At 43.7% G+C, this 57,671-nt stretch carries 56 protein-coding genes, 2 tRNA genes and 1 riboswitch (2 of these 59 running past the window's edge); of the genes, 39 read left to right on the top strand and 19 right to left on the bottom strand.

All coding sequences use genetic code 11. The features are described from left to right. The 7 genes from BMW45_RS07835 to BMW45_RS07865 all read right to left on the bottom strand — a co-directional run. Positions 1–569: the beginning of an ATP-binding protein gene (locus tag BMW45_RS07835; RefSeq protein ID WP_092241975.1), read on the bottom strand. The gene continues 763 nt to the left of window position 1, outside the view; 569 of the gene's 1,332 nt are visible here — the first part of the coding sequence; it begins with the start codon at positions 567–569; its stop codon lies beyond the left edge, outside the window. 4 nt (positions 570–573) lie between these two features. After that, entirely contained in the window at positions 574–1,281 is a 708-nt protein-coding gene (locus BMW45_RS07840; protein ID WP_092241978.1) for a LytR/AlgR family response regulator transcription factor, read from the bottom strand. Positions 1,282–1,629: 348 nt separating this feature from the next. Next, the gene (gene rbr / locus BMW45_RS07845) at positions 1,630–2,166 is read right to left on the bottom strand and encodes a rubrerythrin (RefSeq protein ID WP_025230385.1); all 537 of its coding nucleotides are present in this window, start codon (positions 2,164–2,166) and stop codon (positions 1,630–1,632) included. An 87-nt stretch (positions 2,167–2,253) separates the two neighbouring features. Further along, entirely contained in the window at positions 2,254–2,796 is a 543-nt protein-coding gene (locus tag BMW45_RS07850; protein WP_025230384.1) for an NADH peroxidase, read from the bottom strand. Positions 2,797–2,907: 111 nt separating this feature from the next. Next, complete coding sequence (locus BMW45_RS07855) at positions 2,908–3,303, bottom strand: Fur family transcriptional regulator (RefSeq protein ID WP_025230383.1); 396 nt, start codon at positions 3,301–3,303, stop codon at positions 2,908–2,910. A 97-nt stretch (positions 3,304–3,400) separates the two neighbouring features. Continuing rightward, positions 3,401–4,330 (bottom strand): LysR family transcriptional regulator, encoded by a 930-nt coding sequence (locus BMW45_RS07860; RefSeq protein WP_092241981.1) that lies wholly within the window; start codon positions 4,328–4,330, stop codon positions 3,401–3,403. Continuing rightward, a complete protein-coding gene (locus BMW45_RS07865) occupies positions 4,327–5,052 on the bottom strand; it encodes a phosphatase (RefSeq protein ID WP_092241984.1) in 726 nt (241 codons plus the stop codon). Before BMW45_RS07865 ends, BMW45_RS07860 begins: the two co-directional genes overlap by 4 nt. A gap of 173 nt (positions 5,053–5,225) precedes the next feature. On the opposite strand from BMW45_RS07865, the gene BMW45_RS07870 reads away from it, so the two are divergent. The 8 genes from BMW45_RS07870 to BMW45_RS07905 all read left to right on the top strand — a co-directional run bounded on the left by BMW45_RS07870 (position 5,226) and on the right by BMW45_RS07905 (position 13,569). Next, a complete protein-coding gene (locus BMW45_RS07870) occupies positions 5,226–6,158 on the top strand; it encodes a S1 RNA-binding domain-containing protein (RefSeq protein ID WP_092241987.1) in 933 nt (310 codons plus the stop codon). Between the two features lie 230 nt (positions 6,159–6,388). After that, a complete protein-coding gene (locus BMW45_RS07875) occupies positions 6,389–7,072 on the top strand; it encodes a GTP pyrophosphokinase (RefSeq protein ID WP_025230379.1) in 684 nt (227 codons plus the stop codon). A 131-nt stretch (positions 7,073–7,203) separates the two neighbouring features. After that, a complete protein-coding gene (locus BMW45_RS07880; protein ID WP_092241990.1) occupies positions 7,204–9,003 on the top strand; it encodes a glycerophosphodiester phosphodiesterase in 1,800 nt (599 codons plus the stop codon). Between the two features lie 14 nt (positions 9,004–9,017). Next, entirely contained in the window at positions 9,018–9,467 is a 450-nt protein-coding gene (gene dtd, locus BMW45_RS07885; RefSeq protein WP_025230377.1) for a D-aminoacyl-tRNA deacylase, read from the top strand. 33 nt (positions 9,468–9,500) lie between these two features. Further along, the gene (locus BMW45_RS07890; protein ID WP_025230376.1) at positions 9,501–10,895 is read left to right on the top strand and encodes an aminopeptidase; all 1,395 of its coding nucleotides are present in this window, start codon (positions 9,501–9,503) and stop codon (positions 10,893–10,895) included. 172 nt (positions 10,896–11,067) lie between these two features. Next, positions 11,068–12,162 carry a trigger factor gene (gene tig / locus BMW45_RS07895; RefSeq protein ID WP_092241993.1) on the top strand — a complete coding sequence of 365 codons (1,095 nt, stop codon included), beginning with the start codon at positions 11,068–11,070 and terminating at the stop codon, positions 12,160–12,162. 28 nt (positions 12,163–12,190) lie between these two features. Then, entirely contained in the window at positions 12,191–12,775 is a 585-nt protein-coding gene (locus tag BMW45_RS07900; protein WP_092241996.1) for a xanthine phosphoribosyltransferase, read from the top strand. Beyond that, positions 12,772–13,569, top strand: coding sequence for a Cof-type HAD-IIB family hydrolase (locus tag BMW45_RS07905; protein WP_092241999.1), 798 nt, complete (start codon positions 12,772–12,774; stop codon positions 13,567–13,569). Before BMW45_RS07900 ends, BMW45_RS07905 begins: the two co-directional genes overlap by 4 nt. A gap of 97 nt (positions 13,570–13,666) precedes the next feature. Here BMW45_RS07905 and BMW45_RS07910 read toward each other — a convergent pair whose 3' ends face one another. Further along, on the bottom strand, positions 13,667–15,076 hold the full coding sequence (locus BMW45_RS07910) for an NAD(P)/FAD-dependent oxidoreductase (RefSeq protein ID WP_025230372.1): 1,410 nt from the start codon (positions 15,074–15,076) through the stop codon (positions 13,667–13,669). A 10-nt stretch (positions 15,077–15,086) separates the two neighbouring features. Next, positions 15,087–15,182: riboswitch (purine riboswitch) on the bottom strand. Between the two features lie 51 nt (positions 15,183–15,233). Then, positions 15,234–15,797, bottom strand: a complete 564-nt coding sequence (locus BMW45_RS07915; protein WP_330390778.1) for a DUF4091 domain-containing protein — start codon at positions 15,795–15,797, stop codon at positions 15,234–15,236. Positions 15,798–16,071: 274 nt separating this feature from the next. Between BMW45_RS07915 and pth the strand changes: the two genes are divergently transcribed. The 5 genes from pth (at position 16,072) to BMW45_RS07940 (ending at position 21,439) form a co-directional block, all read left to right on the top strand. Beyond that, positions 16,072–16,638, top strand: coding sequence for an aminoacyl-tRNA hydrolase (gene pth / locus BMW45_RS07920; RefSeq protein WP_092242002.1), 567 nt, complete (start codon positions 16,072–16,074; stop codon positions 16,636–16,638). Positions 16,639–16,647: 9 nt separating this feature from the next. Further along, positions 16,648–20,196, top strand: coding sequence for a transcription-repair coupling factor (gene mfd / locus BMW45_RS07925; protein WP_092242005.1), 3,549 nt, complete (start codon positions 16,648–16,650; stop codon positions 20,194–20,196). Between the two features lie 131 nt (positions 20,197–20,327). Continuing rightward, on the top strand, positions 20,328–20,513 hold the full coding sequence (locus BMW45_RS07930; RefSeq protein ID WP_092242008.1) for a hypothetical protein: 186 nt from the start codon (positions 20,328–20,330) through the stop codon (positions 20,511–20,513). A gap of 190 nt (positions 20,514–20,703) precedes the next feature. Next, positions 20,704–21,252 (top strand): stage V sporulation protein T, encoded by a 549-nt coding sequence (gene spoVT, locus BMW45_RS07935; protein ID WP_092242011.1) that lies wholly within the window; start codon positions 20,704–20,706, stop codon positions 21,250–21,252. A gap of 43 nt (positions 21,253–21,295) precedes the next feature. Further along, complete coding sequence (locus BMW45_RS07940; RefSeq protein WP_025230366.1) at positions 21,296–21,439, top strand: hypothetical protein; 144 nt, start codon at positions 21,296–21,298, stop codon at positions 21,437–21,439. 134 nt (positions 21,440–21,573) lie between these two features. Here the strand turns inward: BMW45_RS07940 and BMW45_RS07945 are convergent, their stop codons facing one another. Then, positions 21,574–22,554 carry a ComEC/Rec2 family competence protein gene (locus tag BMW45_RS07945; RefSeq protein WP_092242014.1) on the bottom strand — a complete coding sequence of 327 codons (981 nt, stop codon included), beginning with the start codon at positions 22,552–22,554 and terminating at the stop codon, positions 21,574–21,576. 222 nt (positions 22,555–22,776) lie between these two features. On the opposite strand from BMW45_RS07945, the gene BMW45_RS07950 reads away from it, so the two are divergent. The 13 genes from BMW45_RS07950 to BMW45_RS08010 all read left to right on the top strand — a co-directional run bounded on the left by BMW45_RS07950 (position 22,777) and on the right by BMW45_RS08010 (position 33,118). Beyond that, positions 22,777–23,169 (top strand): MazG nucleotide pyrophosphohydrolase domain-containing protein, encoded by a 393-nt coding sequence (locus BMW45_RS07950; RefSeq protein ID WP_025230364.1) that lies wholly within the window; start codon positions 22,777–22,779, stop codon positions 23,167–23,169. Between the two features lie 63 nt (positions 23,170–23,232). Further along, on the top strand, positions 23,233–23,535 hold the full coding sequence (locus tag BMW45_RS07955) for an HU family DNA-binding protein (RefSeq protein WP_268875600.1): 303 nt from the start codon (positions 23,233–23,235) through the stop codon (positions 23,533–23,535). A gap of 3 nt (positions 23,536–23,538) precedes the next feature. Further along, the gene (locus BMW45_RS07960) at positions 23,539–23,778 is read left to right on the top strand and encodes an RNA-binding S4 domain-containing protein (RefSeq protein WP_025230363.1); all 240 of its coding nucleotides are present in this window, start codon (positions 23,539–23,541) and stop codon (positions 23,776–23,778) included. A gap of 89 nt (positions 23,779–23,867) precedes the next feature. Further along, the gene (gene yabP / locus BMW45_RS07965) at positions 23,868–24,152 is read left to right on the top strand and encodes a sporulation protein YabP (protein ID WP_025230362.1); all 285 of its coding nucleotides are present in this window, start codon (positions 23,868–23,870) and stop codon (positions 24,150–24,152) included. Positions 24,153–24,247: 95 nt separating this feature from the next. Then, on the top strand, positions 24,248–24,604 hold the full coding sequence (yabQ, locus tag BMW45_RS28930; RefSeq protein ID WP_025230361.1) for a spore cortex biosynthesis protein YabQ: 357 nt from the start codon (positions 24,248–24,250) through the stop codon (positions 24,602–24,604). 17 nt (positions 24,605–24,621) lie between these two features. Then, entirely contained in the window at positions 24,622–24,945 is a 324-nt protein-coding gene (locus BMW45_RS07975) for a septum formation initiator family protein (RefSeq protein WP_025230360.1), read from the top strand. Positions 24,946–25,176: 231 nt separating this feature from the next. Continuing rightward, positions 25,177–26,592, top strand: a complete 1,416-nt coding sequence (locus BMW45_RS07980; protein WP_330390706.1) for a SpoIIE family protein phosphatase — start codon at positions 25,177–25,179, stop codon at positions 26,590–26,592. Between the two features lie 74 nt (positions 26,593–26,666). Then, a complete protein-coding gene (gene tilS / locus BMW45_RS07985; protein WP_092242020.1) occupies positions 26,667–28,043 on the top strand; it encodes a tRNA lysidine(34) synthetase TilS in 1,377 nt (458 codons plus the stop codon). Beyond that, positions 28,036–28,563 carry a hypoxanthine phosphoribosyltransferase gene (gene hpt / locus BMW45_RS07990; RefSeq protein ID WP_025230357.1) on the top strand — a complete coding sequence of 176 codons (528 nt, stop codon included), beginning with the start codon at positions 28,036–28,038 and terminating at the stop codon, positions 28,561–28,563. The genes tilS and hpt overlap by 8 nt, the downstream gene beginning before the upstream one ends. A gap of 12 nt (positions 28,564–28,575) precedes the next feature. Further along, entirely contained in the window at positions 28,576–30,393 is a 1,818-nt protein-coding gene (ftsH, locus tag BMW45_RS07995) for an ATP-dependent zinc metalloprotease FtsH (protein WP_025230356.1), read from the top strand. 372 nt (positions 30,394–30,765) lie between these two features. Continuing rightward, a complete protein-coding gene (locus BMW45_RS08000) occupies positions 30,766–32,829 on the top strand; it encodes a glycoside hydrolase family 13 protein (RefSeq protein WP_092242023.1) in 2,064 nt (687 codons plus the stop codon). Between the two features lie 81 nt (positions 32,830–32,910). Next, a tRNA-Tyr gene (locus BMW45_RS08005) sits at positions 32,911–32,992 on the top strand. Between the two features lie 40 nt (positions 32,993–33,032). Next, a tRNA-Leu gene (locus BMW45_RS08010) sits at positions 33,033–33,118 on the top strand. A gap of 71 nt (positions 33,119–33,189) precedes the next feature. On the opposite strand, the gene BMW45_RS08015 is transcribed toward BMW45_RS08010, so the two are convergent. Further along, complete coding sequence (locus BMW45_RS08015) at positions 33,190–34,155, bottom strand: LysR family transcriptional regulator (protein ID WP_092242026.1); 966 nt, start codon at positions 34,153–34,155, stop codon at positions 33,190–33,192. Between the two features lie 138 nt (positions 34,156–34,293). Here BMW45_RS08015 and BMW45_RS08020 point away from each other — a divergent pair, with 138 nt between their 5' ends. Next, the gene (locus BMW45_RS08020) at positions 34,294–35,739 is read left to right on the top strand and encodes an aspartate ammonia-lyase (RefSeq protein ID WP_278320779.1); all 1,446 of its coding nucleotides are present in this window, start codon (positions 34,294–34,296) and stop codon (positions 35,737–35,739) included. Positions 35,740–35,820: 81 nt separating this feature from the next. Here the strand turns inward: BMW45_RS08020 and BMW45_RS08025 are convergent, their stop codons facing one another. The 8 genes from BMW45_RS08025 to BMW45_RS08060 form a co-directional block, all read right to left on the bottom strand. After that, positions 35,821–37,164, bottom strand: a complete 1,344-nt coding sequence (locus BMW45_RS08025) for a sensor histidine kinase (protein ID WP_092242029.1) — start codon at positions 37,162–37,164, stop codon at positions 35,821–35,823. Between the two features lie 3 nt (positions 37,165–37,167). Continuing rightward, positions 37,168–37,854, bottom strand: coding sequence for a response regulator transcription factor (locus BMW45_RS08030; RefSeq protein ID WP_092242032.1), 687 nt, complete (start codon positions 37,852–37,854; stop codon positions 37,168–37,170). Between the two features lie 94 nt (positions 37,855–37,948). Next, positions 37,949–39,874, bottom strand: coding sequence for a CotH kinase family protein (locus tag BMW45_RS08035; RefSeq protein WP_092242035.1), 1,926 nt, complete (start codon positions 39,872–39,874; stop codon positions 37,949–37,951). Positions 39,875–39,904: 30 nt separating this feature from the next. Next, entirely contained in the window at positions 39,905–40,573 is a 669-nt protein-coding gene (locus tag BMW45_RS08040) for a DUF4956 domain-containing protein (RefSeq protein WP_025230349.1), read from the bottom strand. A 19-nt stretch (positions 40,574–40,592) separates the two neighbouring features. Then, positions 40,593–41,267: a polyphosphate polymerase domain-containing protein gene (locus BMW45_RS08045; RefSeq protein WP_025230348.1), complete on the bottom strand. Its 675-nt coding sequence runs from the start codon at positions 41,265–41,267 to the stop codon at positions 40,593–40,595. A 188-nt stretch (positions 41,268–41,455) separates the two neighbouring features. Then, positions 41,456–42,163: an SHOCT domain-containing protein gene (locus tag BMW45_RS08050; RefSeq protein WP_143057017.1), complete on the bottom strand. Its 708-nt coding sequence runs from the start codon at positions 42,161–42,163 to the stop codon at positions 41,456–41,458. 285 nt (positions 42,164–42,448) lie between these two features. Then, positions 42,449–43,951, bottom strand: a complete 1,503-nt coding sequence (locus tag BMW45_RS08055) for a response regulator transcription factor (protein ID WP_092242041.1) — start codon at positions 43,949–43,951, stop codon at positions 42,449–42,451. Further along, entirely contained in the window at positions 43,941–45,662 is a 1,722-nt protein-coding gene (locus tag BMW45_RS08060; RefSeq protein WP_092242043.1) for a sensor histidine kinase, read from the bottom strand. Before BMW45_RS08060 ends, BMW45_RS08055 begins: the two co-directional genes overlap by 11 nt. A 257-nt stretch (positions 45,663–45,919) precedes the next feature. Between BMW45_RS08060 and BMW45_RS08065 the strand changes: the two genes are divergently transcribed. The 12 genes from BMW45_RS08065 to BMW45_RS08120 all read left to right on the top strand — a co-directional run. Continuing rightward, positions 45,920–47,245 (top strand): ABC transporter substrate-binding protein, encoded by a 1,326-nt coding sequence (locus tag BMW45_RS08065; RefSeq protein ID WP_092242045.1) that lies wholly within the window; start codon positions 45,920–45,922, stop codon positions 47,243–47,245. A gap of 65 nt (positions 47,246–47,310) precedes the next feature. Beyond that, the gene (locus tag BMW45_RS08070) at positions 47,311–48,195 is read left to right on the top strand and encodes a carbohydrate ABC transporter permease (RefSeq protein WP_092242048.1); all 885 of its coding nucleotides are present in this window, start codon (positions 47,311–47,313) and stop codon (positions 48,193–48,195) included. Between the two features lie 12 nt (positions 48,196–48,207). Next, positions 48,208–49,047 carry a carbohydrate ABC transporter permease gene (locus BMW45_RS08075; protein WP_092242050.1) on the top strand — a complete coding sequence of 280 codons (840 nt, stop codon included), beginning with the start codon at positions 48,208–48,210 and terminating at the stop codon, positions 49,045–49,047. Positions 49,048–49,074: 27 nt separating this feature from the next. Beyond that, positions 49,075–51,069, top strand: coding sequence for an alpha-amylase family protein (locus BMW45_RS08080; protein ID WP_092242052.1), 1,995 nt, complete (start codon positions 49,075–49,077; stop codon positions 51,067–51,069). Between the two features lie 221 nt (positions 51,070–51,290). Continuing rightward, entirely contained in the window at positions 51,291–52,097 is an 807-nt protein-coding gene (locus BMW45_RS08085) for an IclR family transcriptional regulator (protein WP_207649062.1), read from the top strand. 16 nt (positions 52,098–52,113) lie between these two features. After that, positions 52,114–52,935 carry an alpha/beta fold hydrolase gene (locus tag BMW45_RS08090; RefSeq protein ID WP_092242054.1) on the top strand — a complete coding sequence of 274 codons (822 nt, stop codon included), beginning with the start codon at positions 52,114–52,116 and terminating at the stop codon, positions 52,933–52,935. 12 nt (positions 52,936–52,947) lie between these two features. After that, positions 52,948–53,727, top strand: a complete 780-nt coding sequence (locus BMW45_RS08095) for a 2-keto-4-pentenoate hydratase (RefSeq protein ID WP_092242058.1) — start codon at positions 52,948–52,950, stop codon at positions 53,725–53,727. A gap of 13 nt (positions 53,728–53,740) precedes the next feature. After that, complete coding sequence (locus tag BMW45_RS08100; RefSeq protein ID WP_092242061.1) at positions 53,741–54,616, top strand: acetaldehyde dehydrogenase (acetylating); 876 nt, start codon at positions 53,741–53,743, stop codon at positions 54,614–54,616. Position 54,617: 1 nt separating this feature from the next. Beyond that, positions 54,618–55,631: a 4-hydroxy-2-oxovalerate aldolase gene (gene dmpG, locus BMW45_RS08105; RefSeq protein WP_092242063.1), complete on the top strand. Its 1,014-nt coding sequence runs from the start codon at positions 54,618–54,620 to the stop codon at positions 55,629–55,631. A gap of 13 nt (positions 55,632–55,644) precedes the next feature. Then, positions 55,645–55,932, top strand: coding sequence for a 2Fe-2S iron-sulfur cluster-binding protein (locus BMW45_RS08110; RefSeq protein ID WP_092242065.1), 288 nt, complete (start codon positions 55,645–55,647; stop codon positions 55,930–55,932). A gap of 33 nt (positions 55,933–55,965) precedes the next feature. Beyond that, on the top strand, positions 55,966–56,892 hold the full coding sequence (locus BMW45_RS08115) for a catechol 2,3-dioxygenase (RefSeq protein ID WP_092242067.1): 927 nt from the start codon (positions 55,966–55,968) through the stop codon (positions 56,890–56,892). Positions 56,893–57,051: 159 nt separating this feature from the next. Beyond that, positions 57,052–57,671, top strand: partial view of a methyl-accepting chemotaxis protein gene (locus tag BMW45_RS08120; protein ID WP_092242069.1) — the start only. Its footprint extends 1,351 nt past the window's final position; the window shows 620 of its 1,971 coding nt (coding positions 1–620); it begins with the start codon at positions 57,052–57,054; the stop codon falls past the right edge of the window.

The raw sequence follows: 57,671 nt of genomic DNA on the forward strand, positions 1-57,671 counted from the left end.
CTGGAAAAGGGCGTATTGGGCATGACAAAGCTGATATTACTGATCAGAAAGGCGCCCAGTGCAATAAAAACTGCGCCAAGAAGCTCCTTCCGTTCCACTTCCATTCCCTCATCCCTTGGGATGTGTTCTTTTTCCAGAAAATAATATCCCGTATAAATGCAACCATAGGAAATCAGCATGATCAAAACGGAAAGGGTCCTGCTCACCCGTCCGTTGCTAAGGGCCCACCATACATACAGCTGCCACTGGAAAGAAGCAGTAAACTCCGCCAGAACAAAAGCGCGGACGCAAAGGAATCCTGCGTCATAAGGGGAGATCCGGCAGGAGGCATAGATGGAAAAGTACATCATCAGGATGGCGGTGATCATCCCGGGAAACCATAAGTACAGCGGAAGTGTGCCGGCGATTAAGTGGAGAAGAAATAACAAGCCAAGCATGCCCACAAAAGAAACGGCCAGCGTCAGTCCCTTAAGCCTCCTTCGGAGCATGAGGATGTAGCTGATGCAGGCGCACCATTCGGCCAGAGCGGTAAAGGGGCGGGGCGTATTCATGAGTTCGCCAAAGTTCATCGGTTTAACCTCCCATATATTCGGCCAGGCATTCCATAAATGATTTTTTCCGGCTCCGGCTAACGGGAATCCGCTCGCCTGAAAACAGCAGTACTTCGTTAGGCAGGCAGCCGGTCACGTGTTTTAAATTAACCAGATAGGCATTGTGGCACTTGGTAAATCCAAAGGTTTTTAAAGCCTCTTCCAATCGTTTCATAGGGCCGGAAGCTACAAAATTTCCTTTGTCCGTATGGATGAGGACATGGTGCAGCTGGCTTTCAATGTAATAGACGGAGTCCGTGCTCAGCCGCATGGTACCTTCGGGCCTGTCTATACTGATATAGTGTATTGCCTGCCGTTTTAAGATTCTGCCCACAGCTTTATTTAAGATTTGTGAAAAGGAAAGATAGGGTACTGGTTTTAATATATAACCCAGGGCGTCTACCGTATATCCCTCTACTGCAAACTGGGAGGAGGAGGTGATGAAAATAAAGATTACATCCTCATCAAGCTCCCTGATCTTTTGTGCTGTTTTCATGCCATTTAAATATTTCATCTGAATGTCCAGCAAAATGATATCATAGCTGGCAGTATAGTCCGATACAATATCAAGGCCGTCGGTAAAAACCTGAACCTGAAAGCTGACGGAATGGTCTTTTTCGTACCGGGTAAGGTAGTTTTTCAGCGTTTCCACATATTCCATTTCATCTTCTACAATAGCGATTTTAATCATATCTTTATCCTCAAACCGGTCATTCATTTCCTACTATAAAAGTATAGCATGAGCATTAAAAAAAATCCAAGGTATTTTACAGGAGCAAGTCTTTGGAAAATAAAGCAGGTGAAAAGGTTGTACATGTGATAAGATATTCTATGATAAAGGATTAAATAGAAAAAAGCATGGGGTCAATATTATCTTATTTTTAAGAGGAAAGAATGAAACGGTTCCGGACAGAAAGAAATGCACCTTGATTGGCTTTGATAAGCTGCTTCATCAAGGTGCATTCCCATATTTTACATGTGTTTTCTTTGATAAAAATACTTATTCGAAATCATATTGCAGCTGCCATAACAGACTGCATTAATAATTTTCTACTTTTCTTTCAAAATAAGCCTTAGGATGAGCACAGGTTGGACAGATTTCCGGAGCATCCGGTCCTTCATGAATATAACCGCAGTTGCGGCACTTCCAGCCAAGAGGAGCATCACCCTTAAAGGTTTTGTCGTTCTTTAAGCTGTCAAGCAACTTTAAGTATCGTTTTTCATGAGCAGCTTCTACTTTTCCTACGAATTCAAATTTCAGAGCCAATTCATTAAAGCCTTCTGCCCTGGCATCCTCTGCCATTTTCTTATACATATCGGTCCACTCATAATTTTCACCGGCAGCGGCATCTGCTAAATTTTCTTCCAAGGTACCAATGCCATGCAATTCCTTGAACCACATCTTAGCATGCTCTTTTTCCTGATCAGCAGTTTCTAAGTACAGGGAAGCCATCTGCTCATAGCCGGCCTTCTTGGCAGCGGATGCATAATATGTATACTTGTTTCTTGCCATGGACTCGCCTGCAAAAGCATCTTTTAAGTTCTGTTCTGTTTTTGTTCCCGCATATTTGGACATCGTATAAACCCTCCTGATTTGAATTTTGTATGATCGTACACTGCAATTGGGGAGCGGTAATTTATTATGCCGCTCCCTAAAGGTGTATTATCCGAAGTATCTTTCTAATAAGCCCTTGAATGCTTTACCGTGACGAGCCTCATCCTTTGCCATTTCATGTACTGTGTCATGGATTGCATCTAAGTTTAATGCTTTTGCACGTTTTGCAAGATCGAATTTACCTGCAGTTGCGCCATTCTCAGCAGCAACACGTAATTCCAGGTTCTTCTTTGTGCTGGAGGTTACGCATTCGCCTAATAATTCTGCAAATTTAGAAGCATGCTCAGCCTCCTCGAAAGCAGCCTTCTCATAGTATAAGCCGATTTCAGGATAGCCCTCTCTGTGAGCTGCTCTTGACATTGCAAGATACATACCAACTTCTGAGCATTCGCCTTCAAAGTTAGCTCTTAAATCCATCATGATGTCTTCCGGAGAACCCTGTGCAACACCGATTTCATGCTCGCAAGCCCAGGACATATCTCCATCCTGCAACTTAAACTTTTCAGAAGCAGCCTTGCATACTGGACAGAACTCCGGAGCTGTCTCCCCTTCGTGAACGTAACCGCATACAGTACAAACCCATTTCTTCATGATCTCATGTCTCCTTTTTATTTTTAATATTTATAGTTGTTATTGATGGTAATCGATAACAGTAATGATTACTGATATTAATTTACCATAACTTTATCCTGATGTCAAGTGTTATCGAGAATTATTTTCAAAACAATCCTTGCAGATCCCATAGAAGTAAATCGTGTGACTGTCCACCGTGCCGTCCGCATGTTCCTGAGCCATATGGTTGATGTTATCCATAGGGGCCAGTGGCAGGTCACTGACCTTTCCGCAATGTTTACATACGAAATGGTAGTGGGGCGAAGTGTCCGCATCAAAGCGGTCTGCGCCATCTCCGCATGTCAGCTTTTGGATTTCACCCAGCTCAACCAGAAGGTTTAAGTTGCGGTATACGGTTCCAAGGCTGATGTTGGGATATTCCTCACGGATCAATGTGTATAGAGCATCGGCAGTGGGATGGTCGTGCCTTGCCATTAGACAGGCTTTAATGGATTCCCGTTGACGGCTATACTTTAATGTTTTCATGGCCGCTCCTTTTCTATAATAATAATTATATTAGTAATTGTTACTATTTAATAATAAAGGATTTCAGCCCTTTTGTCAATCTACAGTTATAGTTAGGCTATATGTTCTCCCGCGCGATCCGTATGAACTCTTCCGTGGCTTGGGATAAATATCTGCCTTTGTAGCGGCCGAATGCCAGAACACCGTGGCTGCGCCTGTAATTTAAGGAGAAAAAATGAAGTCCTGTCTTTTTTATACCGGCATTAGGGCTTCCGGACATGAACATTTTGGGGTAAAAGGTAATTCCCATTCCCTTAGCTGCAAGGGCAAGCACAGTTTCTATATTCTCCGTCTCCAAAAGAATGGAAGGTGTAAGCTGGGCATCTTCAAAAATTTCATCGGCAATGGTACGCACCCGGTTTCCCTTGTTGATGAGAAGGTAAGGGCAGTCCTTTAAAAGCTGTACATCCGCATTTTCTTCCAGCACCTTTATCATCTCCTCCTGTTGTCCCGGAAAATACCGGTCCAGAATCTGGTCTGGAACCACAAGGAGGATTTCCTCTTCGCAAATAGGAACGGTTTCCACATGATCTACTTTAAAAGGAAGAAGGTCGATCATCAGATCGATGTTTCCGTGGATCAGGGCGGTACTAAGCTCGGAGGAATTTCCCTCTACCAGATGAATCTCAATGTTTGGAAACTTTTCTTTATAAGCGGGAAGGATGGCAGGGAGAAGGAAGCGCCCCCTGGTATGGGAGATTCCGATGGAAAGCTGCCCCGTGGTAAAATCCTTGATATCGGCAAGTTCCCTGTAGGTTTCATCCTTTAGGTCCAGCATCTGCTTTGCCCGGACTTTTAAGGCCCGGCCTGCGTAGGTCAGGGTAAGCGGCATGGTACGGTTGAAAAGCTGGACATCAAACTCCTTTTCCAGATTGGAAATATGGCTGCTTAAGGATTGCTGGGAGATGTACAGCTGCTTGGCAGCACGTGTGATATTTAATTCCTCCGCAACCGCCAGAAAATATTCCAGGTTCAGGAAGTTGATCATAGATAAGCCTCCAGCTTCGGAATATAGGGAATGAGCTTATTAAGGGAAGTGTTTACAATAAGCTCTTCCGGGAAATTCAATTCTTCAATAAGCTCTAAGGCTCTCACATGGTTTCCCACATCCGCTTCTGTATGAGCGTCGCTGTCAATGATGATGGAAGCCTTATAACGCTTGCAAAGCTCCAGCATGATACGATAATTTTCCGCGGCATTCATTCTTGCGCTTAAGGGATGAAGAGAGCTGGAATTAAGCTCCAAAAGGGTATGGTTTTCAGCAGCCGCGGAAACAAGGGTGTCATAATCCACCGGAAAACGGCTGTCATCAGGGTGGCCGATGATGTGGATCAGAGGATTTTCAATGGCTCCGAGATACGCTCTTGTATTTTCAGAGGAAGTTCCGCTTTTGTAGCAGGGTTCATGGAGGCTGGCAATGGAGTAATCCACTTTTTCCAGAAGACCTTTTCGCAAATCCACACGCCCTGAGTGATCCATAATATTAAGCTCAACGCCCATGAGTATATTGACTCCGTAGATTTTACGGGGGATTACTTTAAAATTTATAAAATAAAACTCGTGGCATGTTCCTGGCATTTTAGGTGCGTGATCCGTAGAGCCCATGAGGGCAAGACCTTTTTCAGAGGCAGATTTAGCCATTTCATATAAAGTGTTGTACGCATGTCCGCTGGCTACGGTGTGGGTATGCAGGTCCATTATGTCGTTCATGATTCTTGTCCTTTCTGTATCTGGCCTGGGGGCATCCCCAGTGGAAAATATTTCATATATATAAATATAACATATTTTTACTGAGAAAACTATAGTAATATCAGGCGGGATGTGATAAATATATAGGTAGATTTTATGCAGTACTGAGCGATTTATGAACGGAGGAGATATCAATGAGCGAAGAGATGAAGCAGACAGACGTAAGGGAAGAAGCAGTAGAGACCATGGCTGATTATGCCGCTGAACTGGAAGCATCCTTTAAAAGGGTAAAAGAAGGAGATGTTCTCACAGGAACCGTTATCAGTGTAGATGAGGACAAGGTTACATTGGATCTAAAGTATTATGCGGAGGGGATCATTGATAAGGAGAATCTAAGCAATGATCCGGAATTTAACCTGCTTAGGGAAATCCAGCCTGGGGACGAAATCACGGCAACGGTTATTAATGCCAATGACAGGGAAGGAAACGTGGTCCTTTCCAAAAAACTGGCCAATGACCAGATGGCTTGGGAAACCCTGGGTGGTTTGTTAAAGGACCGAACCATTGTCAATGTAAAAATCGCCGAGATCGTAAAAGGCGGAGCTGTTGCTTACCTGGAGGGGATCCGGGGATTTATACCGGCTTCCAAGCTGGCGGGGGAATATGTGGAGGACTTAGAGGAATATAATGGAAAGACCATCGAAGTCACAGTCATCACCGCAGACGAGGAAAATAATAAGCTAGTGCTTTCAGGCAAAGAGCCGGCTCTTATGAAACAGAAGGAAGAAACCAACAAAAAGATCGCAAAGTGCGAGGTAGGGTCCATCATGGAGGGAACGGTGGACAACATAAAAGATTACGGTGCGTTTATTAACCTGGAAAACGGGCTTTCCGGCCTTCTTCATATCTCACAGATCAGTACCCAGAGGATCAAGCATCCAGGGGTCGTGTTAAAGGAGGGACAGACGGTAAAGGTGAAGATCATATCCATAGCGGATAATAAGATAAGCTTAAGCATGAAGGCCCTCCAGGAGGAAGAGGAAGCGAATGAAGAGGTCTTTGATTACAAGGAAGAAGGTTCTGCATTTACAGGGCTTTCGGCGCTCTTAAAGGGATTGAAATTTTAGAAAATCAGGAAAAAGAATATAAAATATCAGGTTTCTATGGTATACTATTCTTGAGGAGCAGGGGCTGCCGGGCGATGGGGCTGCCCCTGTCTCGCTGACTTGCGCGAATCATGAGCCAAAGAAATATGCCTGCATATTCATTTGGCGAATGCCGCTGAGGCTAAGAAAAACCCGCAAAGCGTGTTTTTTTTAGTTGGAAATGCGGGTGCGAGAGAGAGGGGGGAATTGGAATGAATATTCCCAAATCATTTAATCAGGTCGATCAGTGGAAATCTGTAATGTTTTTGTATGACTCGGCATTAAAGGAAATCAGTACAAAAATCGAAATACTTAATAATGAGTTTGTGCATATCTACAATTACAATCCCATTGAACACATTAAGTCAAGGCTTAAGACCCCGGACAGCATTGTGAAAAAGCTGAAGCGGTATGGCTATGATGTGACGATCGACAACATGGTGGAGAAATTAAATGATATTGCAGGGATACGGATTATCTGTTCTTTTACATCGGATATTTACCAGATTGCGGAGATGATAACAAAGCAAAGCGATGTCACGGTTCTTTATGTGAAAGACTATATCAAGTATCCTAAGCCTAACGGCTATAAAAGCTATCATATGGTGATAACCATTCCTATCTATCTGACGGATGGTCCGGTGGACACCAAGGTGGAAATTCAAATCAGGACGATTGCCATGGATTTCTGGGCAAGCCTGGAACATAAGATATATTATAAGTTTGAAGGCAATGCACCTGCGTACTTACAGCAGGAGCTGAAGGCCTGCGCGGATGTGGTGAATATGCTGGATGGGAAGATGTTTTCCTTAAACCAGGCGATTCTGGAACTGAGTGAGGCTCAGCAGCGGGAGACATCAGGAGAGGACATGATGGATGAGGATGATTTGACTTAAAAGATGCAGCCTTGACGATTCCGCTCGATGAGGCTGCTTTTTACGCATACTCATTCGGCGAATACCGCAGCAGCTTAGAAAAATTCCCAAAGCGTATTTCTTAATTCTTTCCGCAAAAAGAAGGTTATGGCATGAGTATATTAACAAAAGACACCTGGAAGATCATAAAGTTCAATCAAAAGAATGCGTTTGTTTTTGAATTGCTGTTTCGGTTGGTTACCACGACCCTGTACCTGCTTCTCTTAAACAAAGGCCTTTTATTTGCGCTGCGCATGGCGGGGTACAGCTATCTGACCGTCGGAAACATCGGCTATTTCCTGGCAAAGCCCTGGACGGTCCTTATGATTGCGGTGATGGTGGTTATCGGAATCCTGATTCTTATGCTGGAGACCGGCTGCCTTCTTACGCTGTTTGAGGGGGCCTTCTACTCCCGGAAGCTTAAAATCGGGGAGATCTTAACCGGCGGCTTTTTCAAGCTGGCCCATGAGATCCGCAGAAAAAACTGGCGGCTGGGGCTTCTCATTCTGGCGGATTACGGGCTTGTAAACCTGTATCTTATCTACCAGATGCTGACCCATGTAAAGCCTCTTAATTTTGTTATATCCGAGATTTTGAATAAGCCTGTAGGAAAGGTCTCTGTGGCCCTTTTTGTGGTTTTGCTCCTGGCAGTTGTCATTCCCGGAATTTATACCTTTCACGCCTGCATGGTGGAACAGAAGAATTTCCGGGATGGGTATTTTAGAAGCCTATGGCTTTTAAGACACCGGATATTAAAGATTGTAATTCTTTTAACTATTTATTTCGCAGTGGCTATAGTAGGACTTTGGATTGTCTATGCATTTTGTGTGCTGATTGCCGCTGTGGGAGTGACCTTGTTTACGGACAACAGTCTGGCCCTGGCCATCCTGCCTGCAGCATGCGGCCGGATCGAGCTGGTGCTGATCTTTTTAACAAGTATGTTCCTGGCTGTGGGAAACTGGGGAGCATTAAGCGTCCAGTATTTCGGTTTTACCAGTAACTTTGCAAAAAGGAGCAAAAGCAGCGATTATTCCGGAAGCAAGTATGGGGAGAGGAGGCTTGCGGCCTTATTCATGGCTTTAGCTGCGGCATTCAGCCTGTTTTCCCTTTTTGGAGTGGTGCGGAATGGTTCTGCAATTACCACCGACTTGCTCAGCGTGATTCAGATCACCGCCCACCGGGGCAGCTCCAGGGCAGCCCCTGAAAATACCATGGCCGCCATGGCAAGGGCCGTTGATGACCTGGCGGACTTTGTGGAGATCGATGTCCAGGAGACAAAGGATGGCGTGGTGGTGCTGGGGCATGATATCAGCTTAAAAAGAGTATCAGGAATAAACCGTGCCATAAGCTCCTACACCTTTGAGGACTTGCAGCAGCTGGATGTGGGAAAGTGGTTTTCTACTGATTACGAGGGCGAACGGATCCCGTCGTTAGAGGAGGTCATGGAATTCTGCAAAGGCCGGATCAATATAAATATTGAGATCAAGGATTTAGGAAGCGGCAGTGAGCTGCCGGATAAGGTCAGGGAACTGATTGAGAAATACCAGATGAAGGAACAGTGCGTTGTGACCTCTGTCCGTCTGTCCTATTTAAGCAGAATGAAGGAAATGGATCCTGATATCCGCACCGGTTATATTATATCAGCAGCCTATGGAGATTATTATTCCAGCGATTCTATCGACTTTATTAGCCTCCGTTCCAGCTTTGTAAGCGAAAGGCTTGTGGAAGCCGCCCATAAAAAGGGAAAGGCGGTTCATGCCTGGACGGTGAACAACAAAAGCGAAATGGAGCGGATGAAGATGCTGGGAGTGGATAATATTATAACGGATTACCCGGTGCTTGCCAGAGAGATTCTATACCGGGAAGCGGCTACGGAAACCCTTTTGGAATACTTAAGACTGGTATTAAAATAGACAGGAGAATAGATATGAAGATTGTTTTACAGCGGGTTGCCCATGCAAAGGTTACTGTGGATGGGCAGCAGATCGGCGCCATTGGGAAAGGCTTTCTGCTTCTTTTGGGAGTGTCTGATACGGATACGGAAGCCATTGCCGATAAAATGGCAGATAAAATATGCAAGTTAAGGATTTTTCCCGATGAAAATGGGAAGACCAACCTTTCCCTTACCGATGTGGGAGGGGAAATCCTGGTGGTCAGCCAGTTTACCCTTTATGCAGACTGCAGGAAGGGCAACCGCCCAAGCTTTACAAAGGCAGGAGGACCGCAGCTTGCAAACAGTCTCTATGAATACGTGGTGGAGCGGTTAAAGACCTATGGAAACCAGGTAGAGCATGGAAGCTTCGGAGCCGACATGAAGGTAGAGCTTTTAAACGACGGACCGTTTACTCTGGTCCTTGACAGCGATGAAATCTGTTAATTAATTATCATAAGAATATGGAGGAATCACGAAATGGAGAAAACAAAAGGACAACAATTGCAGGAAGAACTGACATTTAAATTTCCGCATATCGCAAAGGAGGCGCCTTATCAGCGTGAAGAGGCGGAGATGTTCTGCGAGGGCTATAAGAGATTTCTGGACAACGGAAAAACCGAACGGGAATGTGTCAGAGAGGCCGTGGCAATGCTTGAGATGCAGGGATACCGTCCCTTTGACGCCGGAAAAAACTATAAGACTGGCGATAAAGTGTACTACGTGAACCGCGGCAAGGCCATCATTGCAACCACCTTCGGCAAAGCGGAAATGGAACAGGGACTTCGCATCAACGGAGCTCACATCGATTCCCCAAGGCTTGATTTAAAGCCCAATCCTGTTTTTGAAAAGAATGACCTGGCTTATTTTAAGACCCATTATTACGGTGGAATCAAGAAATACCAGTGGGGAACAGTTCCCTTAGCCATCCACGGGGTGATCATTAAGAAAAACGGTGAGATTGTGGAATTAAACATCGGTGAAAAGGAAGGCGATCCCGTATTCTGCGTGACAGATTTGCTTCCCCATCTGGCAAGTGAACAAAATGACAGAAAATTAAGAGATGGTTTAAAGGGCGAGGAACTGAATGTACTCATTAGTTCCATTCCCTTTATTGACGAGGCGGAGCTTAAGGAGCCTGTGAAGCTTCTGGCCTTAAAGCTGCTTAATGACCGCTATGGAATTACAGAAGCGGACTTCTTCCGCGCTGAGATTGAGCTGGTACCGGCCCAGAAGGCCTGTGACGTAGGACTTGATCATAGCCTTATCGGTGCTTACGGGCAGGATGACAGAGTATGTGCCTATACGGCTCTGATGGCTGAAATCGATGCCAACATGCCTGAATATACGACGGTTACCGTTCTGGCAGATAAAGAGGAAGTCGGTTCCGAGGGAAATACCGGCTTAGATTCCGATTTTGTGCTTCACTACATTCAGGATCTGGCTGCCATGGCTCAAGTGGATGTAAGAAAGGTGCTTAGAAACTCCATTTGCTTATCCTCCGATGTCAATGCGGCCTATGATCCCACCTTTGGCCAGGTATATGAAGACCGCAATTCCTGCTTTTTAAACAAAGGCTGCGTCCTGACCAAGTACACCGGTGTCCGGGGCAAATCAGGTTCCAACGATGCAAGTGCGGAGCTTATGGCAAAGATCATCGCCATGATGGAGCAGGAAGGTATTTACTGGCAGATCGGAGAGCTTGGCGCAGTGGATCAGGGCGGCGGCGGCACCATTGCCAAATATGTGGCTCATATGAATGTGGATGTGGTGGATTTAGGAGTTCCTATTCTTTCCATGCATTCTCCCTTTGAGCTTTCTTCCAAGCTTGATGTGTACAATACATACAAGGCTTTTCGGGCATTTTACAAATAATGTTTTTCACATTTGAAATAGGGGACTTACCTGATCCGGTTAAATATAACGGAATTTTGAAATTTTTGTTAATTTCGGGAAAAAGCTTTTTTTACCTTGCCCGATATGGTATAACTGACTAGAAGCACTTTTTTAATCAATTATTAAAAATAGAAAGAAAAAGGATCATATTATGAAGAAAATTTTTAAAGTTTGTATGTGCGGTTTGGTTGCCGCCGCTCTTATTACCGGATGTTCTAAAAAGCCGGCAGAAAAGCCTGCAGAAACTGAAACGGAAGCAACGGAAAGCTCAGCACAGGAAACTTTGGCTGTTGAGGATTTAACTGGTGTGGATAATGGTACCGTTACCCTGGGAGATTATAAGGGAATTGAAGTGACCAAGGAACCGGTAGAAGTGACTGATGACGAAGTGAACCAGGCGGTTCAGAACGATTTATCCGTAAGTGCAAAGGATGTTGAGGTTGACCGGGCTATTCAGAAGGACGATGTGGTTAATATTGACTACGTAGGAACCAAGGATGGCGTTGCTTTTGACGGCGGTACAGCTCAGGGCTATGACTTAACAATTGGCTCCGGACAGTTTATCGAAGGCTTTGAAGACGGTCTTGTAGGTGCGAAAAAGGGGGACAAGGTGTCCTTAAACCTTACATTCCCGGAAGGTTATCAGAATGCGGATCTGGCAGGAAAGGCTGTGTTATTTGATGTAACAGTCAATACCGTTAAAGAAAAGCAGGTTCCCGAATTAAACGATGCTTTTGTTCAGGAAACTACATCCTTTAAGACAGTAGATGAATACAAGGAAGACAAGAAACAGACTCTTTTACAGAATAAAAATGATGAAGCAGAGCAGAAGATGAAAAGCGATATTTACACTGCCATCTTAAATGGTTCTAAAGTGGAACCAAAGCAGGAAGCAGTTGATGCCAATTTCAATAACATGATTGCCAGATATTCAAACCAGGCAGCAGCTTACGGTATGGACTTTAAGACCTTTGTAGGCGCATTTACAGGAATGGGAGAAGAGGACTTTAAGAACATCATAAAGACTCAGGCAGAGGCGACTGTAGAACAGAGACTGATCGTAAACGCCATAGCGGAAAAAGAGGGAATCACAATTACAGATGAAGATCGTAAGGAAGTTGCAGAGCAGATGGGTTATGAAAGCGCTGAAAAGATGATCGAGACCGCAGGCCAGTTTGATGTAGATGATTATATTATTAACAATAAAGTAATGGATTTCCTTACAGAGAACGCAGTTATTAAATAATGAATAATTTACGATTGGGGGAACCTTTATGCAGCTTTTAAAGGACAGAATACGGAAAGATGGAAAGATAAAGTCCGGTGATGTGCTGAAAGTAGACAGTTTTTTAAATCATCAGATGGATATCAAGCTGTTCGTAGAAATTGGAAAGGAATTTAAGAGACGCTTTGCCGATTATGAAGTCAATAAAATTTTAACCATTGAAGCTTCCGGCATTGGCATAGCCTGTATCGTGGCCCAGTACTTTGATGTACCGGTGGTATTTGCAAAGAAATCCAAGACTAAGAATATCGCAGGTGATGTATATACCACCCCGGTGGAATCCTTTACCCACGGTAGGACCTATGACATCATGGTTTCCAAGGAATTCTTGGGAGCCGATGACAAGGTACTGCTGATTGATGATTTTTTAGCCAACGGAAAAGCCTTGGAAGGTCTGGCTGCTATCGTAAAGGATTCCGGTGCAAAGCTGGTTGGTGCAGGAATCGTGATTGAAAAGGGCTTCCAGCCCGGCGGAGATCGATTAAGAGCGGAAGGAATCCTGGTAGAGTCCCTGGCCATTGTGGAAAGCATGGATGAAACAACAGGGACCATATGCTTTCGGGGTGACCGATGAGCGAGAAAAGAAAGGCCTTGTTTTTCGATATTGACGGCACGCTATTTTCCGAGGTAAACCGGAATGTGCCTGAGAGCGCAAAAGAGGCAATTGCACAGGCTCGAAAGAATGGTCATCTGGTATTCATCAATTCCGGACGTACCGATTGCCTGATCGGTTCCATCAAAGAGCTGATCCAGGTGGATGGCTACTGCTGTGGCTGCGGAACCCGTATTATAGCGGAAGACCAGGTTCTTTTTTCTGCGACAATCCCTCACGAGCGGGGAATTGAGCTCAAGAGCATCATACAGGAATATGACCTGGATGGAGTTTTAGAAGGAACGGAAAGCTGTTATTTTAAAAAGGGAACCTCCCGCCTTCCACAGGTGGAGAGAATGAAGCAGATCGTAGAACGGGAAGGGAACTTATCGCCCTACGGTTGGGAAGAGGACTGCTACGACTTTGATAAGTTCTGTGTTTTTGCAGACGAAAAAAGTGATTTAAAGGGCTTTTCCCGGGCTCTGGGACTGGACTTTGAGATCATTGACCGGGGTAGTGGGTTTTATGAATGCGTTCCTTCTCAGTATTCCAAGGCAACAGCCATTGAACTGGTTTTAAAGCACTATGGGATCGCTCTGGAAGATGCCTATGTATTTGGTGACAGTACCAATGACTTATCTATGTTTGAATATGCGAAGAACTGCATCCTTATGGGGCATCACAGCGTGGAGCTTGAGCCTTATGCAACCTTTTATACAAAAAATGTGGAAGACGATGGAGTGGCCTATGCGATGAAGAAGCTGGGACTGGCTTGATCGAATATAGAGAAAAAACAGATGGGAGCATCAGCCGATGCTTCCATCTGTTTTTTATATACTTACGTGGAATACTTATTTTTACTCTTTTTTACTCTTATTTCATAGCTGTAAGAATGCTTCTGGCTACGCTTAAGCCGTTGGCAGATGCCTGCTGAAGCCCTCTTGTTACAGATGCACCGTCGCCGATGGCGCGCAGGCCCTCCACGCTGGTTTCAAAGTCTGTATTGACCACAACCTTATTGGAATAGAATTTTACTTCTACACCGTATAACAGAGTTTCTTCGCTGGCAATACCTGGAGTTACCTTGTCCAGGGCAAGAAGCATTTCTTTTATGTCAACCATAATGCGGTGAGGAAATACCAGGGATAAATCGCCGGGTACCGCATCCTTTAAGGTGGGGATCAGATTGTTGCGGCATAAGCGCTCCTCTGTGGTGCGTCTGCCTCTTTGGAAATCGCCAAAGGTCTGCACCAGGATCTTGCCGTCACAGAGCATGTTGCTCAGCTGGGCGATCTGCTTGCCGTATTCAATGGGGGTCTTAAAGGGCTTAGTAAAGTTTTTGGATACCAGGATTGCAAAGTTGGTGTTGTTTGTCTTGTATTCCTGGGATTTGTAGGCATGACCGTTGACAACCGCCAGCCCGTTTTCATAGTATTCCGTGGCTACCTCGCCGGAAGGATTGGTACAGAAGGTACGAACCTTGTCGTCAAAGGTAGGGGTATGGTAAACAAGCTTTGCTTCATAAAGGTTCTTGTTTAAGAATTCCATGACCTCGTCCCGGACCTCTACCCGGACTCCGATATCTACAGTTCCCACCTTGGTTTCAATTCCATGGTTTTCACAGATATGGCTGAACCAGTCAGAGCCTTCGCGGCCGATGGCGGACACGATCTCCGGTGCATAGCAGATCTCTTCCTTATCTGTAATAACGCCTGTTGCTTTATTATTTTCGATGATAATATCCTTTACCATCGTGTTAAATGCCATTTCAACCCCCTGCTCCAATAAATGCTCCTGGAGGCGGGTGTAAATCTTATAGCCTTCTTCCGTACCCAAATGGCGGATGGGACATTCGATCAGCTTTAAGTTGGCTCCTATGGCTTTACGGCGGATTTCCTGAATCTCTTTTTGTTTGTCAACGCCGTAAACATTGGTGTCTGCGCCGAATTTTAAGTAAATGTTGTCTGATTCCTTAAGCAGCTCCACTGTTTTATCATATCCAAGTATTTCAGGGAGGTTTCCGCCAACATCAGGTGATAAGGATAATTTTCCATCGGAAAATGCTCCGGCTCCTGCAAAGCCTGTGGTGATGGAGCATGGCTTGCAGCCTACGCATGTTTTTGTTATCCGTTTGGGACAGGTCCGGTTTTCGATCCGGCGGCCCTTTTCGATCATAAGAATCTTAAGGTCCGGCTTTTTCTCGATCAGCTCATAGGCACAGAAAATACCTGAGGGGCCTGCACCAACGATGATGACGTCGTAATTTTTTGAAACATCCTTCATGAACATCACTCCTTTTCCTTCTAACCCTTATAGTCAACTATTATGGTAGTTGGTAGATACGATCAACCGATTATGAACTTATATAAGCGCAACAGCTTTATTCTATCATAGTGGATACGGAAAACACAAGAGATATCCATTCTTCGGAAGAACTTTTTTATATGTATTTTTTAATCATCCGGTTGATCTTATTTTTCACCCCCATAAAATAGGCGTTTGATTTCGGATAGGAACGGAAGGTGATGGGTTCGGATAAATCTTCCTCCAAAAGCTCAATGACAGCCTCTTTTCCAATATACTGCTCTAACAGCTTTAGTGCCCTGTGATCCTGTATGGCTTCGTAAAGAACCATAAGGCGTATGGATTCCTCCGGAACACCGTCAGGCCCCGGATAAACAAGGAAGGCATCACCGGAAGGGAAACTCCCATCACAGTCTGTCACCTCATAAGGGTTTAAGTGGCGGAGGGAAAATGCGGAATTATAGAAATTGAATCCCCAGTGAAGGATTCCCTCAATCCCATATTTATATACCTGAAGGCCGTAAACCCGGTTCCTTGCAGAGGGCATTGCCATGAAACGGTTGGCGACGTCCACGCACTGTGCGGTGCAGTAGTAGCTCCATAAATGGGGAATCTTATGGTCTAAGAACGGCTCTATGTGGTCATTGGCACAGGCCGGACGTTCTATTATGCCGGATTCATAAAAGGAATAATCGGACAGAGCGCCTAAAAGGCGGCGCCTTCCTGGTGTTTTAAGCGGTCATTCTTCTGATGCAAAATTATCCTTATTATAACTGGATGTATTTTTCTTTACAACTGTTTAAAAATAAAAAGGCGGTGTTTGCCTTTACATCTTAAGAATGAACTGTTAAAATAAAAAAAGCAGCGTTAGACCCCCGGTTTTGGGAAATCTAGCGCTTTTCGGGCGTTAGAAACCCCTAAAAAGTCATGAATCGGAACCGTAATTAATATAGACAATAATAAGGAGAATCATCATGTATATCATCGCAGGATTAGGAAACCCCACCAGGGAATATGAAAAAACCAGACACAATGTAGGGTTTGAGGCTGTGGACGTTCTGGCGGACAAACTGGATGCCAGGGTAACGGAAAAAAAGCACAAAGCATTTTATGGGACCGGAAGGATCGGATTGGAAAAGGTTATTTTATCAAAACCACAGACCTTTATGAACCTAAGCGGAGAGAGCATCCGGGCTATGGCGGATTTTTATAAGGTGGAGCCAGACCACATCATTATCATCTGTGATGACATCAACTTAACGGAAGGCCAGTTAAGAATCCGGTCAAAGGGAAGCGCCGGAGGCCATAACGGCTTAAAGAACATCATAAGCCATCTGGGAACTCAGGAATTTTTAAGGATCCGGGTGGGAGTTGGTGAAAAGCCAAAGGAAATGGACCTGGCAGACTATGTTTTAGGCCGTTTCCCCAGAGAACAGGCAGCGATCATGGACCAGGCGTACAAGGATGCAGCAGAAGCAGCTATTATGGTGGTTACAGAGGGAGCGGAAGCGGCGATGAACCATTTTAACAGGAAGAAGTAAGGAGATTTCATGAGTGATCTATTTGAAAAACCATTGAGGGAATTAAAGGATTTTGAGGACCTTTCCGGTGATCTGTTAAAAAGAGCCGGACCTGTCATGGCCAGCGGCTGTATGGATTCCCAAAAGGTTCATCTGATGTATGAATCGGCAAAACAGGAAGGCTTAAGGCTGGTAGTCACTTATGATGACACCAGAGCCAGGGAGATCTATGAGGACCTGCGCTTCTTTGATCCTGATGTTTGGCTGTATCCGGCCAGGGATCTTCTGTTTTTCAGCGCGGACATCCACGGAAACCTGCTGACCAAGCAGCGTATGACCGTGTTCCGTCATTTAATGGAGAAATCCTCTGGCTGGGTTGTCACGACCTTTGACGGGCTTATGGACCACCTCCTACCGCTTGAGTACCTTAAGAAACAGGTGCTGTCTGTGGAAGGCGGTCAAACCATTGACGTGGAAAAATGGAAAAAACGTCTTACAGAGCTGGGATATGAACGTATGGCCCAGGTAGATGGCATGGGGCAGTTCTCCATCAGGGGCGGGATCATTGACGTATTCCCTTTAACCGAAGAGCTTCCGGTGCGTATTGAGCTGTGGGATGATGAAGTTGACTCCATCAGAACCTTTGATATTGAGAGCCAGAGATCCATTGAACAGTTAGAGAGCATACGGATCTATCCTGCCACGGAGATGGCTCTGACAGGGAGTCAGATCCAGGAGGGAATCGAAGTCCTGGAAAAGGAATTAAAAAAATACGAGAAGGATTTAAGGGCACAGTCAAAAATACAGGAGTCCGCCAGGATCCGTTCCATTGTATCCGAATTTTTGGAAGGGCTTAAGGAAGGGTTCCGGCAGCATGGGCTGGACGGCTATATCCATTACTTCTGCCAGGAGAGCGTGTCTTTTCTGGAGTATTTCCGCGGGGAAAATTCGGTACTTTTTCTGGATGAGCCGGAACGGCTTAAGGAAAAAGGGGAAACCGTTGAAATGGAGTTCAGGGAAAGCATGATACACCGCCTGGAAAACGGTTACCTCCTTCCGGGACAGACCGGTCTTCTTTATACTGCAAAAGAGATGCTGGCCAGGGTCCAGACAAAGACAACGGTTTATTTGACCGGCTTAGAGCAGAAGCTTCCCGGTTTTACAGTAAAAAACCGCTATAGCTTCCAGGTGAAGAATGTAAATACCTATCAGAATGGGTTTGAGCTATTAATAAAGGATTTAACCAGATGGAAAAAGGAAGGATACCGGGTAATCCTTTTATCCGCTTCCAGGACCAGGGCCAGCCGTCTGGCAGGAGATCTAAGAGAGTATGATTTACGGGCCTACTGTCCTGATGATGGGGGAGAGGGTCAGGAGGTAAAGCCAGGGGAGATTCTGGTCACCTATGGAAACCTCCACCGGGGCTTTGAATATTCCATGATAAAATTTATCGTCATAACGGAAGGCGATATGTTTGGTGTGGAAAAAAAGAAGCGGAAACGGAAAAAGACCTCCTATGAAGGAACCAAGATTCAAAACTTTTCCGATCTTTCCATCGGTGATTACGTAGTCCATGAGGAACATGGTCTTGGTATTTACCGGGGAATCGAAAAAATCGAGCAGGATGGAGTCATCAAGGATTATTTAAAGGTAGAATATGCGGACAACGGGAACTTATATCTTCCTGCGACAAGGCTTGACGGAATCCAGAAGTATGCCGGAGCCGAGGCGAAAAAACCAAAACTGAACCGGCTGGGAGGGGACCAGTGGAACAAGACTAAGACCAGGGTAAAAGGCGCGGTAAAAGAGATTGCCAGGGAGCTGGTACAGCTCTATGCGACCAGGCAGGAGACCCATGGATTTCAGTACGGAGAGGATACGGTCTGGCAGAATGAATTTGAAGAGATGTTTCCTTATGAGGAAACCGAGGATCAGTGGGATGCCATAGAGGCGACCAAGACGGATATGGAAAGCAGGAAGATCATGGATCGTCTGATCTGCGGGGACGTTGGATACGGAAAGACGGAAATCGCCCTCAGGGCTGCATTCAAGGCGGCGCAGGACGGTAAACAGGTCGTCTACCTGGTTCCGACAACCATCCTTGCCCAGCAGCACTATAATACCTTTGCCCAGCGTATGAAAGATTTCCCTGTCCGGGTGGATTTAATGTCCCGTTTCCGGACTCCGGGGCAGATGAAAAAGACCCTGGAGGATTTAAAACGGGGACTGGTGGATATTGTGATCGGAACCCACAGGGTCTTGTCAAAGGATGTGCAGTTTAAGGATCTGGGCCTTCTTATTATTGATGAGGAACAGCGTTTCGGCGTGGCCCATAAAGAAAAGATCAAGCAGCTGAAAGAAAATGTTGATGTGCTGACTTTAACGGCCACTCCCATTCCAAGGACCCTGCACATGAGTCTGGTTGGTATCCGTGACATGAGCGTGCTGGAGGAACCTCCCGTAGACCGTATGCCAATTCAGACCTATGTCATGGAGCATAACGATGAAATGGTGCGGGAGGCCATTCACCGGGAGCTTTCCCGCGGAGGACAGGTTTATTATGTATACAACCGGGTAAGCAACATCGACGAGGTAGCAAACCACATTGCCAGTCTGGTTCCCGAGGCAGCGGTAACCTTTGCCCATGGGCAGATGCACGAGCATGAACTGGAGCGGATCATGTTTGATTTTGTTAATGGTGAAATCGATGTCCTGGTATGCACCACCATCATTGAGACCGGACTTGATATTGCCAATGCCAACACCATGATCATCCAGGATGCGGACCGCATGGGCCTTTCCCAGCTATATCAGCTTCGTGGGCGTGTAGGCCGTTCCAGCCGGACTTCCTATGCATTTCTAATGTATAAGCGGGATAAGCTGCTGAAGGAGGAGGCAGAAAAACGTCTGCAGGCCATCCGTGAATTTACAGAACTGGGTTCCGGGATCAAGATCGCCATGCGGGATCTAGAAATCCGGGGGGCAGGAAATGTTCTGGGAGCGGAACAGCACGGACACATGGAAGCAGTAGGATATGACCTTTACTGCAAGCTCTTAAATCAGGCGGTTTTAGAGCTTAAAGGACAGAGGAAGGAAGAAGAAAGCTATGAAACCGTGGTGGACTGTGACATAGATGCATACATCCCCACTTCCTATATTAAGAACGAATATCAAAAACTTGATATCTATAAGCGGATCTCCAGCATTGAGAATGAAGAGGAATATATGGATATGCAGGATGAGCTGATGGATCGTTTCGGTGACATTCCTAAACCGGTTGATAACCTGCTTAAGGTGGCTGGCTTAAAGGCTCTGGCCCACAGCGCCTATGTGACAGAGGTTAATATTAACCGCCAGGAGGTCCGCCTGACCATGTATAAGAATGCAAGGCTTAAGGTAGAGGGAATTCCGAAGATCATTGATCAGTACCGTGGCGATTTAAAGTTCCAGATGGGAGAAATACCAAGGCTTACGTATCTTGACAGAAAGAAAAATCAGTCCACCGATGCCATGATCAGCCAGGCTGAGGTGATATTAAAGCAAATGTTGGAATTGTCAGAAAAGAATGAAAAAATATGAAAATTGACTTCTAAAATACCGTTCATCTGGTTGATTTTTGTCTTATTTGTGATATAATAATAGTAGAAGAAGGGCTTTTGTCCCAGATGCTTTCTTTGTTCCCATTAATGTTCCGGAGAAAGGTGGTAGCTATGGACGTTTTAGGTATGTATCTTCTACAGAGAGTTTCAAATGAATTGACAATTCAAAAATATGGTTCTTTTGAAAACCATTTTGTAACCCCCGTTCCAGATAACGCAGCTGCAAAGGCAGCCCATGAGAGATATCTGTCATCCTCAAAGCAAGTGATACGCCGTGTCAGACAGGGTGACTTCTAAACTGGGAAAACCCCGGCTTCTTCAAGCAATTTACTAAGTCTGATTAAAAAATCAGGGTTCGACTTTTTTTTAACAAGTCGGCCCTGATTTTAAATTTTGGGAAAAATGGCAGACTTAAGTATAATCTGTTGCTTTCGTAGCAAAATAATATCAGTGATATAAAAACGCACAAGATGGAGGAATTTTAATTATGAAAGCAACTGGTATTGTAAGACGAATTGACGACCTGGGACGTGTAGTTATACCGAAAGAAATCAGAAGGACGCTCCGGTTACGTGAAGGGACTCCGCTTGAAATATTTACAGACAGGGAAGGAGAAATCATTTTAAAGAAATATTCTCCGATGGTAGAACTTACTGCTTTTGCTTCCCAATATGCAGAAGCCATGGCTCAAACTACCGGACTTACCGTATGTATCAGCGACAGAGATCAGATCATTGCTGTGGCAGGAGGATCTAAGAAGGAACTTCTGCAGAAGACCATCAGCAAGCAATTGGAGAACCTTATCAATGAACGCACGGTCGTGGTGTCAGGAAAGGATGACAAGAGCTTTATTCCTCTGTCAGGGGAAACTCTGGAAGGGATAACGGCTCAGGTGGTGGCTCCCATTATCTGTGAGGGCGATGCAATTGGGGCAGTAGCTTTATTGAGCAGAGAACCCAGAGCACGTTTTGGAGATATGGAAATAAAGCTGGCTACAACGGCCGCCGGATTTTTAGGCCGTCAAATGGAAGGCTAACCTTGCCGCAAACCAACATACATGAATCAGGAGGTGAATAGAAATGAAGGTTTTTGTACCAGAGGAAGATGATTATAACGATGGCGATATCCCGGAAATTGATACGGAACCATACAAAGATGGATCCTACGTTGAACCATTACCGGAATCAGAACGGCCAAGGCGGGATGGTCCCGGGGGAAATTAACCGGACGCTTATGCCATAGTCCATGAGAGATATGCCCTTTAAGCATACCTCTCCGTCCGGACAGCATAGACAGTAAAGAGATAATGACAAAAAAAGAAACGGCATCTGCCGTTTCTTTTTTAGGCGAAAACTGGTTAATAGATGATCTGGTCTCCGTCTTTAATGCAATAATTTACCTTTACTCCCAGCTCTTCCATCCATTTCCTGGTTTCAAGTGTTTTCCAGTCCCCGCTGCCGATTCCGCCGCCGTTGTCGTTATTCCACAGCCAGAGCGGACAGGGCCAGAGGGCGATTTGAGGTTTAATGATGGAATATACATCCTGATTAACACCGTACTGGCCGTGGTGGGACATCTGAACGATATCGCTTTTTAAATCTTCTGCGCTTCGTTCTGCAGCCAGGAGTTCACCAGCTTCGGGTCCCATATCACCCAGCACCAGGATGCTTACGTCATTTAGGAAAAATTTATAAGCAACGGAGCTGTTATTTACGGAGGTGACATCCAGAAGATAGGGATTGTTTAAAACCTTTGCTTTTATCTGGCCCAGCTGGATTTCCTGATCCTTCTGCACGGTGTGCAGCTTTTCGGCGGGGAGTGTTGCAAGGGCGGATATCAGACTGTTTACCATACTGTTCCTGGAAGGTTCTACTTTTTCATACCAGGATAAGTCCGCCAGGGAATAATAGACATTATCAATGGTGATCTGGCTGTCTGGATTATTCAGAATCTGGACAAGTGCCCCTATATGGTCTGAATGAGGATGGGTAATAAACCATCCGGATACATGCCCACCCTTAGAACGGAGCACTTCCGTTAAATGGGCCGCATCTATATCCCAACCGCCGTCAATGACCACAAGAGTTCCGTTTTTGTCCTGTAATATCATGGAAAGCATTTGCCGGTTGTCGTAATCGGATAGCAGGGATAAGCTGCCGCCGTTAAAAATTTTACTTCCTGGTCCGATATTAAGAGCCGGTCCAAATCCCATGCCCCGCATCGTCAGCTCTCCGGCTGAAACACTGGGTGTTAAGAGCTCCGTGGTAAATGCGGTAAATACAATGTTTAAAAATAGAATACAAGCTGCTATTTTTTTCCATATGCTGAAATTCTTCATGGTTACCTCCGTTTTCCTTTGTATAGTTTATTTCATGAAGATTGGCCGTTAGATGAGCCAAAGGCAAATCGAACTTCCTTAAATAATCTCTCTTATTATATAAGAACAGGCACTTTTTTAACAGGGGGGAGAAACAATTGTCAGAAAATCTTCAGAATTAAAAAAAGCCTGATCCCATAGACAGCCTTGTCATGATATAATAACGGCAAAAGGAGGCCGATCATGTATACTTTTGAAGATTTAGTAAATATTACAAATAAACTGCGATCCGAAAAAGGCTGTTCCTGGGACAGGGAGCAGACCTATGAAAGTCTGAAAAAATGCCTTGAAGAGGAAAGCAGGGAGGTTCTTAATGCCATTGATCATGAGGATATGGAAAACCTTTGCGAAGAACTGGGTGATATCCTTTTTCTGGTAATGCTTTACAGCCAGATTGCAAAGGAGCGGGGAGATTTTTCCACTGATGATGTGGTAAACGGAATCTGTAAAAAAATGATACGCAGACACCCCCATGTTTTTGGCGGAGAAAATGCTGGTTTGCAGCTGGAGGGACAAGCGCTTTGGGAGGCAATAAAAAAGCAGGAGAAAGCCTTACAAAAGTGCGAAAAACCTTGACAAAAACGGGAGAAACAGCTATAAATGATATAGTAATCGTGTTATGCGAAAAATCGTAGCCTGGTGCTACATTCTAGGAGGAAGATATCAATGAACAAAGCAGAGTTAATCGCAGCAGTCGCAGAAAAAGCAGAGCTGTCCAAAAAGGATGCAGAGAAGGCAGTTAAAGCTTTAACAGATGTAATATCTGAAGAACTGGTTAAAGGCGAGAAGATCCAGTTAGTTGGTTTTGGTACATTTGAGGTATCTGAAAGAGCGGCAAGAGAGGGAAGAAATCCAAAGAGCGGCGAAGTTATGAACATCCCTGCTTCCAAGACACCAAAATTTAAAGCTGGAAAGGCTTTAAAGGATATGGTGAACGCTTAATCCATGAGACTGGATAAGTTTCTCAAGGTTTCTCGTCTGATCAAGAGAAGAACCGTAGCGAACGAAGCCTGTGATGCAGGACGTGTGCTTGTAGGTGGAAAGCCTGCGAAAGCTTCTTTAAACATTAAGGAAGGCGACATCATAGAGATCCATTTTGGGACTAGCTCTGTAAAGGTTGAGGTTCTTGATGTAGCGGAAACGGTTAAAAAGGAAGAAGCGAAAGAACTTTATCGCTATCTCTAGTTCACAGTTTCGATACGTACGATAAATTTCAGTAATATTGGAGCGTGCCTCCTAATATACTTTAGACAGGTATATTAGGAGGTTTTTGTATGGAAGAAAAGGTGAATATCCGTCCTCACAGGCTCACAATAGAAAACCGGGGTTCCGGTACGATGACAGGAATACGGGAAGTGGTGTCCTTTGATGAAAACCAGGTAGTTCTTGATACGGACATGGGACTTTTGACTTTAAAGGGAAAGGGGCTTCACGTCAGCCGCCTGACTCTGGAAAAAGGGGAAGTGGATTTAAACGGCAATATTGAAAGTCTTACCTATTCCTCCAATGAAGCTCTGCGCAGGTCAGGGGAATCCATGATTTCCAGGCTGTTTAAATAAAAAAGGAAGTTCGATTCCCTGGTGGTTCATCGAACGGCTGATTTTCTAAGCTCAGCCGGCGCTTTGCTAAGAAAATTATGCCCAGAAGGAGTCATATGAGCGTTCATATCGTATACGAAGTAAAACTTCTGCTCTACAGCTTTTTAACAGGCGCAGGGCTTATGATAACATATGACCTGTTACGCATTTTCCGTATTTTTATTCCTCATTCCTATGTGTTTATAGGAATAGAGGACATGATATACTGGGTTTATGCGGCCTTAGTCACGTTTTCTCTGCTGTATGAACAGAATGACGGAGGATTAAGAGGGTACGCCGTTGCTGGAGTATTTATAGGAATGTTTTTATATGATAAAATAATAAGCAGACATTTCATAAAACTCTTGAAACATTTCCGAATATATCTTAAAATAAAGGTGAATGGTTGTAACCGAAGAAAGAACCGGCATTAAAGGTGATTGGTGATTGTATGGACAAAATGGGAAAATCAAGACGAAAGAGAAAAGATAGGTGGGGCAATCGAATGACGATTATCGGCATTACCTTTGTCGTATTCAGCCTTGCTGTGATTGTTACCATTAAGGGAGTCACGTTAAAAGAGAAGGAGCGGGAATATGAGCTCCGTCTGGAAAATCTTCAGGCCCAGGTGGACAAGGAAGAGGAACGGTCTCAAAAATTAGAGGAATACCGGGTTTATGTCCAAACCAAACAATATATTGAAGAAGTCGCAAAGCAGAAGCTGGGACTTGTAAATCCTGACGAGATATTACTGAAGCCGTCGCGCAGGCAGTAGCCCCCCTATGTCCCAAGAGCTTGGACAATAAAGGGGAAAGCTGTCGTACGATTTTAGATCATGAGTCAGCCGTTTTGACAAATATTTTCCTTCTGCCTGTATATAATGTGGATTATGAGAAACTGTATTTTAGTTTCTCATAAAAGGTGCTGCTTTTGCACCGTCCATCCGATTATGAAAACTTGTTTTCATAATATGGTTTAAAGCATGATACAGGCAGGAGGGATTTTTGTGTTCAGACGTAAGGCGGCACATCATGATATGGCTGATGTGAATGTATATACGGCAAAAAGATTAAACGACATGGCCAGCTCCTTGGGAGAGCTTGCCAAAGCTTGTACAGATGACTTGTCAGCAGAACAGGGACTTACAAAGGAAGACGGCATTGCAGCCCTTGAAACGGCGGCGGCTATGGTATGCGCAGGCTGCAACAAATGCATTGTGTATTCCGGGAAAGAACAGGACAATCAATATTATCTGCAATATCTGGTTCGTGCATTTGAACAAAAAGGGAGTGTGGACTACGGGGATATGCCCCGTTTTTTTCTGGAAACCTGTAAAAGGAAGGATGACTACATGGTCCAGCTGAACCGGGGGCTTGGCAAAGCCACCATGAATCTGGCATGGAAGAACCGTTTTTTAGAAAGCCGCGACGCGGTTATCGTCCAATTTAAAGAACTGGCTGTGATTTTGGAGGAGTTTTCTCATCAGGTAGAACATTCTGTTGACATAACTCCGGATTGGGAGGAAGAAATTAAGCGGGCTTTCCGCCGCAACCATATTATCATTGAGAAGATGCTCATTTTAGAATACGAGAATCATCAGAGGGAAGCATTTCTGACTATGCGGACCTTGAACGGCCGGTGTGTGACGGTAAAGGAGGCTGCGGAGATCCTGGAAAATGCCATAGAGGAAGGGGAATGGACGGTTGCCCCTGACGGCAGGAACTTAGTGACCAAGCAGGCCGATACCATACGGTTTGTTGAAAAGGGAGAGTACCGGGTCATTTATGGTGTGGCCAAAGCAGTCAAAAGCGGAGAAGAGGTATCCGGAGACAATTATACCTTTGGACAAGTCCAGCCTGGACAGGTTATCATGAGCCTGTCAGACGGCATGGGAAGCGGCAGAGTGGCCGAAGAGGAGAGCAGGCAGGTCATTGAGCTGACTCAAAGGCTTCTAGAGGCCGGATTTTCCACCAGGGCAGCCCTTAAAATGGTCAATACGGTCCTGCTTCTCACCGGGATCTCCCAGCATCCGGCCACCCTGGATTTATGCTGTATTGATTTAAAAACCGGGATCATGGAGGCCATGAAGCTGGGAGCGGCAGCAACCTATATTCTCAGTGAAAAGGGAGTAGAGCTTTTGGAAGCAGGTGAAGTGCCCATGGGAATCCTAAATCCTGTGGAGCCGGTCCTCCTGTCTAAAAAGCTATGGGATGATAACCGGATCATAATGGTGAGCGACGGCGTGTTAGACGCTCTTCCGGCAGACGAAAAGGAACTGATGCTGCAGGAATTCATTGCAGGAATGCCGGTAAAAAATCCTCAGGATATGGCTGATCGGATTCTCCTGTTTGCAAGATCCTTCAGCGATAAGGCGGCGGATGATATGACAGTTCTCACTGCTGGAATATGGAAAAGAAAATAATAATTGCAACAGACATGTTTTGTGGGTATATTTATAATATAGAGGGGAGAAAATCAACTAAGGAAGGTGGCTGAATGTACAGAACGATATTAGATTATATCAGACGGAACCGGCTGTTTTCTCCGGGGGACCGCGTCATTGTGGCGCTTTCCGGAGGAGCCGATTCGGTCTGTCTTCTTGTAGTCTTAAACGAGCTTAAGGAAGTGCTGGGGCTGGAATTAAAGGCGGTTCATGTCCATCACGGCTTAAGGGGGAAAGAGGCAGACAGAGACAGCGATTACGCTGGTAAGCTTTCAGAATCGATGGGAGTGCCGTTTGCCTGTGTCCGGGTGGATGCAGCCCTTTATGCCAGGGAACATGGTATGTCAGTAGAAGAGGCAGGAAGGCATTTGCGTTACCAGATCTTTGAGAAGGAGTGCCTTGACTTTTCAGGGACAAAAATAGCGGTGGCCCATCACAGGGATGATCAGGCGGAGACCATTCTTTATAACCTATTCCGGGGGAGCGGGTTAAAAGGGCTTGGAGGAATGCGCCCGGTACGGGACAAAATTGTCCGCCCGCTGCTGTCAGTTGGAAGGGAGGAAATTCTTGCATATCTGGCGGAAAAAGGGATATCTTATTGTGAGGACTCTACCAATGCCCAGACGGATTATGTGAGGAATCGCATTAGAAGCCAGATTTTGCCGGAGATCAGGGAAGAAGTCAACAGTCGTGCAGGGGAAAACATCCTTCACGCAGGAGAGATGGCTGCACAGGCAGATGCGTATCTGGAAAAGCAGGCAGAAGGCATATTAAAAGCCTGGGGAGTCGGGGAAACGGATGAGGCCGGAACAATAACGGCGCGGGGAGTTGATACAAAGGCTCTTTTGGCGGAAGATGACATTATAAAGAACTATGTGATCCGGATCATGATCCGGTCTGTCAATGAATCCATGAAGGATATTACGATGACTCACGTGGAAAGCGCAGCAGCGCTTCTTTTTGGTTCTTCCGGCAGGCAGGTGGATCTGCCCTGCGGGCTTATTGCTGTGCGTATTTTTGATGAATTGTGGATAAAAAGGAAAAAGCAAGAAGGATTGGTGGATAAGGAAAAGACTGTTTTTCTTCCAGAACTGGAATTTAAGATCTTTCCCTACAAAAAAGGTCAGGAAATTCCCAAAAACGGGTATACGAAATGGTTTGATTATGATAAAATCAAGTGTGCGCTGTCTGTTAGGTATCGAAAAACCGGGGATTACATGACACTGGCCGGGGGCGGCAGAAAAACCGTCAAGGAATTTATGATTCATGAGAAGATACCGAGAGAGGAACGGGAAAAAATACCGCTTGTAGCGGATGGTTCCCATGTCCTCTGGGTCATCGGATACCGGATCAGTGAATATTATAAGATAACAGATGATACCCGTACAGTAATACAAATGCAGTTAGACGGAGGAAAAAACAATGGATGATAAGATACGTATATTGTTATCAGAGGAAGAAGTAGCGGCAAGGGTAAAAGAAATAGCAGAAGAGATCAGAAGAGATTATGATGGAAAACCACTTCATTTGATTTGTATTTTAAAGGGTGGTGTTTTCTTTACCTGTGAGCTTGCAAAGCGGATCAATCTGCCTCTTACCATGGATTTCATGTCCGTATCCAGTTACGGCGCCGGAACGGTGTCCAGCGGAATCGTTAAGATCACCAAAGACCTTGATGATCCCATTGAAGGAAAGGATGTATTGATCGTGGAAGATATCATTGATTCCGGCAATACCCTGGCCTATCTGATTGAGGTATTAAAGCAGAGGAATCCAAACAGCATTGAGCTGTGTACCCTTCTTGATAAACCGGAGCGCCGGGTGAAGGATCAGGTCAAGGTGAAATATACCTGTTTTACCGTACCGGATCAATTTATCGTTGGATATGGCCTTGACTACGATCAGATATACAGGAATTTACCATATATTGGAGTTATAGAACAGCAATAAGGAGGCAGCATGTTGAAACAACAGCAACCATTCAGAGGCTTGGGCTTTCTGCTCCTTCTGGTCATCATGCTTTTCTTTGCCAGTAGGCTGCCCCAAAAGAGCGGAATTATTACCAACCAGGAGCTGATGCAGGCAATTGATAATGGAACCATAGTCTCGGCAACCATCAGGCAGAACGACCCGCCCCCAACGGGAAGGATCGAGATGACCATGACTGACAACTCAACAAAACAGGCCAATGTGTCCAATGTCATTGAGATCCAGGATCGTCTGGATCGCAATGGAATTACCTATACAGTGGATGCGGTACAAAAGGAAAATTTATTCCTGACGATTACGCTTCCGTTAATCTTAACGGCGGTAGTTTTGGTTTTTCTGTTCATGTTGATGAATGCCAGGGCAGGGGCAGGAAGCGCTAATGCCAAAATGATGAATTTTGGAAGAAGCCGGGCTCATCTTGCAAAGGACGCCAACAAGGTGAACTTCAGCAAGGTAGCAGGACTTGAAGAAGAAAAGGAGGAGCTGGAAGAAGTCGTTGATTTCTTAAAGAATCCTCAGAAGTATACCAGTGTAGGGGCCCGGATCCCAAAGGGAATCCTCCTTGTAGGACCACCCGGAACAGGAAAAACCCTCCTTGCCAAGGCAGTGGCAGGAGAAGCCGGGGTACCGTTTTTCTCCATTTCCGGTTCCGATTTTGTGGAAATGTTTGTAGGTGTCGGCGCTTCCCGCGTGAGAGACCTGTTTGAAGAAGGGAAAAAGCATGCCCCCTGTATCATATTTATCGATGAGATCGATGCAGTAGCCCGCCGCAGAGGTACCGGTATGGGCGGCGGACATGACGAAAGAGAACAGACCTTAAACCAGCTTCTGGTGGAGATGGATGGCTTCGGGATTAATGAAGGGATCATCGTTATGGCGGCTACAAACCGTGTGGATATCCTGGACCCGGCAATTCTGCGTCCCGGACGCTTTGACCGGAAGGTAGGGGTCGGAAGGCCTGACGTAAAAGGAAGAGAAGAAATCTTAAAGGTTCATTCCAAGGAAAAACCTTTGGGAGAAGATGTGGATCTAAAGAGGATCGCCCAGACGACTGCGGGATTTACTGGTGCGGATCTGGAAAACCTCATGAATGAAGCCGCTATCTATGCGGCCAAACACAGCAAGAAATTTATCAACCAGGCTGACGTTGACAGAGCTTTTGTAAAGGTTGGAATCGGAGCCGAGAAAAAGAGCAAGGTAATAACCGAAAAGGAAAAGAGGATTACGGCTTACCACGAAGCAGGCCATGCGATTTTATTCCATCTGCTTCCTGATGAGGGACCGGTGCATACCATTTCCATCATTCCTACGGGAGTCGGTGCTGCCGGATATACCATGCCATTACCGGAAAATGATCATATGTTCAACACCAGGGGCAAGATGCTCCAGGATATCATGGTGGATTTAGGCGGAAGGATCGCAGAGGAGCTTATTTTCGGCGATATCACCACCGGAGCTTCCCAGGATATCAAGCAGGCAACCGCTACAGCCCGGGCCATGGTGACCCAGTACGGAATGTCTGATAAAGTGGGTATGATCAATTATGGCAATGAGGGCGATGAAGTCTTTATCGGCCGTGATCTGGCCCATGCAAAGAGCTACGGCGGCCAGGTGGCCAATACCATTGATAATGAAGTAAAACGGATTATTGATGAGTGCTATGAAAAGGCAAAGGATATTATCTTAAAACATGAAGAGGTACTCCACGCCTGCTGTAAGCTGCTCATGGAAAAAGAAAAGATTGGCCAGAAAGAATTTGAAAATTTGTTTTCTGCAGTAGCGGAGGGTTAAGTACCTTCTGCAGGCTTTCACGAGATAAAAGCGCAGAGTCCGGGAAAATATCTAAGTTTCCGCCCCGGAATCTGTGCTTTTTTGTGTTCAGTGCTGGATGAAAGGAAAAATGCATAAAAAATCAAAGGTAAAAAAATGATGTTTGTGCACACTTATTTTCTCAGTCGTGATATAGTAATAATCGTAAACCCCCCCAATACATTATATAGTTTTTGCTACACCCCATAAGAAACGAAATACCTTCTCCGAAAAACGGTCAGCTGCCCCGCTGGCCGTTTTTTATGTTTTTTACTTAAAAAGGCAGGGTTGTATATTTTGATTCAATCGGATAAAATAGAATGTATAGATGACGAGAAAGGAAATGAAAATCATATGTGCTTCCAGGCTGAGGCGTTAAATAGAGATGCATTATTTACTGATGAGACAGAAAGTTTCCGATTCCCGGCAGAGCCCCGTGTGGGAGATGATGTGATTCTGATTTTCCGGACGGCAAAGGACAATGTGGACCAGGTTTGTTATATCCAGGAGGGGTTAAGCGGAGAGACGGTCATGGATAGGGCAGAGTCTGACGGCCAGTTCGATTATTATAAACATAGATTGACGGCAGGAGAAGAGAAAATCAGCTACAGCTTTAAAGTGTATAAGGGCAGAGAAGTCTGCTGCTATAACCGGCTGGGTGTTTCCGGGGATAATCCGGAAGGGTTTTGCTTCCGCATTGTACCCGGTTTTTCCACTCCTGACTGGGCCAAAGGAGCCGTCATGTATCAGATTTACGTAGACCGGTTCTGCAACGGTGATGTGACCAATGATGTGGCAGACGGAGAGTACGTATATATTGGCCATCCGGTATCCAAGGTACAGGACTGGGGGAAATATCCCAACCAGATGGATGTGAGGTATTTTTACGGCGGCGATTTACAGGGAGTATGGAATAAGCTGGATTATTTAAAGAGTCTTGGTGTTGATGTAATCTATTTTAATCCCATTTTTGTATCACCATCCAATCATAAGTATGACAGCCAGGATTATGATTACATTGATCCCCATTACGGCCTGATCGTTAAGGATGGAGGGCAGCCGGTAGCGGCCGATGCAGTGGATAACCGGCTCGCTGAAAAATACATGATCCGTACCACAGATAAAGAGAATTTAGAAGCCAGCAATGAATTTTTCGCCCGGTTTGTTAAAGAGGTGCACAAACGAGGGATGAGGGTCATCCTGGATGGGGTATTTAATCATTGCGGTTCTTTTAATAAATGGCTGGATGGAGAACGGCTCTATGAGATGTCCGGAACGTACGAGCCGGGAGCCTATGTGTCAAAGGACAGCCCATACCGGACATTTTTTAAATTTTACGACGAAGAAGCCTGGCCTTATAATGGTTCCTACGACGGCTGGTGGGGGCATGCAACCCTTCCAAAGCTGAATTATGAGGACTCCAGGACTTTGTATGAGTATATCCTGCAGATCGCCAGAAAGTGGGTATCGCCACCCTACAATGTAGATGGATGGCGGCTTGATGTTGCGGCAGATTTAGGACACAGCAGCGAATACAACCATAAGTTCTGGAGAGATTTCCGCAAGGCGGTAAAGGAGGCCAATCCGGAGGCTATTGTGCTTGCTGAGCATTACGGGGACCCGTCCAGCTGGCTCCAGGGGGACCAGTGGGATACGGTCATGAACTATGATGCTTTCATGGAGCCCGTAACCTGGTTTTTGACAGGCATGGAAAAGCACAGCGACGAAAGAAACCCCAGTCTGTTCGGAGATGGAGAAAGTTTCTTTAAGTCTATGAATTACCATATGAGCCGCATGATGACAGGTTCCATACAGGTAGCCATGAATGAGCTGTCAAATCATGATCATTCCCGTTTTATGACCAGAACCAACGGCCGGGTGGGACGGACTTCCACTCTGGGCCCGGAAGCAGCCTCTCAGGGCATCAACAATGGAATTTTCAGGGAAGCGGTTATGATCCAGATGACCTGGCCCGGCGCTCCCACAATTTATTACGGAGACGAGGCCGGTGTCTGCGGGTGGACGGATCCGGATAACCGGAGAACCTATCCCTGGGGCCGGGAGGATTTAGAACTGATCGAGTTTCACCGGTATATGACCGGACTTCATCACAGCATACCGGCATTGCGCCTTGGGTCCTTAAAACAGCTTCTGGCCGGGAGACACCTTATTTCTTATGGGCGTTTCTTAAAGGACAGCATTTGCGCCGTAGCGGTCAACAATCTTCCGGAAGAACGGCAGATCGGGATCCCTGTATGGCAGTTGGGTATGGAGGACGGGGAAATCATGTCCCGGTACATGCTAACCTATGAAAACGGGTATAATGTAGGTAAAATTCCTTATGAGGTGAAAGACGGTCAGGTGCTTGTCTCCATGCCGGGAACAAGCTCTGTTTTGCTGGTAGCTGAGCGGGAATAGAAATTTTATTTTTCTAAAAAAACCTTGATTTTTTAATGTCCCTGTGATAAAATAACACTCGCTTGCTTAATAAAAGAGCATGGGTGGGTTCCCGAGCGGCCAAAGGGGGCAGACTGTAAATCTGTTGTCGACGACTTCGAAGGTTCGAATCCTTCTCCACCCAGTCCGTACCGTTGTAAAGAACAAAAACGGTATATGAGAATGCCGGCGTGGCGGAACAGGCAGACGCACAGGACTTAAAATCCTGCGGGACTTACCTCCCGTACCGGTTCGATTCCGGTCGCCGGCATGATAAGAAAAACCTTGTACACTGTTATGGAGTACAAGGTTTTTTGTTGTCTAAAATAAGAAAAAACTAAATTAACAGGAAGCCCTTTCATTCATTTTTTGACTACTCCCCGCAATCTTCAAAAACTCCTCCATTGCCCGAGTGAAACGTCTCCCCGTCTTCCAATAGAAATATAGGTTCCGACGGCAAAAATTACTTTCGATCTTATAATAAACAACATTCGGATGGGAGAGAACCTGTGCGATGAGAGTGTCACTGATAAAGGATATTCCCATTCCCGAACAAGTTATATTGTAAGAAGTAAGCTGTTGGTCAAGTTCAAATACTATATCTGGAGTAATTTCACGCTCCTGCAGAATTTCCATCGCGCGCTTCCTTGTGTCGTTCTCTGGTTTCAGCATGATAAATGGTTCCTTTTCAAATAGTTTCAGCGGTACTGGCTTAATCCTTTCTTCCAAAAAAGAGCCGTCAAGAATCAGCTGCACCGGAACCTGGTACTGCTCTGCTTTTCGGTTAATTTCAAAGGTTTTCGGTACAGCCAGAAGCAAATGTTCTTCCTTGTAAATACTGTTATCAAATATTCCTTTGTCCAGAGAACAATTATCAATCATCAAATCAATTCTGCCATTCTGAAGATACGATGCCAACTCTGATGTGCTCTCTTCAATCAACTCTACCTTAACCATTGGAAAACGTTTTGTAAACTCGCCCATTAAAGGGGGCAGTACCCATGAAGAAAAAAGACTGCTTCCTCCTAATATCAGCTCTCCAATTTTTAAATCTCCCCAGTCATTTACAAAATTGTAAAATTCACTTTCAATAAAGAGCATTTCCTCCACGGATTTAATATATTTTTTTCCGCATTCGGTTAGAGTCAAAGGCTTTGTACTTCTATCAAAAATCGGATATCCAATTTTAAGCTCGATTCTTTTTATTGTAGCACTCAGCGAAGGCTGCGAAATAAAAAGTTTTTTTGCAGCTTTGGAAAAACTTTGTTCTTTGTATACCATATATACATAATCCATCCCCTTAAACACTGTAAACCTCCTCTGCTTCGAGATATAACTTTAGAGTTATACTAATTATAGAAATATACGTATTTGATTATATTATAAATTGATTTTATAATAAATACAATACAAAACGGTATTTTACCGATTACGGAGGATTAGTCATTGGATAGCGTAAATAACATAGATTACAGAGTCGAGAAGGATTCCATAGGAATGAAAGATGTGCCGGGGAATGTGTATTACGGCGTACAATCAATGCGCGCGGCAGAAAACTTTCATATCACCGGTCTCAACATCCACCCTGAAATCATTAACAGTCTTGCTTACATAAAGAAAGCAGCAGCTATAACGAACCTTGAAATAGGTCTTCTGGACAGAAAAACTGCAGAAGCGATTATTCAGGCATGTGATGAAATTCTGGCTGGACAATTCCGCAAAGACTTCATCGTTGATCCGATTCAGGGCGGAGCAGGAACTTCTCTGAATATGAATGCCAACGAAGTGATAGCAAACCGTGCGATTGAGCTTCTTGGCGGACAAAAAGGCGATTATTCCATTGTAAATCCGAATGATCATGTAAACTGTGGACAGTCCACAAATGATGTCATTCCTAGTGCCGGGAAAATGACTTCTTTAAGACTCCTTAAAAAACTGAAAATAGAACTTCTCCGGCTACATCAGGCATTTTGTGAAAAAGCTGACGAATTTGATCATGTTCTGAAGATGGGGCGAACCCAGATGCAGGATGCAGTCCCCATTCGGTTAGGTCAGGAATTTAAGGCTTATTCGACAGCAATTATGCGTGACCTCCGCCGCATGGACAAAGCCATGGAAGAAATGTGTACGCTGAATATGGGTGGAACAGCCATAGGGACAGGAATCAATGCTGATGTAAATTATTTGAAACGTATTGTGCCTAATTTAGCGAAGGTGTCAAATACGGAATTAATGCAGGCGGCAGATCTGATAGATGCGACACAAAATCTCGACTCTTTTGTTGCCGTATCAGGTGCTGTCAAGGCCTGCGCCGTGACATTGTCTAAAATAGCCAATGATCTTCGACTGATGTCTTCCGGACCAAGAACAGGCTTTCATGAAATCGACCTTCCTGCGAAGCAGAATGGCTCCTCCATTATGCCGGGAAAAGTAAATCCGGTGATTCCTGAAGTTGTAAACCAGGTTGCCTTTAATATCATTGGGAATGATGTAACCATCACCATGGCCGTAGAGGCCGGACAATTGGAATTAAATGCATTTGAACCTATCATTTTTTATTGCATGTTCCAGTCCATTGACACTCTTTCCTATGCTGTACAAACATTTGTAGATAACTGTGTATCCGGCATTACGGCGAACGAAGCAAGATGCCGTTTCCTGGTAGATAACAGTGTTGGGATCATCACAGCGATTTGCCCTCATGTTGGGTACCAAAAGGCGGCAGATATTGCTAAGAAAGCCATGTTAAGCGGCAAACCCGTAAGAACTCTGATTCTGCAGGAGAAGCTTATAGGGGAAGAAGAACTGGACCATATATTAGATCCGGTACAAATGACAGAGCCGGGGATATCCGGGAAAAATTTATTATTAAAGAAAAAGCTGGAAGCGTAACTGCCATACCTTTAAGGGGTGTAGATTCACAACGATATAACGCCTGACGAAACCTTGAGTTCGTCAGGCGTTTTGGCTGTGCTAATTTGATTGTTCTCCTTTCGGCTGGACCTTATTAATTCCCGGTATCTGAAACCAGAAAACACTGCCTTTACCTACTTGCGAATCCACTCCGTAGTCACCATGATGCAGCTCAACAATTTTTTTAACAATGGACAGTCCAAGGCCGGTTCCTGTGATCGCACGTTTATGCCTTTTATCAATTTTATAATATCTGTCCCAGATGTAAGGCAGATTATCCTTGCCAATGCCCTCACCATGATCTTCCACTTCAATTCTGACCACTTTGTCTATGACCTTTTGCCGAATGATAATAGTTAAGTCGTTTGTACTGTAATGAATTGCGTTCGTCAGTAAATTATAGATTGCCTGTGTTATTTTCACTTCATCCGCATTTACGAAGACCTCCTCGTCATGTTCGAAAACAAGGCTGTAATTTTCTTTTTTAACCAAGTCGGCTATTCTGCCAACAGTTTTATCAATGCTCTCCGTAATGTTATATGCTGCCGTGTTTAGCTCCATTGTACCGGTTTCCAATCGGGAGACATCAAGAATATCATTTACTAAAGAGGAAAGCCGCTGGGTTTCATCCATGATCGTCTGCGTTTGCTCCGAAGTAATTTCATCAGGGAAATCATGCATCATTTCAGCATGGCTATATATTAGAGCGAGAGGAGTTCTCAAGTCATGGGAGATATTAGCCATAAGTTCGCGCCTTAACCGTTCCACCTTTGAGAGCTCGGAAGCAGAATGATTCAATGTGTCCGATAATTCATGGATTTCTCTGTAGCCCTTGCCTGAAAAATGAATATCATAGTTTCCGGTTGCCAGTATTTTAGCGCTCTTATTCAGTTTTTCGATTGGCTTCGAAACAGTTTTTGCAATAGCAAATGCCAGAACAATGGATAAGACGAACATGATGCCAGTGACATAATACAACTGAACTTTTATCGTGGAGATCGTTGCATTGACAGGAGATATCATCGCATAAAAAACAAGGGAGACTGTTCTGCCATCAGACGTAACAAAATCTCTTATTTCGGTTATTGCCTGCCGCATTTGAGGTCTGTTTTCAGGGGCAGGCCTGTTTTCGGGATTTGGCCTGTTTGGCGGTACGAAATCATGAGCCGGAGTAACAAGTATTTCCGAATCGTCGGAAAGCTGCATGATAATTTGATTGAGATTGGGATTGTCAATGTTTTTCTCGATCAGAGCAATCGCGTTGTTTATTTCTTTTCTACGAATATCTTCATACATTTTACTCAGAAATACTGTTTCAAACAGCCACAGAACAACAAGAAGCAACGCGCAGAACCCAAGCAAAAAGATAAAGATTTTCCACATTAACCGCTGTGATTTTTTCATATGCTAGCCCTCGAACCGATAACCTAATCCCCGTAAAGTAGTAATAAACTTTGCATAAGGGCCTAAGGATTTTCTCAGTAATTTCATGTGTGTATCCAGCGTCCGGTCATCGCCGTAATAATCAAATCCCCATACTTCTGTGAGAATTTTTTCGCGTGGAACAGCGATGTTTTTATTTCGAATCAAGAAGAATAGCAGATCATATTCTTTTGGAGCAAGATTTGCAAGAATGCCGTCAATTGAAACCTTATAGGCGGTCAAGTCTGCTTCAAACCCCTCTTTCCGGAATATGACATGTCCATTGTCATTATCACTTGCAGCCGCATTTTTCTGCGTTCTGCGCAGGATCGCATTTACACGCATCATGATCTCCTTAGAAGAAAAAGGCTTAACTACATAGTCGTCAATGCCAACCTCAAACCCTAAAATCTTGTCATATTCCTCCCCCCTTGCTGATAGCATAATAACGGGAGTATCTAATGTTTTTCTGATTTCTTTTACCGCTGAAAAACCATCCAGCTCCGGCATCATAATATCCATTATAATGATGTCAAAGGATTCTTTGCGGCAGGCCTCAACCGCTTCCATGCCGTCAGCTGCTTCAACAACCTCATGTCCTTCAAAGACCGCATATCTTTTAAGCACGGTTCTAAGTCCGCTTTCATCGTCACAAACCAATATTTTTGCCATAGTTTCACCACCTTATTAACTGTAATTATAGCATGAAAGCAAATGAGTATCCAGTACAAGGGGCTGAAGGATCACCTTCAGCCGTTTGTATTATTTAATAAGTTTTTTTGGCTCTCATTAAGAATAGGATTGCTCCGGATAGAAGGATAAGTGATACAAATACACTAACCGCATAGGTTGGATCCATTGCGTTTGCGGAGACAGCCTTACTCTGTTGGTTAGCCGCGTTCCTGCCGGGCATTTCCGTCACTTGCGAAATTTGTTCTTCTGTCAAACCCATTTCCAAAAGCTGCTCTTTGATTTCATCACTAAGCACACCGCTGTTTTCCTGCAAGATTGGCATGGCCTTCTCCATAAGCTCCCGGTCCGGCATATCTCCCATACCACCGAAGCCGCCCTCACCCCGGCCGCCTTCGCCCTGGCCGCCTTCACTCCGGCCACCTTCCCCTCGGCCGCCTCCGCCCATCATACTGCCCAGTGCGGACAGATTAATACCGGAAGCATCAATTAGCGCATCCTTATCTGAATTTTGTCCATCTGTCGTAGAAGGGATGGTTCCGTTAAGCTGCCCGTCAATACTCTGAGCACGAAGGGTTCCCAGTTCAATAAAGACCGGAAGAGATGCTTCATATTCTTCGTATGTGACAAAGGCGGAAACATCGTTTTTCACATAGTTATTGATCTTTGCGTCTAAATCCATTACAGTTTCCGCAAAAACACCGCTTACTAAATAACCATCCACGATCTGTCGCAGGTATTCATGGTATTTGTCCTTATATTCCGGGACTTCAAGCAATTTATTAATGAGGGGGCGGTCTTCCATACTTACACCGCTGACTGGTGTGTCGATCGGGAAGTTTACAACGTCACTGGCGCTGTCACTCTGGAATCCGCCAAAAGCAAGACCGTAATCCCAAGGCAAAACAGTGATTTTTCCATCGCGCTCATAAATGTAATAATTTTGCGCCATACCAGATGTATAGCTATCTAGATTTACAACCACCGTATGCGCGGCCAGATAGCGGAGAATTTCGTCCACATCAAAATACTGCTCCAGATTTGTTCCTTCATTTAAGTTTTTTATTGCGGTAATAACACGCTGTTTATCTTTATCGGAGTTTTTTTGAGATTGGGCATTGTTAAATATTGAACTATAGCTGCTTATATTATCATCAACGTAAACAAGGTCTCCGCCACCTCGTCCGCCCATACCACCCATTGGAAAACCGCCCATACCGCCGTTTTGGTTATCCAGCTGTTCCAATTGGCTTCCGGTATCATCGCTTTCCAGCGTCTCCTGATTACCTTGCGGGCGTTGCCCGCCAGCACCTGGCTGCCCATTAGCTCCCATATCTGCGTCATCCTGACCGGTTTTATGATCCGTGAAGTCTTCTCCTTGCCCCATTGTGGTTTTGACACTGTAGAGCTGTCCGCCGGACGTATCGTAAACCCTGTCAAGAAAAGATTTTTCATACCGTTCCAGCGCCAGGTAGAAGCCGAAATCTTCTCCATTAACTGTTACGCTGGCATAATTCATAAGCGGTGTTTCTACACCTATATATTTCATAATGTCGTATGATAGATAGTCTTTCATATAGGTGTTATCACCCATCAGGTTATTAATGCAGAAAGTGTCCAGCCCATAACATGTCTGCCCTTTTACATAATAACTAAATTTGAAATTAATACTATAACGGTCACTGTCGTCCATGCTGACTACCTGTGATAAACTTGAATTGCCCTTGGTGCGAATACCGACTGTATGAAATGATTCACCGTTTATGACTAAATCCGCTGAAATATATTCTTTATCTATGGCGTTGTCGAGCATTTCCTGCCAATCATTTTCATCGACACGTATATCTATTGTAAGGATCTCATCTCCAAACAGCTTTGATTCATAATCCATCACCTTTTTATTTTGATTCACTCCAGCGGCATAAACGATCATGACACAGGCGAACAGCGACAGGCAAACAAGCAGTGCCGTGATTTTTGCTATATGTTTGCTGGTTATCATTGCCTTCACTTCCCATCTGTATTTTTTTCATTACATATAATAATCGCCATTATAGCTAACTAGGACTGCATTTGAAACACCGTTTATCGTAAGCAGATCATTAATGAATTTCACTGAGGAATCTTTGAGGCGAACCTCAACAGTAAGCTCGATTCCGTTTTTCGACACGTTCTTGGATTTGACAAGATGCTTTTTCGTATGATTTTTAAGCATTGATGTTGATTGGGTTTCTGCATTCTCATCATCGCAGTTTATTACAACTACATAAGGCGTATCTGCAGTTTTCCTGTTGACAAATACAAACAGGACGCAGCCTATAGCAATGGAACCTATCACTGCAAGAGGAATTAAGCCTGCGCCGACAATAATACCTGTAGTAATGGACCAGAACAGATATACGAGGTCAAGCGGTTCCTTTACAACGGTACGGAAACGGACAATGGATAGTGCGCCCACCATACCCAGCGATGTAATCAGGTTTGAAGACACTGCCAAAATAACAAGGGTTGTGATCAAGTCCATGGCGATTAGGGTAATACCGAAAGATGAGGAGTACATGACACCTATGTAGGTCTTTTTATATACCATAAAAATAAACAAGCCAATCACAAATGAAATACCTAAGGCAGCTAAAATATCCGGTATGGAAAATGAAGCAGCCTTATTGAGGAAGGTGAAATTCAATAGTTGATCTAACATAATTAACACTCCTTTTTATTTATATAAGTCTTGATACTACGTATTTGGAAAATTCAGTCTCGTTCCTGCTGTCTACCCGAACCAGCTGACGAATGATTTCAGGAATAAAACCATCATATTTTATTTCAAGCACTATGGCGTTTGCTGCCGGAATTGTAACAAGTTCCGGATTAAATAAGCCGCCTACATTGTTTGAAGTCCGGATGTTACTGTCAAATGTAATACGGACATTACCAGCAGGATAGACATAGGTTTCTCTTTTGTAGTCCACAATTGTTCGAGGCCGCAAGTTCTGATAGTGCATTTTTGTGTATAGTTCCATCATCAATGCCTGACCGCTTTCTTTCAATAATCCTAAATTTCCATCCAGAATACCTTCACATTGCGCTAAGGTTATTGGTGCGTTTTTTTTATAACATAATCTGTTTGCTTTGCTCTTTTTTTCAAGCCTGATAAATGAAGGATCATTGTTATAAAACCGGATTCTGAATTTTTCCCGCCTGCTGGCTCCGGACAGTTTTTCGATGACTGCTTTATCAGCGTAATTGTCGAAATACAGGCTCCTGATTATGTAGGAGCCATCATCAGAGGCATTTTCGTCAAAATCAGCAATATGCCTTAGCTTAGATGATAACTGCATATAGTCAGAATAATTGATGTTCAATTTATGTTCGTGTCTTCCTTTTTCATTCATGTTCTCACCTCCTTACTACTGATGAGTAATATGTTATAGTGTTAGTCTGAATTTCACTTGTCGCCTGTCTGAACTTTATCTGAACTTTTTGTTTCTAACCATAGCGATCACATACTATAAGAAATCATTTGGTGTACATGAAAAAACAGAGCACAATTTTATTGTGCCCTGTTTGATTTTGAATCTGACTAAATATCCGTAGTGCTTTCTGTTTTATTGCCATGAAATCCACCTCGGCCCATACCGGAAACCTCGGGAATCTTGCCCTCGGTAATATCATTCAAAGCCTGGTCATACTGCTCTTGTGTGATTTTGCCATCAGCAAGTAGCTGTGCTATTTTTTCCTTCATCTTTGATAGCATCTCAGACTTCTGTTCCTCAGTCAATTCAGGCCTGCTCTTTTCGCCGGACTCATCTTTGTCTCTTCCGGGCATTTCAGGTGCTTTGCCCTCGGCAATATCACTCATGGCCTGGTCATACTGGTCCTGCGTGATTTTGCCGTCAGCAAGGAGTTGTTCGAATCGTTCCTTCATCTTTGTTTGCATTTCCGCTTTTTGCTCTTCTGTCCATTCAGTGCTGTCCGTTTCACCGCCTCGGCCTCGGCCTTTGCCGAACACTTCAGGCATTTTACCCTCGGCAATATCACTGATAGCCTGATCATACTGCTCTTGTGTGATTTTGCCGTCAGCAAGGAATTGTGCTAATTTTTCCTTCATATGTGATTCCATTTCTTCAGATGATAATTTGGTTTTCTCTAAGCTGGTTGTAACAGCAGAAACGTTTGTTTTCAATGTGCCCGTTGTATTTGTGTTTGCAGCAAATGCGGTAACTCCCGATGCTGCTAATAAGCCTACGGCCATTACTGTAGAAGCGACAACTGAGATTTTTTTCATCATTAACACCCTTTCTTTCTTATACGTTTGACGTGGCAACAGGTATGGATTTTTCCCTCCTTTCTTTTTTTCTGTCTATATCATAAATCGCTTATTTGAATTACCAATGTTTGGAAGCTGATTATTTGCTGAACTTGCGCTGAACATTTGCTGAACTTGCGTGTCTAATTTACGGTGTATGCACGGCTGCGAGAGATCTGTTCTGGGATGCAGAAAGATAATTGGACTAAGCAAAAAACCAAAAGTTTAAGGTTTCGCTTAGTCCAGGATTTTGTTCTGATTATTATTTTATTTTTTACGATGCAAATGATCCTTCGGAGAATATCCAAACATTTTTTTAAAACGTTTGCTGTAATAAAAAGCATCTGTATATCCCACCAGCTCCGCAATGTCGGATATCTTATATTGATTGGATTCCAATAATCTCTTAGAAGCTTCCATACGTATCATGGTGATATACTGAAGCAGGGATTCATTATTTACTTTTTTAAAGACACTGCCCATATAGGAAGGATTTAATTGAAATAAGTTCGCGAGCCAGGTTACGGTTAATTCTGGATCGGAATAATGTTTATCAATATATGCAATGATTTTTTTGCTTAAGGAGAGGTCGGAAGGGATGGTTTCACTTTCAGTCATGCATAACCGCCCATATGCAAGAATGGTGCTTTTAACCTGACTCAGCCGATATTCTTCATCAATGATCTGGGAGGCAGATTCAGCCGGATTGTGGCTGAATTCTACCTGGCCGCCATAATGGATATGATAAGTGGTAAAAAATTCCGTAACGATTAAATATAGGTATTTCACATCGTGCGTTTCTTCCAACGGCTGAAACAGGTCTTTGATATAAGCTTCCAGCCCTTTTGGATCCTTGCTGTTTAAATAATATAGAATCGTTTGCCTTACCTTTGATAAATCAGCGGATCTATTTTCCCAGGTAAGTTCTTCTGTCAGGATAAGCTTTGATTCAGGATTAAAATACCGGTGGTTAAGGGCGTAAAGATTTTTTTTATAATCAGGCAGCCAGGATTCTTTCAATGGGATACAGTCTCCCAGAGCTAAAAATGTGTAGGAGCTGCATTTTGGCATATCATTTTCCAAAACTTCTTTTAACTGCTGCCGTTCCTCTTTCTTGTGAAGGAAAAACTGTATGGTATAGGCATAATCCAGTTCCTTAAAATATTCACAGTCTAGTTCATGACTGCGGATCTTTGCTGCCAGTTCTGATATAAAATCTTCATTTTCTTCATAGATAAAAGCACCTAAATAAAGGGTGTAATCATAAGCTGATACCTCAGGATATCTGGCAGTTAACTGTTCAATGCTTTGACAACCATTTAATACATTGGAAAGAAACGTGCATTTTTCAAAGTGATAATACTTTTGAATTTGTTTCTGTTGTTTTTTTAACAACTCTATTTTTTCTTTGGTATCCTTTAAAACAGTGGTTAAGGTAGAAGCGTCTACAGGCTTTAACAGATAATCCATGACTCCGAACCGCATCGCGGAACGTGCATATTCAAAGTCATTATAACCAGACAATAGAATAATTTTGGTGGAAGGGTAATTGCGGTATACAGATTCCGCCACTTCAATTCCATTCATACGGGGCATTTTAATATCCAGCAGGATAAGGTCAATGGGATGCTGATTTAATAACTCAAGAACCTCTAGCCCGTTTTCGGCCTCCCCTATAAAATGAATGGCCAGTTCTTCCCGCGGAATGATTTTGATAATTCGTTGCCTGATAAAATACTCGTCATCAGCTATTATAACATTAAGTGGCATCAGTGGACACCTCCTTTTTCCTAATGGTTATGGTAGAGATACAGCCGCCCTGAGGGTGATTGGCAATGGTAAGCCCATATTCGCTGCCGTAATAGAGTTGGATTCTCTGGTGAATATTTTTAATACCAAAATGAGTATTACCTGTAGTCCATATGCTTTCATAATTTTCTTCCCGGATTCCAATTCCGTTATCCCGGATGGTGAATAAAATGGAATCAGGAGTTTCCGTTACCAGAATATCTAATTGTCCTTTTCCATTCAGCTCTTTGATTCCGTGATAGATACTGTTTTCCACGATGGGCTGTAATAAGAGCTTGAGGCAGGGATAGCCTGATATTCTGGAATCACATGTGATACGAAAGTCAAACCGGTTATAGTATCTTACTTTCATGATTCTTAAATATGCTTCGGTTATGGCCAGTTCCTCCTTAACCGTAATGTGGGTATGGCCGTTGCTTAGACCATGACGGTAAAACGCAGAAAGATTCATGACCAGGTCAATGAGAGTCTCCTTTTCATCTATTTCTGCAAGAGAACAGATATTGTCCAGTGTATTATATAAAAAATGTGGGTTAACCTGCTGCTGAAGCAGATCCAGGGAAATTTTATTCTTCATTTTTTCTGAATTCAGTAAATCGTTCTTTAACTTTTTCTGGGCAATTATCATGCTGTTGAATTCCTCGAACAGAAGTCCGATATCACTATCATGATAGGATTCATTGACTGGAATCCATTCTCCCTCCTTTACCCTCTGGGTATGAGAGATCAGCTGGTAGATCGGAGAGGTAATTGTACGGGATACTTTACGGGAGACATTAAGACAGGCAATAATACAGAGCAGGGCCATAATAATGGATATTCCCAAGGTGGTAAAGGTTGGCTGTAAAAAGTAGAGAAGATTGATTTCGTTGACCAGATACCAGTTCAGCTCAGGAAAATGTTCAGAAAAAATAATCGTGTTCTTAGTCAGTTTGTAATTGCTCCTGTTGATGTAGTTTAGCTTCTTTACATTCTCATAGCGCCTCATTAATGGAATGGAGCCGTCTGAGCTTTGTACATTGCCATCTGAGTCTACAATAAAAAGCATGCTGAAGCTGCTTGCATTATCCTTATAGATATCTGAAATAGTACTTTCAGGAATGGCGATTTCCACATACCCAAGCATGGTACCTGTGGAGCTGCTGTAAAACGGCAGCATGAGAGACAGGACATGTATTTCCGTGTCACGCTCCTTATTGGAGTATTTTATCTCTGGTATCCAGATTTTTCGGTCTGAAGCAGAAGTATCCCGAAGATTTAACGGATAGGGATATATTTCTGTGGTAGCAATCAGCGCATGTTCCGGCGAGTAGATACTGACAGAATGAATAAAGGGAGTGGACTGGATAATATGATTGATCTCGGTTTTCAGATTCATCTGGTCAATGGCATTAAACTCCTTGTTATTGTTATTGAATTTAGATACAATGGCCTGTACACTCTTATCCGTTATAATGGTTTTGGAATAATTATTAACAGATGCGAGATAATAATCCAACTGATTGGAAATATAATCCAGCTGCCGGACAGCAGAATTAGTCTCTAATGCCAGCGTATGTTTATAAAATACGACAGAAGTACTGATCAATAATATTATAATGAATAACAGCAGCGTCTGAAACATAGACCGGAAAAATCTCGAATTAATAGAAGTTATTTTTTGAGCCTTCATATGGTTCCCCTTCTGTATGCAAAGCGTGTTTTGATTTCATGGAAGACTTAAATATAACAGTAATATTAGTACATTTTATTGGCTGTGTCCATATTGAATTTGTGTATTTGAACTATTGAAGGGTGGATTTTACAAAGTGATATGTAAAATATACATAAAAACTATAAAATGACCATTCATTGTATAGTGATATTTTTCTATAATGGGATCGTGAAGAGGGATGAAAATATGAAATAAAAAAAGGAGGAAACAAATTTATGAAAATAAAAAAAGTAATTGCTTTAACATTAGCAGGCGTACTGAGTCTTTCTATGCTGACAGCCTGCGGGTCTAAAACAGACAGCGTAAGCAAGGAGTCTGGTGATGAAAAGGTAACTATCAGACTCTTAACAAGAATGGCAGGAACCTCAACTCAGGTAGGTATTTATAACGATATCATCAATGAATTTAAAAGTAAACATCCAGAAGTGACCATCATTGACGACTCCCAGGGTGATGAATCGGCATTTAATAATATCCTGACGACTGATATTGCTTCCGGTACCATGGCTAACATCTTCCGAATCCAGGGGGTTGCAAATCTTTCCGACTATATCGATAATGGCTTATTATTAAATCTTCAGCCATATCTTGATGCAGATAAAGAATGGAGCGGTGGATTTACGGAGGGCTCCCTTTCCTATTATCAGGTACCGGGACATGAAGGCACCTATGCAATTCCAATGGAATCTGGCCTGATCGGCGTTTATTATAATGAAATGCTTTTTAAGAAAGCAGGAATTGAAAAATTCCCCGAGACCTGGGAACAGTTGTTAGACGCAATTGCAAAGTTAAAAGAAAACGGAATTATCCCAATCGCTATGGGAGCACAGTCTACTTACATGGCAGGTCATTTACATGACCAGATCTTCTATAAATGGATGGGAACAGAAGCAGCAAAATTATTAGGAAACAGAGAGATGAAGTGGACGGATGAGGGCGTCGTAAAGACATTACAGTTTGAAAAAGATTTAATCGATGCAGGTGCCTTTGATCCAAGCGCCGCAGGTATCACAGATAATATTGCTTTAACTCAGTTTCAGCAGGGGGAAGCTGCAATGGTGATTACCGGACCTTGGAACATCAGTACGTTTACAGATAAATCAGCCACTCCTGTATCAGATAGTATTAAGGTTGCAAAGTTTCCTTATTTTGTAGAAAAACCTGAATTTAAAAATCAGGATATGCAAATCCTGAGTCCTTACATGGTAAGCGGTAAATTAGAAGGAAAAGAATTAGACTTGACGATTGAATTATTAAAAATGTTGACCGGTAAAGAAGCAGCTAAGAGATTTGCAGAAGAGGCAGCTTTCTTAATTCCAAGAACCGATCTGGATTTGGATAAGTCAAAATGTACCGACTTATTTATCCAGAATGTAGAGATTGGAGGAACGTCGGAAGGAATCGGCGTAGACGTATTCGACTTTGATCCTTTGACTTCCATGCAGGATAGAACAAGAAATTCAATTGTAAGCTTATTTACAGGGGCCTCTGCCCAGGATGCGGCAGCAGTAATACAGGCTGAGATTGATAATGCAAAATAAATGATCTGGAATTTCATAATTCAAACGAATTGTGAAATTCCTTTTCATTATAAGGAGGAATTTCATTGATAACATTAAAAAACAGGAAAGTGAAAATATACATAGCACTGTTTTTGCTGCCGGCATTGATCGTATATCTTTTATTTCAAATTGTACCATTAATTCTGGCGTTTTACTTTTCACTGGTTGAGTGGAATGGTATCTCGGGTGCGGCTCTTAAATTTGTTGGACTTAAAAATTATATCGATGCGTTTCACAATGCGGACTTTTTACTTTCCATTAAAAATATGGTGAAAATGGTATTCTTCAGCGTATTATTCCATACGCCCATTGCTTTATTAACGGCGGTTGCAATTAATACCAAATGTAAAGGATACCGGGCATTTAAAGCTCTCTTTTTTGTACCTACGGTTTTTCCGTTAACTTCCGTCGGTTTGATGTGGTACTTTGTATTCATGCCCACCGGTTCCCTGAATGCGTTGTTAAAGAACATCGGTCTGGCCGACCTGGTGGTTCCCTGGCTGGTGGATCCTGCAACCGCAATGAATACCATTGTATTTGTTAATATATGGGCTGGTATCGGCTATTATATGGTCATTCTCCTTGCAGGCCTTACGACAATTTCTGATGAGCTATATGAGGCAGCCTCCATTGACGGAGCTACTTCCGTTCATAAGTTTTTTGAGATTACGGTTCCTATGCTAAAGTCCACAATTTCCATGTGCATTTTGATGGATATTATCGGCTCTGTAAAAGTTTTTGATCTGGTATTTGCAATGACAGGCGGAGGTCCAAACGGTCTGACGAATCTTCCTACAACATTAATGTACAATGAGGCATTTAAATACAGCCATTATGGACTTGGAAGCGCTATTGGCATTATTATTCTGATTGCCTGCCTGGTAGGAACATTAGGAAGTAATTTTATCATGTCCCGTAAACACGATTAAGGGAGGAGAGCTATGAAAAAAACAGAATCAAAGAGCAAGCTTGGTAAAGTCATCATGTACTTATATCTGCTGTTAATGACAGTGGTATTTGCCATGCCGATGGTTTTTACCTTATTATCCTCTGTGAAAACAAAACTTGAAATCTTTTCAGATCCATTTGCGCTGCCCAAGGTACCGCAGTTTGTCAATTATATCGTAGCCTGGAAAGAAGCCAATATGAGCCGGTATTTTATCAACAGTATCCTGCAGGCCGGCGCTACTGTTATTATATTGGCAATTATGGCTTCCATGGCGGCATATGTTTTATCCAGGTTCGATTTTAAAGGAAATAAGTTTCTGCTTTTATTCTTTACCGTAGGAATGATGGTTCCCATGCATACGGTATTGGTGCCTGTTGCTTATATCATAGGTGCTTTGAACTTAAAAAATAATATACTGGCCCTGATTCTAATCTACGTATCCTTTAGTCTTCCTTTTAGTATTCTTGTAATGACTAATTTTATGAAAGGCGTCAATCGTTCTCTGGAGGAAGCGGCAGTAATCGATGGTGCAACGTATTTCCAGGTATACAGGCTGGTGATACTCCCACTTTGTATTCCTGCATTATCTACTATTTCAATCTTTAATTTTTTATCGGCCTGGAATAATATTTTATTCCCGCTGTTGTTTATCAACGATAAAAAATTGAAGCCTATTTCCCTGGGGCTGCTGAATTTTAACGGTGAAAGAGGAAGTGATTACGGTCCATTAATGGCAGCTATCGTAATTACGGTTGCATTGCCACTGATTCTTTACCTGTTATTCCAGGAAAAAGTAGAGGGCGGACTGGCAGCAGGGGCTGTAAAAGAATAAACAATGTTCAGATCAGGAGGATAAACAATGAGCGATTTAAGATTCAGACAGGTTCATCTGGATTTTCACACCAGTGAATACATACCAGAGGTTGGTACAGATTTTAATGGGGAGGAGTTTGCCAAGAGACTTGAAAAAGCCAATGTGGATTCCATTACCTGCTTTGCAAGATGTCATCATGGCTGGCTGTATTATCCATCCAGAAAACACGCAGACCTCATCCATCCCGGCCTTACCAATCATAATCTGTTATTAGACCAGATAAAGGCCTGTCATGACAGGGGAATCAAAGTGCCGATTTATACCACGGTACAATGGGACGGCCGTATAATGCGGGAACATCCGGAATGGCTCTCCGTAGACGAGCAGGGGAATTATATCAATACCCAGAATGTGGAAGAACCTCATTTTTATCATACAATTTGTTTAAACAGCGGTTATCGTAAGTTCTTTATAGAGCATCTCCATGATATTATGGATGTGGTGGGAGTGGAGAGCATTGACGGATTCTTTATGGATATTTTATTTCAGGTAGATTGCTGTTGTGACCATTGTAAAAAGAAAATGGAGGAACTTCATCTGGACAGCAGAAAAAAGGCAGTAAGATTAGAGTATTCTCTGCAAATGTTAGAGGAATTTAAAACGGAAATTACAGCGGTTATTAAAGAGAGAGTTCCTGAGGCCTCTGTTTTCTATAACAGCTCCCATGTAGGACCGGCATCTAAGGATAATTTTAAGGAGTACAGCCATCTGGAATTGGAATCCTTACCGAGCGGAGGCTGGGGCTATGACCATTTTCCCGCTACCAGCCGATATGCACGAACCCTGGGAATGGACATGATAGGGATGACCGGTAAGTTCCATACCTACTGGGGGGATTTCCATTCCCTGAAGAATCAGGCGGCCCTGGAGCTGGAATGTTTTCACATGCTGGCTATGGGGGCAGGCTGTTCCATCGGAGACCAGCTTCATCCAAGAGGCCGGTTATCGGAAGGAGCTTATGACCTGATTGGAAAGGTATATAAGAGTGTCAGGGAAAAAGAACCTTACTGCAGGGAGGCGAAGCCGGTTGCGGAGATCGCAGTCCTTACACCGGAAGAATTCTATCCTGAGGGAGAATATAACCTGGGAATTTCTCCTTCTTTAATCGGAGCAGTTCGAATGCTTCAGGAGCTTTCTTTTCAGTTTGATGTTATTGACAGCAAGACGCCCATGGATTCCTATCAGTTAATTATTTTACCGGATTGTATTTATTACAATGAAGAACTGGAAAAAGTGATGAAGAACTATATTGCCAATGGCGGTAAGGTAATCGGTTCTTATGATTCCTGCCTTAACAAATACAGCAAAGATAATATATACGGTATTACATGGAAAGAGGAATCTCCGTATTATAGGGAATTTGTGATGCCGAATCAGATCATTGGAAAAGATTTATATAAAGAAGAGTACGTCATGTACTTAAGAGGTCATAACGTGGAGGCAAACGGTGGGGAGGTTTTAATGGATAAAATAGAACCTTATTTCGACCGTTCCGGAAAAACCTTCTGCTCTCACCAGCATGCACCTTCTTCTGGGAAGGTTGGATATCCGGAAGTGGTCCGAAATGGAAATGTGATTTATTTTGCACATCCCATCTTTAAGCTGTACCGGAAAAATGCCGCCAAATGGTGCAAGCTAATGCTAAAGGATGCGGTTGCGTTATGCCTGGAACATAAATTAGTGAGCCATAGCGGACCCTCTACTATGATAACAGCCTTAAATCATCAGGAACAAGAGAAACGGGATATTCTTCATATCCTTCATTACATTACAGAAAAACGATCTGAGGATATCTGTACGGTAGAAGATGTTATCCCCCTGTATGGTGTGGAATTTAAAATATATACAGGTAATAAGCAGCCGGCAGCCGTTGCCTTGGTCCCGGGAGAAGCAGCCGTTCCTTTCGTAAGAGACGGACAATATATTTCCTTCCGGTTAGATAAAATAGAAGGACATTGTATGATAAGCATTCAATATTAATTCAGATGCCCCTTTTTGCGTCAGACGCAGAAAGGGGTATTTCTTCATACACCTTGTTCTCCATATGGGAACAAATTTACTCCATATGGGAACAATGATATTGATTTCTATTTTTATTATATGTTAATATGTACATATCAAACAATGCGAGAATATAAAAAGGAAATAAAAGAAGCAAAGTGAACAAAAACACACTCTATTTTTACAAGGGAGGTGATTAATTGGAATTTTTAGAAGGTATACAACAAAACGGTAAACCCTCCCATGTGCAATCAGTAGGTAGAGCATTGCTGTTAATTGAATTGCTGGCCCATGAAAACAGGGAGATGTCACTTACTGAAATCTCCAATACTCTGGGATGGCCTAAAAGTACAGTGCACGGTATGATCTCCACACTAAGAGATTACCATTATATAGATCAGTCAAGCCTCACCGGAGGTTACAAGCTGGGAATTCATTTGTTTGAACTGGGCAATGCCGTTAAGAGATCCTGGGATATCAGTAAGGTTGCAAAAGAATATCTGGTGCGGTTAAATGCAAAACTGGACGAAATGGTTCAACTGGCAGTAGAAAGTAACGGAGAGGTGTTATATCTGGATAAGCTGGATTCAAAGCGTATGATGAGAATCGTTTCAGATGTAGGGATCAGACTTCCAATGCATTGCAGCGGGCTTGGAAAGGTTTTGCTGGCATATAAACCTGAAGCGGAAGTAAAGCGTATCATTAACCAAAAAGGCATGAAATCAATGACTTCCCGTACGATTGTCACTTTGCAGGATCTGCGAAAAGAGCTGGAAAAGATCAGAGAAAAAGGTTATGGGATTGATGATCAGGAGATTATGGAAGGGCTAAGATGCGTTGCGGCTCCTATCTTTGATTCCAATGGCCAGGTTCTATATGCGGTCAGCGTATCGGGACTTTATTACAATATGAGAGGGCAGCATTTGGAAGATGTGATTATTGAAGTTAAAAAAGCAGCTCAGGAAATTTCATATGAGATGGGATATAGAGAATCAAAAATAAAATAGAAAAAGGAGTGGAAGTATGAATCAGAGACCAGAAATCGCAAATTCAATTAAAACCGGGAGTTTTAACACAAATTATCATGATATTGGTGAAGGAAGAACCATCATAATGCTGCATGGATCAGGCCCAGGTGTCTCCGCATGGGCGAACTGGAATAAGGTATTTCCTTTGTTATCCCCCAAATACCGGGTGCTGGCACCTGATATGGTTGGTTTTGGCTATACGGACCGTCCTGAGGGGATTGTATATGGGATGGATATCTGGGTAAAGCAGACAATTGCCCTTATGGATGCCCTTCATGTAGAAAAGGCCGACCTGGTTGGAAATTCATTTGGCGGAGCACTTGCACTTGCCATGGCAGTGAAATATCCGGAACGTGTAAATAAGCTGATCCTGATGGGAAGCATGGGAGTAAGTTTCCCGTTGACTTACGGGCTTGACCGTGTGTGGGGTTATACACCGTCCTTTGAAAATATGAAAGAACTTTTAGATATTTTTGCGTATAACCGCAATATCGTTAACGACGACCTTGCGCAGATGCGCTATGAATCCAGTATGCAGCCGGGATTCCAGGAAAGCTTTTCATCCATGTTTCCGGCTCCCCGTCAGCAGGGGGTGGAAGGAATGGCTTCCAATGAGGTCTACATACGCAGTATTAAAAATGAAACACTGATCATTCACGGAAGAGAGGATCGGGTAATTCCAGTTGAAACTTCCCTGAAATTAATGAAATTAATTGAGAATGCACAGCTTCATATATTTGGAAAGTGCGGTCATTGGACACAGATTGAACGGACGCAGGAATTTTCCGATTTGGTAGATAACTTCTTAAAAGAGTAAAGGAGGGCGGCGATGGCAGAAAATAAAATAAAATTATTTGCGGATATGCTTTATGAGTCTGCAAATAGAAAGGAGTCCATTTCTCCGCTGACAGAAATGGATCCGGGATTAAGTGTGGACGAAGCTTATGCCATACAGTTATGCAATGTAGAGCGTTTGGTGGAGGAAGGCCGGATTATTTCAGGAAAGAAGATCGGACTCACTTCTGAGGGGATTCAAAACCAGTTGGGGGTAAATGAACCAGACTACGGACATTTATTTAAAAATATGGATTGCATGGATGGCAAAGTAAAGACCTCTGACTTTCTTCAGCCTAAGATAGAGCCGGAGATCGCTTTTGTATTAAAGGAAGATCTTTTTGGAAGAGGGGTTACGGCAGAAGATGTGATGAGGGCCACGGATTATGTGACAGGTGCCTTTGAAATCGTAGACAGCCGTATAAAAGACTGGAAAATAAAATTGGCGGACACCATTTCAGACAATGCATCTTCCGGCTGCTATGTATTAGGTACGGCCAGATTGTCACTGGAAGAGGTGAATCTGCCTGAAGTTACAATGAAGTTATTTAAAAATGGTGTTCTGGTGAGTGAGGGCAGTGGTGCGGCAGTTTTGGGTGATCCATGTAAAGCTGTTGCCTGGCTTGCAAACCGTCTCTGGTTTTACGGCGTGAAACTTAAGAGAGGGGAAGTCATCTTATCAGGTGCATTTTCAGCAGCGCCGGAAGCCGCTGCCGGGGATGAATTTGAAGTGAGGTTTTCGGATTTTGGGTCAGTGAAAGCGGAATTTATATAAGGGGGGAATGCATTTGGGAAAAGTAAAAGTAGCGGTTATTGGACCTGGAAATATCGGAAGTGATCTGATGTATAAAATTTTTCGGAGCAGCCATTTGGAAATGGCTTTGATGACCGGTATTGTGGAATCAGAGGGGATTAAGCGGGCATCCGCCCATGGAGTCGATGTATCGACACAGGGGATTGACGCGGTAATCGCAAGGGATGACATTAAAATCGTGTTTGATGCGACAAGTGCAAATGCACATTATAAACATGCGCCATTGTTAAAAGAAGCAGGTAAAATAGCCATTGATCTGACTCCGGCAGCAGTAGGACCTTACTGCGTACCAAGTGTCAATTTAAAACAATTGGAAAATTCAATGAATATTAATATGGTAACCTGCGGAGGACAGGCAACAATTCCGATTATTCATGCAATAGAGCGTGTGGCAGGAGCAGAATATGCCGAAATAGTTGCGTGTATTTCATCAAAAAGTGCCGGGCCGGGAACGAGAGCCAATATGGATGAGTTTACGGAGACTACCAGAAAAGGCATTGAGGCCATTGGCGGAGCAGATTTAGGAAAAGCGATTATCGTCTTAAATCCTGCAGAGCCGCCGCTGATGATGACGGATACCATTATGGTCCGGATAAAGGATAAGGGGGCTGCAATAGAAGATATTACGGCATCCATTCAGAAAATGGTAGAAGAACTTGTGCAATACGTGCCTGGTTATAAGCTGCGTGTGCCGCCGGTCCTGGAAGGAGATAAGGTAACGACCATTGTGCAGATCGAGGGGCAGGGGGATTTCCTGCCGAAGTACTCAGGAAACTTAGACATCATTAATGCTGCGGCTGTGGCCGCCGGTGAGAGAATCGCTGAGAAATTGATAAAGGGAGGTGCTTAGCATGGAAAAACGAAAGGTTCAGATCGTTGATACGACCATGAGGGATGGAAGCCATGCATTGCGGCACAGCTATACTGCGGATCAGGTGAAAAGAATCGCAAAAGCACTTGATAAAAGTAAGGTCCCTTTTATCGAGGTCACTCATGGTGACGGGCTGGGAGGTTCCAGTTATACCTATGGTTTTTCCAAGACTGATGAATTTGAACTTTTAGAGGCAGCAAATGAAGTTATTACGAACAGTAAATTAACGGTGCTGTTATTGCCGGGGATAGGCACCATTGAGGACCTAAAGAGTGCCAACAGGCATGGAGCGAAGGCAGTAAGAGTTGCCACCCACGTGACGGAGGGGGATGTAAGTGCCCAGCATATCAAAGCAGCTAAGGAACTTGACATGATGGCTGTTGGTTTCCTGATGATGTGCCATATGGCTCCGCCGGAAGTGATTGCCGGGGAAGCGAAAAAGATGGAGAGTTATGGAGCGGATTACATTAATCTTGCGGATTCCGCCGGTTATCTTACTCCACGGGAAGTGGTAAAAAGAATCGAAGCGGTAAAAGAAGCGGTTAAAATCCCGGTTGGATTCCATGCTCACAACAATTTAGGCATGGCGGTGGCTAATTCATTGGCAGCGGTAGAAGCTGGGGCTGCTTACATAGATGCTACAGTCTGCGGACTGGGTGCCGGTGCCGGAAATACTCAAATTGAAGTGCTGGCAGCCGTTTTGCAGAGGGAGTCATTTGAAACAGGACTTGATTTATATGGACTTATGGATCTTGCAAAGGACGTTGTAAGGCCATTGATGTTAAGACCGCAGGAGATTGATACAGGGTCTCTGATGTTAGGATATACCGGTGTTTATTCCAGTTTTTTACTGCATGTTTATCATGCTGCTGAAAAGTATCACATTGAGCCGAGGGATATTTTGATCGAACTGGGGAAGCGGAAGATGGTCGGAGGACAGGAAGATATGATCATTGATGTGGCTTATCAGCTTAAAATGTCTGCAGGCCGGTAAAGGAAGTTTCTATATGAAAAATGCTTATAGGGTTGAAGTATTGGAAGACTGCGTGGCATTTACCTGTCATGAAGATGAAAAAATATTAGAAGCAATGAAGCGTGCAGGCACAGGGCCTTTAAAATTCGGCTGCTTTGGGGGCGGTTGCGGAATTTGTAAGATGAAGATCGTGAGCGGTGATTTTAAAGTGGTTAAAAATATGAGCCGTGCACATGTCTCCAAAGAAGAGGCGGAACAAGGCATTGTATTGGTTTGCTGTGTAGTTCCGGTCAGTGATCTTATCATCTCAAAACAAATGTAATGTAAAAAATATTAAGAATGAGGAGGTATTTGTATGTCATTAAGTGGAGTTCTCAGACCAGGTTTAATTCAGCTTAGAGTTTTGGATTTGGATGCGACATTAAGGCACTACACTCAGATGTTAGGTCTCAATGAGGTGTGCAGAACAGAAGACGGCAGAGTATGCTTAAAAGGCTATGATGAATTTGACCATCATTCTGTTGTTTTACGCCTGGCAGATACGGCAGGATTTGATTTTGCAGCATTTAAAGTGGAATCGGAAGAATTGTTGGAAAAGCTGGAGAAAAAGGTTGAAGCGTTTGGTTATAAAGTGGATCATGTTCCTGCTGATTCAGATCAGCCGGGTTTTGGACGCAGGATTGGATTTACAATCAGCACCGGTCACCGCTTAGAACTATATTCAGAGGTTAAAAAAGCGGAGCAGATACCGGAAATTATCAATCCCCACATTTGGGTAGATCCGCCAAGAGGTATGAGGTGCCAGAGATTTGATCATATGCTGTTATATGGGCCGAATATCGCAGAGGCAGAACGTTTCTGTACGGAGGTGCTGGGAATGTATGTTCCTGAGATCTGCAATACGCCTGACGGAAAACGTCTTGCAAGTTGGATTACCGGTTCGAATAAGCCCCATGACCTGGCTTTTGTTGAATTTGATCAACCAGGGAAAATCCATCATGTAGGCTTTTTACTCCAGGATTGGTGCGACGTAGGAAATGCGGCTGACTGGATGGCACGTTATTCCATCAAGCATGATGTTGGTCCTACTCGTCATGCGATCACACGCGGGCAGACCATTTATTTTTGGGATCCGTCAGGAAACCGTAATGAAGTATATTCAGGCGGCTATACAGCCTATCCGGATCATCCGCAGCGCCGCTGGGATGCCGGAGAATTAGGAAAAGGATTATTTTACTATGAGGGTGAGATGATTCCAAGCTTCTTGTCAATTATCACCTGATAAAATTGTAACCGTACCTGATATGTAAAAAGTTGTCCAAATAAGTGTAAAACTTTAGTAAAATTCATATAGTTATCTGAAAATTAGCCGATATACCCATTAGGCCACTATAAATTGTAATGGCAGAGGGGCAAACTGGATATCGGAGGATAACGTAATATGAAAAGGAAATACAAAGGAATAAAAAAAGAACTGGTAACATTCATCATTGGATGTATCATCTGTATTGTATTTGTACTGTCCGTAGGCTCCATTTATCAGACCTATCATACGACCCGGAAATCACTGGCCAAGAGTTTAAAGGAAACATCGGAACTGGTTTCTGAAAAAATAACTCAGAAGCTGGAAGAGTATTCCATCATATCCGAGTCAATTGCCCTTTATATGAAGGGGAATGTGCAAAAAGGAGGCAACATCAATATATTTTTACGGATCTCATGTTCCCAGTACGGCCTTAATAACATCGATATCATTTCGTCTGACGGAACCTCTGTTGTCAATGGGAAATCCTATGAGCAGGACAATGCATACCTGCAGGCAAAAAACGGAACTCCTTTTTTATCCGATCCGATCCTTCAAAAAGATTCTGCCTCCTTTGAATATGCATACCCCTATGATGATCTGGTGGTCATGATTGAATTTCCTTATTCTGTTTTCCAGGAGATGATTGCGGACACAAAGCTTGGGGATACCGGAAGCACTTATATTTTAAACCGGAATGGCACGAAAGTGGCCCACGAGGATTTTTCCCTGGTATTATCACAGCAAAATGACGCAGA

It is taken from the genome of Lacrimispora sphenoides (assembly GCF_900105215.1).
In the GTDB taxonomy this organism is placed as follows: Bacteria; Bacillota; Clostridia; order Lachnospirales; family Lachnospiraceae; genus Lacrimispora; species Lacrimispora sphenoides_A.

Coding starts and splice junctions, on each gene's coding strand:
- BMW45_RS07950 (WP_025230364.1), top strand. CDS start 22,777: ATGTATACTTTTGAAGATTTAGTAAATATTACAAATAAACTGCGATCC.
- BMW45_RS07840 (WP_092241978.1), bottom strand. CDS start 1,281: ATGATTAAAATCGCTATTGTAGAAGATGAAATGGAATATGTGGAAACG.
- hpt (WP_025230357.1), top strand. CDS start 28,036: ATGGATGATAAGATACGTATATTGTTATCAGAGGAAGAAGTAGCGGCA.
- pth (WP_092242002.1), top strand. CDS start 16,072: ATGTATATCATCGCAGGATTAGGAAACCCCACCAGGGAATATGAAAAA.
- BMW45_RS08110 (WP_092242065.1), top strand. CDS start 55,645: ATGAAAAATGCTTATAGGGTTGAAGTATTGGAAGACTGCGTGGCATTT.
- BMW45_RS07875 (WP_025230379.1), top strand. CDS start 6,389: ATGAATATTCCCAAATCATTTAATCAGGTCGATCAGTGGAAATCTGTA.
- BMW45_RS08065 (WP_092242045.1), top strand. CDS start 45,920: ATGAAAATAAAAAAAGTAATTGCTTTAACATTAGCAGGCGTACTGAGT.
- mfd (WP_092242005.1), top strand. CDS start 16,648: ATGAGTGATCTATTTGAAAAACCATTGAGGGAATTAAAGGATTTTGAG.
- BMW45_RS08030 (WP_092242032.1), bottom strand. CDS start 37,854: ATGGCAAAAATATTGGTTTGTGACGATGAAAGCGGACTTAGAACCGTG.
- BMW45_RS08035 (WP_092242035.1), bottom strand. CDS start 39,874: ATGATAACCAGCAAACATATAGCAAAAATCACGGCACTGCTTGTTTGC.
- spoVT (WP_092242011.1), top strand. CDS start 20,704: ATGAAAGCAACTGGTATTGTAAGACGAATTGACGACCTGGGACGTGTA.
- yabQ (WP_025230361.1), top strand. CDS start 24,248: ATGAGCGTTCATATCGTATACGAAGTAAAACTTCTGCTCTACAGCTTT.
- yabP (WP_025230362.1), top strand. CDS start 23,868: ATGGAAGAAAAGGTGAATATCCGTCCTCACAGGCTCACAATAGAAAAC.
- tilS (WP_092242020.1), top strand. CDS start 26,667: ATGTACAGAACGATATTAGATTATATCAGACGGAACCGGCTGTTTTCT.
- BMW45_RS08060 (WP_092242043.1), bottom strand. CDS start 45,662: ATGAAGGCTCAAAAAATAACTTCTATTAATTCGAGATTTTTCCGGTCT.
- BMW45_RS07975 (WP_025230360.1), top strand. CDS start 24,622: ATGGACAAAATGGGAAAATCAAGACGAAAGAGAAAAGATAGGTGGGGC.
- BMW45_RS07930 (WP_092242008.1), top strand. CDS start 20,328: ATGGACGTTTTAGGTATGTATCTTCTACAGAGAGTTTCAAATGAATTG.
- BMW45_RS08075 (WP_092242050.1), top strand. CDS start 48,208: ATGAAAAAAACAGAATCAAAGAGCAAGCTTGGTAAAGTCATCATGTAC.
- BMW45_RS07865 (WP_092241984.1), bottom strand. CDS start 5,052: ATGAACGACATAATGGACCTGCATACCCACACCGTAGCCAGCGGACAT.
- BMW45_RS07905 (WP_092241999.1), top strand. CDS start 12,772: ATGAGCGAGAAAAGAAAGGCCTTGTTTTTCGATATTGACGGCACGCTA.
- BMW45_RS07855 (WP_025230383.1), bottom strand. CDS start 3,303: ATGAAAACATTAAAGTATAGCCGTCAACGGGAATCCATTAAAGCCTGT.
- BMW45_RS08045 (WP_025230348.1), bottom strand. CDS start 41,267: ATGAATGAAAAAGGAAGACACGAACATAAATTGAACATCAATTATTCT.
- dtd (WP_025230377.1), top strand. CDS start 9,018: ATGAAGATTGTTTTACAGCGGGTTGCCCATGCAAAGGTTACTGTGGAT.
- BMW45_RS07910 (WP_025230372.1), bottom strand. CDS start 15,076: ATGAAGGATGTTTCAAAAAATTACGACGTCATCATCGTTGGTGCAGGC.
- BMW45_RS07870 (WP_092241987.1), top strand. CDS start 5,226: ATGAGCGAAGAGATGAAGCAGACAGACGTAAGGGAAGAAGCAGTAGAG.
- BMW45_RS08040 (WP_025230349.1), bottom strand. CDS start 40,573: ATGTTAGATCAACTATTGAATTTCACCTTCCTCAATAAGGCTGCTTCA.
- BMW45_RS07940 (WP_025230366.1), top strand. CDS start 21,296: ATGAAGGTTTTTGTACCAGAGGAAGATGATTATAACGATGGCGATATC.
- BMW45_RS07960 (WP_025230363.1), top strand. CDS start 23,539: ATGAGACTGGATAAGTTTCTCAAGGTTTCTCGTCTGATCAAGAGAAGA.
- BMW45_RS07880 (WP_092241990.1), top strand. CDS start 7,204: ATGAGTATATTAACAAAAGACACCTGGAAGATCATAAAGTTCAATCAA.
- BMW45_RS08025 (WP_092242029.1), bottom strand. CDS start 37,164: ATGAAAAAATCACAGCGGTTAATGTGGAAAATCTTTATCTTTTTGCTT.
- rbr (WP_025230385.1), bottom strand. CDS start 2,166: ATGTCCAAATATGCGGGAACAAAAACAGAACAGAACTTAAAAGATGCT.
- BMW45_RS08055 (WP_092242041.1), bottom strand. CDS start 43,951: ATGCCACTTAATGTTATAATAGCTGATGACGAGTATTTTATCAGGCAA.
- BMW45_RS08115 (WP_092242067.1), top strand. CDS start 55,966: ATGTCATTAAGTGGAGTTCTCAGACCAGGTTTAATTCAGCTTAGAGTT.
- BMW45_RS07900 (WP_092241996.1), top strand. CDS start 12,191: ATGCAGCTTTTAAAGGACAGAATACGGAAAGATGGAAAGATAAAGTCC.
- BMW45_RS07945 (WP_092242014.1), bottom strand. CDS start 22,554: ATGAAGAATTTCAGCATATGGAAAAAAATAGCAGCTTGTATTCTATTT.
- BMW45_RS08080 (WP_092242052.1), top strand. CDS start 49,075: ATGAGCGATTTAAGATTCAGACAGGTTCATCTGGATTTTCACACCAGT.
- BMW45_RS08050 (WP_143057017.1), bottom strand. CDS start 42,163: ATGATGAAAAAAATCTCAGTTGTCGCTTCTACAGTAATGGCCGTAGGC.
- BMW45_RS08000 (WP_092242023.1), top strand. CDS start 30,766: ATGTGCTTCCAGGCTGAGGCGTTAAATAGAGATGCATTATTTACTGAT.
- BMW45_RS07850 (WP_025230384.1), bottom strand. CDS start 2,796: ATGAAGAAATGGGTTTGTACTGTATGCGGTTACGTTCACGAAGGGGAG.
- BMW45_RS08090 (WP_092242054.1), top strand. CDS start 52,114: ATGAATCAGAGACCAGAAATCGCAAATTCAATTAAAACCGGGAGTTTT.
- BMW45_RS07860 (WP_092241981.1), bottom strand. CDS start 4,330: ATGATCAACTTCCTGAACCTGGAATATTTTCTGGCGGTTGCGGAGGAA.
- tig (WP_092241993.1), top strand. CDS start 11,068: ATGAAGAAAATTTTTAAAGTTTGTATGTGCGGTTTGGTTGCCGCCGCT.
- BMW45_RS07890 (WP_025230376.1), top strand. CDS start 9,501: ATGGAGAAAACAAAAGGACAACAATTGCAGGAAGAACTGACATTTAAA.
- BMW45_RS08095 (WP_092242058.1), top strand. CDS start 52,948: ATGGCAGAAAATAAAATAAAATTATTTGCGGATATGCTTTATGAGTCT.
- dmpG (WP_092242063.1), top strand. CDS start 54,618: ATGGAAAAACGAAAGGTTCAGATCGTTGATACGACCATGAGGGATGGA.